We start from the raw sequence: 56,992 nt of genomic DNA, 5'->3' as shown, positions 1-56,992 counted from the left end.
TCTGGATGTCTTCCTTGCGCAGCCGCTCACTCCAAAACCGCTACACCGACTTGGCCCGGGCGTGAGCGTCAGATGTGGTCAAGCATCCGAACCGTTTTGTGTCCGCCGGATCTCGCCGCCTATCTGAAAAGCTGCATAATATTTTCAGCATTGCTGTTCGCTATCTGCAGCGATTGAAGTGCGAGTTGTTCTTGGGTCTGGAGCGCTTTGAGCCGTGTCGACGCTTCATTCATATCGGCGTCGACCAATCGACCCACACCACTGTCGAGGCTGTCCATAAGCCTGCTGGCAAAATCAGATTGCATGTCGACACGCGAGCTTAACGATCCCAAGATAGATGCGCTCGCTATGGCCTTTTTAAGCATATAGTCGATGCCCTCAATATACTCATCGATTGTGTATTTTTCGGTTGTAACATCGATCTCGGCCAACCCGAATTTGAGAAACTGTGGAGGGTCTGTCTTGACGTTCGTCACCGAAAAATGTGCGGCCTTATTTCCGGCTTCTGGATAAAGCGTGGGATCTGCTCTGAAAGTCAGGATGCCAGGAAACTCGGGGTCGGCGGATGTCGCTATCAGCCCTGTGCCCGCGACGGCCAGGTTCAATACTGCGGCGAAGTCATCGACATCTTTTACCCGACCATCACTTGTCCCAAGGGCATTGTTGACCGTTCCTCTCGTTACGGTGACAAGCTGTGTCGGGCCGTTATCGATCTGCACGTCGAACGTAATTGTCGCGCGGCCGGAAATCTCGAAAGCTTGTGAGAAATTTACCGACGCCTTCGGCAACATATCATCGTGATCGTGCGTGGGTGCGTCTTCAAGGCCCAGCGCAAAGCCGGCGGGATGAACACCTGCGAAGTTGGACGTGAAACCAAAAAGATCAATGCTCGAGCCAAAATTCGGTAGAGTTTCCATTGATCCAAATTCCAGTGCTTCTCCAAATTGGGTAAATCCAGCCGGCGTATCAGTCCAGGCGGGAACGCCCGCATTGTCGAAAGCCATCTGAAGCACCTTGCGCATTTCAGCGGCATTATGGACGGTGCCATCGGTGGTACCGAGTGCGGCGTCAACGACTGCTTTGTCGATACGGATATTGTTATACGTGACGCCAGGATCTAGAGGTCCACCAAAAAGAGTGTGGTCGATTGCATCGACAACGGCCGAAAACTCAATGAAGTCTGATCCGACGAACGTTGCCGGGCCGGTGAACGCATGTGCCTCGTGCCCATTATGCGCTGACGCCAACAGATGGGAATCTTTAAATCCGCCGATATCCCCCAGCGATCCAACTTCTCTTTGAAGAATACCTCCGCCGCCTTCATTCAACATAGAGATTTTCTTCAGGTCGATCGGGATCTGAGTTACAGAAACATTTCCTTTATCCGATCTGGTGAATGACGAGACCAGAGATGTCGTCAGGTCTGGGCCATCCATAAAATGGATCGGCGCAAACGTCCGAAGCCAGTTAACCCCGCTAAATGTCGAAGCGTCCACGATGCTTTCGGCCTGCTGGTTCAACTGTGCGAGTTCTTCCTGTATCTTCGCGCGATGGACGCCTACGTCCTTCGCAGCAACGAGCTTGGCTCTGAATTCGCTGATAACATCGACGATCGAGTTCGTCCCGGTATAGGCAACATCGAGCTTCGCAGCTCCCAGCCCAAGAGCATCCTGGACAGCTGAAATCGAACCGTTGTCGGACCGCATAGTCGTCGCGATTGACCAGTAGGCGGCATCGTCGGTAGCCGTTTGAATGCGCAGACCCGAACTAATCTGAGTCTGCGCTTGATTAAGCTGCCCGCCAACGGAACGGAGAGTCTGGAGTGCGGCCAAAGCTGCTGTATTGGTCAGGATACTGGTCATGTTAAAAGCCCCGCGAGCAAAGGCTAGCCGACGGACGGCGCGGTCCGCGGAAAGGCTAGCAGTGATGGGAACACTTTAACGGTTAACCACTAGGGTGCCCGCCGTAATGGTGGGACCGTACCCCTTAAACAAATAAATTCAATGCTTTAGGGAGGTCAGGCAGGAGATTTCTCTTGAGCAGCCCAACCCTTTCGTTAACCTTTTTGCAGCACCAATCTTTAACAATTGGTTAATGCAAAGGGTAATATTAACAATCGGAGCTCATTTCTTCATAATTCTTACCTGAACGTAAATCTTGAAGCCTTTGGTATCAGGGACCGCAATCAGATAATTCCGACGGAGTCCATCGAGACAGGACGTCTGCAACCAATGCAAACTCGGGTTCGAATTCCGCAACTAAACTCTTCATACTTTCCTCCACATTGGCAGCATCGTGGATGTCGCTTACCGGCGCATCATTTCCGGTCAAAAATCTGGAGTAAAGGCGGCCCTTATCCGTCGCGCCTATCGGAAATCGAATTCGAAGCGAATCGTTTGTGATTGCCGCCTTCTGGATAGCTAAGATTACCGCCCTGCGTTTCCCGTGGTCTGCAACAGGCCCAACTTCAGCGTGCAACCTAAGTGTGCCTGAAATTCCATCACCGTCGGGCAGGATCTCCATCAGCGCGATGAAAGGGAATCCAGCCCACCAATTTTGGCACCCCGGCCATTCTGCTTTCGTTCGCACCAACTCTTCTTCCCACGACGTCGGCAGAAAACTGACAAGGGTCTTTTTGAGGCTGTGATAGGTGAAGTCCGAGTTGCCAATTCTGGCTACCCTCCCCTTCGAAGGATTTTCCCCAAACAAACGATGTAAAGCTGGGATGAAGCTGTTTTCACGCTTCTTATTCTGAAGTAAGCCCAGCCGCTGTTTGGTATCGTTGAAAAGCCCTAGAGCATTATCGCGCTTGAGGAATGAAGGTTTTTTCATTGAGAAGCGCCTTGCCTGTAAACCGGATCTCGATCGCGTCGCGCTTTGAAATTGCACGGCGATTCGAATTTTACGCTAATGGTGTCGGCGCTACACACTTGCAGATAATTTTTATCAACAGAAATCGATCGCCTCGCTCATCGGCGCGAAACGTCGTATAGCGCGACAATTAGGATGAGACGAATCTCACCTAGATTGCCGCTATGCATCGTCGCACTCGATCGACAAGAGCCGCACCCGCCTTGGCTACAATCCGCACTACACAAGCCTGGAAGCCATCTTCCAATCCGTCCGCGCCCTGATCGCGACTGGCAAGGTCGTCGCCCCTGCCGGCGACCGCTGATCCTTCATCCTGAAGGTTGCGCGGCGACGGTGGTCGATCTCCCTACCCCCCGCTTGAGCCTACCGGCGCCAGCACCCGTTGCGCGCCAGCGGGTGCTGGCGTGTCTTGATTCAAGAGGTTCCCTTGTTCCAACTCTCCACCCAGCACCGCCGCTTTTTTCTGAGCTTCGGGCTGTCGCTGATGCTGTGCATAACACCCCAATAGCAGAAGAGCGAGGCACCGATCCGATCAGCAGGCCGGCAGCTACTACAACAATGCTACAAGGAGGAGGCCGCGCAGCGCGGCTTCTATGAAGGCCGGAGTGTGGGTGTAAGTCGTTTAGCGACGAGCGTCGGTAATCAGTTGATATACGTGTGGCTATTGAGTGGAACATGCGCGTACGCACAACTTTGTCGCGCACTCAAATGATGCCAGCAAAGCCTTAACGAAACATATTTCCAGACAGCGTGACGAGATCGGCGCCGTGGTCTACGACGAGTCACGTTTCGAGCGCTCATGGAGAGCTTCGGCATCCAGCTTTTCAAACTCAAGCCTAAGAAGTTGCCTTAGTTGTGCCTTTCGCTCAGGATCAGCCTCAGTCCGAAGAAGATTTTGAAAATGCTCGATCGTCTTCAAGATCGTATACCGCCTCATTGGACTTTCCTCCCAGCTTCGAAGCTGGAGCAGAGTTGACCAATGTCAAATGGCTACACCCAGGTCCCGAGGAGTGACATTGCGAGAAGCGCTGCTCCGCGACCAAGAACGTAAATCATCTGATCCACATAGATCGGCATCCTGACAGGTGTTCGACCCGAGTGGAGGATTGTACGTGTCTGTGAGCAAAATAATCACAGCATCGACTTTGGACGTCTCCGCGAGACGATATTAGCGGGACCATCTTCTCGCTGACCGAAGGGTCCACCGCGTCTCGGAAGGTACTGTGCACACCCGGTTGCGTCCCGCGTTTTTGGCCATGTAGAGCGCCTGATCGGCCTCCATCAACACGGATGAAACGGAAGCACCGTTTGATCCTGCGACTGCAGTTGATACGCCAATGCTGACAGTAACGCTACCGTGAAGAGCGTTGCCGATATGGTCTATGTTGAGATTTTCGACCGCTCGCCGGACGTTTTCCGCCACAAGCGCTGCGCCGTCGGCATCTGCTCCGGGCAACAGGAGAGCCAGTTCCTCTCCTCCGTACCGCGCCGCCAGATCACCTTGCCGGCAGGCCGCGCCCTGCAAAGCTTGCGCCATGGCTTTGAGGCACGCATCGCCTGCCTCATGCCCATAGGTGTCATTGAACTTCTTAAAATTGTCAGCATCGATCAGAAGAAAGGAGACGGGTGCCGCAAGAGATGTCGTCGATGCAAATTCTGCCAATCGTTCATCCAAAGCGCGCCTATTGGCAAGACCGGTCAAAGCGTCTGTCCGGGCGAGCGTATCAAGCCGATCGCGTTCTTCCTTCTCCCGCGTGATGTCCCGGGTCACGGCAACGATACTGGCAGGGGCCTCAGGGTGCGGCTCACAACGGCTGAACGTGGTTTCCACCCATATGGTGCGACCGTCAGGCAGCCTGCGGCGGGCCGTGATCTTCTCCGAGCGCACACCCGATGCCATTCTTTCCAACGCCCATCTGACACTGGACGCGCTATCCTCGTCCAGCCCTTCCAGCATGTTTTTCCCCTTCAGGTCTTCCGGAGCTATGCCATAAAGGGCCAGAGATGCAGGGGAGACGTATTCCCGTGTTCCACCAAGGCTCAAACGCTGAATAAGATCAGCAGAGTTTTCCGCAATGAGGCGCAACTCCTCTTCGCGGCGTCTGAGGTCGCGTTGGCTCTTGCGCCGAAGCTTCGCCTGGATGCTCCAGCGCCAGCCTGCCACAGATGCAAGGACAAGCATGGCAAGGAAGGTTGGCCAACGGATTTGCGCGCTGTTGATCCAGTCGGAAAGCGTTTCAGCCCGCGACGCTGCAGTCTGCACAACAATGCCACTGGTCGGGCTCTTGACGAAGGCGCTGATACGTTCAACCGTGTCCACGGGGGATCGGTAATGGTAGACGCCAGTTGACCCCTGTCTCAGGTAGAGCTGGAACAGGTCGTGGCTGCTGATATCCTTCCCGAGGAGGTCCTCCTGTAACGGCAGTCGTGTCAGCACCATCCCGTCGCTGCGGACAAGCAGGAAAGCCCCATCATCACCAACATCGAAGTTTCGAAAGAAGTCTGCAAAGTATCGAAGCGAGACTGTTGCGATGACTATACCGCCGAATGAGCCATCGTGGTTTTCGTAACGGCGGGAGATGGTGATAATCCAGCCCCCGCGCAGCCGATCGACGACAGGCGGACCGATGTAAGGAACCGAACTGCTGTTGGATTCGTGGTATTTGAAGTAGGCTCGGTCGGTAAAGCTGACTTCCTTCGGCGCACCGGAAACAGAAGTGGCGACGAGCCGCCCATCGGGCCCGATGAACGATAGGGAGTCGATCCGGCGGGCCGATGCGACCTGCCCTTTCATGACATTGACGAGCTTGTCGTGAAGTGCCGTCGATCCGACTTCATCGTGGAGTTCCGTCGTGAGATCCGAAAGCGCAAGTTCTGCGACCTGGAGAGTGTCATCCACATGTTGCGCGATGGCGCGCGAGTCCTGAAGCAGTTCATGCTCAATGTGGGCGACGGTTGATACCCAACCCGCGTATTCGTCCCATAGAACGACCGATAAGAGGCCGACGACAGACACGATGAACATCGTGAGATTCAGCGTCGCAGCCCTGCTGCGACTCGCATACGTTGTTGCGTCCACGATGTCCTCCGTACTGACAGGAGCCTATCACCTCACCTTTTTCGCGCCTGCTAATGAGCAGAGGCGGCTTATTGTGGATGAAAGTTTGGCTACTCTTCTGCGGCGTGCCGGCGGAGGCGTTGAGAAACCCGCCACTACGGGAACTCGGCCCTCTCCTGACCGAAAAAGATGTCGCATTTACGAACTCAGGCCGCCCTTTTGTCGTAGCGACCGACGGCATTCCCGCTTTCCTTGTCTGGTGTGGCGGCCTCAGGGTCTCGTTGCTTTGCCCGGCGATTGAGCTTGAAGCGGCTGACGAGTTCGGTCAAGGCGGTTGCGCCTGTCGCAAGTGCTCGGCTGATTTCACTCGTCTGCTCGGCCATGCCCGCGTTATGCTGGGTCATCGTGTCGATCGAGTTGATCGCGGCGTTGATTTCGCCGATCCCAACAGACTGCTCGGATGCCGCAGTTGCGATCGCATCGACATTACGGTCAATGGCAATAACAAGCTGCTCGATTTCTTGCAGTGCTCGCCCCGTGTCTCCTACAAGGCGAACCCCTTGCACCAACTCGTGAGCCGAGTTCGCAATCAGGTTCTTGATCTGTTTGGCAGCGTCAGCGGAGCGTTGCGCCAGCTCTCGGACCTCCTGCGCGACGACAGCGAAGCCTTTGCCCGCATTTCCCGCTCGGGCCGCCTCGATAGCCGCGGATGAGGTCACCGATATCGGCAATAACGTTCACAACTGGCCCCCATGGCCAAGGCGGCAATGGACGCGCTGAAGGTCGATACGCTCGATGCCATCGCCGACCGTGGTTATTTCAACGGAGCTGAACTGCTGAGCTGTCATGAGGCTGGGATCACGGCAACAGTTCCGAGACCTGGGACATCGAATAATCGTAAGAAGGGCATTGTTCGTGAAGGCCGATTTGTCTACGACGGCAGCGCCGATACATATGTTTGCCCTGCCGGGAAGGCGCTGGCGTACAGATGCCACGGAGGAAAAGGGCCTGATGCTTCGGTGCTACTGGCGCACGGATTGTCCGTCATGCCCCCTCAAGACACGATGCACAACAGGCAACGAACGGCGGATCACACGCTGGGAGCACGAGCATCTGATCGACGCTATGTATTCCCGAATGGAAGACAATCCGGGCCTCATGCGCACCCAGAGATGCACGGTCGAGCGTCCATTCGGAACCATCAAGGCATGGATGGGCGCAACTCATTTCCAGATGCGCAGATTGAAAAACGTCAGGACAGAAATGGCGCTGCACGTGCTGACCTACAACATCAAACGGAGGATCAACATGATTGGAGCAAGAGCGCTCATCAGAGCCATGGCCGCTTGAAGTAGGCGCTGAACCGCCATTTTGGCCCCAAGAGCCGCCCAATTGAACCATCATGACCATCTCCGACGCCTTCCAGCATCCGACAAGCGCAACATCTAGCCAATTCCGCCAGACCAAGCTCAATTACGAATTGCTACGAGATGCGCTGGTGTTTTCACACAGCCTCGGCCCAATCCGGTCATCGGCGACCGAATGCGGTGAGGCGGCTCTGCGCCTCCCAAAGGGACATAGAGCTGGCGGCCACCTGACCTGAAGCCGACATCGCGACGGCGCGCATACCGACAGCACTGGCGCTGAATCTTCGCCACGGTAATTTACGTCGAAGCTGTCAGCGATGAAACGCGAGACCATCAGTCAACGCGTTCCACCGCCAACAGGGCCACATGGGTTCAAGCGTCGGCCGCCTTGGCCGCCATCGTCGCCTTTGCCCACCATGCCAGCTCGTCCAAAGCCATCTTGGCCGACGGCAGCAAGTTTGCCTCTATGTCCTCGATAGGCTTGTTTCCGCCTCTGGGCGCAACCGCCATGAAATCTCTGCCGCCGATGTGGACCGCCGCATGCGTCGAGACCATCTGCAGCTCGACCGCGATGCTGCGCAGGTGCTCAAGGGCGCGGGCTCCGCCCGTTCCACCATAGGCGATGGCGCTGAACGGCTTCCTGTTCCATTCCTTGTAAGCCTGATCGAGCGCGTTTTTCAGTACGCCGGTGATGGAATGGTTGTATTCCGCGACAACGAAGATGTAGCCGTCGAAACGCCCGATGGTTTCCTGCCAGCGGATGGCTTCCGGATGCTGGCTCGGCATCCAGAGGTTCGATGCCATTTCGTCAAAGAACGGCAGAGGATGGTCGCGAAGATCGATGATCTCCACGTCCATATCGCCTCGCGCCTGCGCCTGCTTCAGCATCCATTGGGCGGGCTTGTCGGCAAATCTCGTGGGTCGCGTGGAACCGATGATGAGGGCAATGCGGGGTTTGGAAGTCATGGCTATTCCCTTTGATACAACTGGTGAATTTGCGGCGGTTACGTCTGATCAGCGTGCGAAGGCACGAAGGGCGGCGCGCTGGAGATAGATCAGCCACAGGAGGAGAGCTGCAATCGCGACGCAGTGGATCCAGTCCATGTGCAGAATGACCACCTGGGCAACGGAGGCACCGAGGTCCACCACGAGCAGGAGGATCGCGCCGAAAACGGAGAACCGGGGGACAAGCACGGCGAGTCCGCCGACCAGTTCAAGAGCTCCGGTGAAATAGCGAAACCACTGACCCAGCCCGACAAGGTCGAATTCGGCCACCATATTGAGCTGACCGCTCAGCTTCATAAACGAAAAGAACAAAAAGGCGGCGCCCAGGAGGACCCGCAGGACCCATATGCCGATCTCCGTGGAACGGATTTGGCTGTGAGCGGTAGATGTCATGTCGATACTTTCCTTGAATAGGGATGAACCCCGGCCTTGATTCGGGATTACCCCGGGTTGGGTTTCAGGGAGCGGAGACGACGGGGGCGCCGAACCGGTAACTTGACACCGTGATCATCCCCATAAAATCATCCTGATGATAGATTCGCGCACCGGCATCGCCGTCGGCAGCCCCGACAGCCACCATCAGCGGAATGAGGTGGTCTTCCTGCGGATGGGCCAGGCGAGCCGCTGGCGCGTCACTCCATCGCAGCAATTCGCGCTCTCGTTCATCTGCCGGGACGTCTACCAAGGTGTGCCCGAGCCACCGGTCGAAGGCCGCAGAGGCATCTTTTCCTGCGCAGCTGCGCATGGCCCGCGTGTCATGAAAGCTAAAGCCGCTGCCGATGATCAGCACGCCCTGTTTGCGCAGAGGCGTCAGCAATTTCCCGACCTTTATGTGCTCGGCAGGATCGTAGCGGGCGTTGATCGACAGCTGCAGCAACGGCACATCGGCATCCGGATATATCGTATGCATGACCGTGAACGTGCCGTGGTCGAAGCCGCGGGAGGGATCGAGGCCCGACGGGACGCTCGCCTGCTCGAGCATGTCGCTCACCGTCGCGGCCAGGGCCGGGGCGCCGGGCGCGTCGTAGCGGATGCGATAGGTGTGCTCGGGAAAACCGCCGTAATCATAGACCATCGGCGGACGGGCGGACGAGGACAGCAGATAGCGATCCGCCTCCCAATGCCCGGAGATCATCAGCACGGCGCGGGGCGCCTCGCCGAGTTCACGCCGCACCGCATGCAGCGAAGCCTCAAGGCGGTCATACATCGACCCCCCTTCAGCCTTGAGCCAGGGCCACGGACCTCCACCGTGGGAGAGAAAATAGGTTGGTAGCCCGGTGCTGCTCATGGCGGTCCCTTCGCCCAAGCCACCATGGCTTGGTTTCCGAATGAAACCAGATTACAATTGATCTTCACTTGCCCACAAGGAGGCACTTTGCAGCAACCAGGTAACCCTCCGGAAACCGCCAACTGTGTTCTCATCGGCAGGATGCTGTCGCGGGTCACGGACAAATGGACGGTTCTGATCGTACGCGTGTTGGGACGCGGACCTTGCCGGTTCAATGCGCTGAGACGACAGGTCGGCGAAATCAGCCAGAAAGTGCTGGCGTCATCCTTGCGCGATCTTGAAGAAAACGGCTTCGTCTCGAGAACGGTGACGCCGGTCAATCCACCACAGGTCGAATATGCGCTGACGGAACTGGGCGAGGAATTCCTGCGCCCAGTCAGAGCGCTGGCCGAGTGGGTCCTGGAAAACCACAGCCGGATAGACGAGGCCCGCGCCAAATTTGCCGAACGGCGCTCGGAAGCAGATTGACCACTTCAGCCATGTTCGCTTCCGTTGGTCTGCCTTGGCAACGGACAGTCTCCTCCCGGCCCCATTACAGCCGTCAACTTCGACGCCGCTGACGTCTCCTGTTGGCGCGAAGCGGAAGATGCGTTCCGGCCACTGCGAACGTTGTCGTTGCGTGCGGCTATCACTATTAGCCGAACTGCAGGGATAGGCTCAGTCCGACCAGGCTGAGAACAAGGATCCCTCCCGCCAAAATCACCCAATCCTTGCGATTCCGGCGCTCGATAGATCGCCATATCACGTCGATTATCACGTCGATCGGGTTCAGTGGATTTGACCTCGGAGCAATGTCTTGCGTTCGAAAGCTAGACGGAACTTGCAGGTAGCGCAACGGCAGCAAAGTCGAGTTGTCGTAGATCTGCTTAAACTCGCTGCCCGCTTACGGGTTGTCGAGGATCGCGGACACCATGTCGAGGAACTCGGTAACCGATTGGCCGATCTCCGCAGGCTGGAAATCCTGCCCAAAACGCCTGATGAACTCTTCGTCGGCATGGTTGTGATAGCGCTCCAGGAAGATCTTCATGCCGGCCAGTACGCCTTTGCGGGTCGCGGCATCAGCCCTGCCCGCGAAATTTGCGATCGCCTCCGGCACGCTTTCTGCCCGGGGTAACGTTCGCCAGCATTTCGCGCTGACGAAATCCTCTCGACTCTGCCCACACTGCGGAACTCGTAAAAACAATGCTATCTGAGTTGCTGCGCGCGCTGGACGGACGGTAGGGAGCCGCACCGATCCAACCTGGCAAATTGAAGGAACCCGGCGTCGCAACGCCGCGTTCTGCGACTTCGAAATTGCCCCTCCAAACATTTCAGCTCGCCGTCCGTATGTTCGGAGCCGCACGAGACAGGTATTCGTGGATCTGCGAGACGACGGCGGCGCCCTCGCCGACCGCGGCGGCAACGCGTTTGGTGGATCCCGACCTTGCATCCCCGATGGCGAAAACACCTGCTGAGCTTGTCTCAAGTGGCAGGACCGGGCGGCCTCCCGGATCGGGTCTGCCCGTCAGCACGAATCCCTTGTCGTCCACAGCAACCGGCGACGCGATCCATGCTGTGTTCGGATCCGCACCGATGAATAGGAAAAGATGGCGGATGTCGAAGACCCTTTCGGCCCCGGACGAACGATCGCGCATCATTGCTCCCGTCAGGCCAGTCGCGCGGTCACCCTCCAACTCGACGATCTCGCTACCGACGTGGATCTCGACGTTGGGAAGTGCGGCGATCCGATCTATCAGATAGCTGGACATCGTGTCAGCAAGTGCTCTGCGGACCACGACATGAAGCTTTCTCACCCGCTGTGCCAGGAAGGCGATCGCCTGCCCTGCTGAATTCCCTCCTCCGACAAGGACCACCTCTTCGCCTTCACAAAGCTTCGCCTCGATGGGAGAAGCCCAGTATGAAACGCCGTTCCCTTCGAAATCTGCTATGTTTGTGATAGGCGGACGGCGGTAGCGGGCTCCGGATGCGATCACCACCGTCCGGGCATCGACGCTTTGTCCGTCGTCCAGTTGAAGTTTCAGAACCGCTCCTGCTCCTCCGGGTGATGGCGCATTTGCAAGGTTACGGACCCCGAGGGGGTACGCGATTTCCGCACCGAACTTCAGAGCTTGATTGAACGCGCGCCCTGCCAAGGCCTGCCCCGATATTCCCGCGGGAAAACCGAGGTAGTTCTCTATCCGGGTTGAAGCGCCTGCCTGTCCTCCGGCGGACCGTTCGTCGATGGCCAGAACGTGAAGTCCTTCCGACGCGGCATAGACCGCTGCCGCAAGCCCAGCAGGACCTGCGCCGACGATGGCCACGTCATAAATCGCGCCGTGCACGAGATCGGGAGTGACACCCAGGTAGATGGCGGCCTCGCGGTCGGTAGGATCCTTGAGAACCGTCCCGGCCGGGCAGACCATCAGGGGTAGCTCGCCGATCTGAATACCGAGACGGTCGACGAGTTCACGACCTTCACCGTCGGCATCGGCGTCAAGAACGACGTAAGGATATCCGCTCCGCGCGAGGAAGCCCTGGAGCCGCACCAGGTTCTGACTGCCCGGTTTCCCGATAAGCACCGAGCCCGCACCGCCCTCGTCGATCAGCGCGACACGGCGAAGAATGAAGGCGCGCATCACGATTTCGCCGATGTCAGCCGAGCCAATTATCAGCGACCTGAGATGCGGTGCGTCGAAGGAGAATGCGGCGCATCCCCCTGATCCGGCACGTCCACCCGCAAGAGACGGGCGGCCTGAAAGCTGGCTGACCTCGCCCGAGAACTGCCCGGCGACATGGCTTGTCACCATGACTTCTCCGCTCAGGCCATCGTGGCGGACCACATCCATCGATCCCTCGAGGACCAGCCAGGCAGGGATGTGCTTGTCGCCGACCGAGAAGATCGTTTCGCCCGGCTGGAAGTACCGCAGATTTCCATCGGCGAAACGCTTCGCCGTGTCCACCTGATGCGGATCGAGGGTGGGGAACATCTGGTAGTCACGGCTACCACCGCTGGTCATCTCCGACCCTCCTCAGTAGTAACGGGGAATCGGACCGCGCTGAGGCGTCTGATCCGGGAGATCCACGAACACCTCATCGACATAGCACCATCCCCAACCTTCAGGAGGATCGTAGCCCTCGATGATCGGGTGCCGCGTCTCATGAAAGTGAGCCGTCGCGTGCTTCCCGACCGACTGATCGCAGCACCCCACATGGCCGCACTCCCGGCAAATGCGCAGATGAAACCAGGTCTGGTTCTCCTGAAGGCATTCCTCGCAACCAATCGTTCTCGGCGTGACCGCACGGATCGTGGTTTGGTGACTGCATCCACTCATGCTTGTTCTCCATCATGTCTTGTTTTGGTCGATTTCCACTTCGCCGAAAGGCTCCTAGCTCCTGCTGAGGGCGCTCTCCATCGCGGCGATGAGACATTCGAATTCGACGGGCTTTCCCAGGAACGCAAGGGCTCCGCCATCCATTGCAGCGGACCGCGTTCGCTCGTCGTGGTACGAAGTCATGAAGATGATCGGCGGCCTGGGCGGATCCGCATTTAGCAAGGTCTGAAGCTCGAGTCCTGAAATGCCCGGCATCTTCACGTCCAGAAGCATGCAGTCGACCTCGCTCCGCTCCTCCAGCGCCAGGAACTCTTCGGCCGAGGAGAAAAGGCGGCTCTCGTAACCGCATGACTTGACCATGTCATCCAGCGCTTCGCGCATGGCCTGGTCGTCGTCGATGATAGCGACGGTGGATACTTGAGACACGGGGACGGCCTGTTCTGTTATTATCATCCCCTCTTTTATGCTCCTGTCGGACCCGGCTCGATACCAGACTATGGTGTAGGTCGGGATGCCGACGCTTCAAGCAGCTCGGACTTGCGCACCAGATCGGCCACGGAGCGCGCGTCCATCTTGCGCATGACGTTGCCCCGGTGAAGTTTCACGGTGATCTCGCTGATCCCCAGATTGAACGCGATCTGCTTGTTCATAAGGCCTTCTACGACTGCCGCCATCACCTCGCGCTCTCTCGGTGTGAGTGTCGCCGCAAGGGAAGCAACAGCGTCGGAAGCCGCGTTCTCCCGGCGCCGTTTAGCATCTCGGTCGAGGGCGACCGTCACGGCATCAAGAAGGTCCTGATCCCGGAACGGCTTCGTCAGGAAGTCGACCGCCCCCGCCTTCATTGCACGGACGGACATCGGGATGTCACCGAAACCCGTCATGAAGATGATGGGCATGTGGCTTCCGATCCGGTCGAGGTGGCCCTGGAAGTCCAGTCCACTCATCCCGGGCAGCCTCACATCGAGGAGAATGCAACCCGGTCGGTCGCGGTCGAACGATTCCAGGAACGCCTGCGTCGTCTCGAAGGCGATGCTCGCGATCTGCATCGATTGCAGCAGGTCGGTGAGCGCCTCACGCATGGATTCATCGTCGTCGAGAATGTAGACTATCGGTCCTGCGGCAACCTGCCTCGCCGTGCTCCTGGTAATGACTTCAGTCATCAGCTTTCTCGCTTATCGGAATCGTTATCTCAAACACTGCGCCCCCGTCCGGATGGTTGCGTGCCAAGAGGTCGCCGCCCCGCGCCTCCATCATGCTCTTGCAGATCGACAGGCCCATCCCCATGCCGGTCGCCTTGGTCGTGAAGAATGGCTCGAACAGTCGGGCCGCGGCGTCCTCGGCTATGCCCGGACCAAAGTCTCTGACCGACAGTACCGTTGAGCCGTCAGACCGTCGCTCCGATTCGATCAATATCCGCCGACGAGCGACGTTCGTCTCTGCCATGACCTGAATCGCATTCGACATGAGGTTGATCAGGACCTGCTGCAGCTCGATCCTAACTGCGGCCACGGTTCTTGCCCCGGGGCCATATGTGACGTCGACCGTCACGTCCTCCCTGCCGAGATCGTGATCCATCAGCGCCCGGGTCTCCGCAATCAGCTCCGGTAGGGCGACTTCCTCGGGATTCTGGATTTCGTGCGAAAGCATCGAACGGGTATTCCGGATAATGTCGCTTGCCCGCTTGCTGTCGCGGATCATCCGCTCCGCGGATCTGCGGATCGCGGCAAGATCGGGAGGGTCTCGATCGATCCAGCGCAGCGCCGTCTGTGCGTTCACGACCAGCGCCCCGAGCGGTTGGTTGAGTTCGTGAGCAAGCGACGCCGAAAGCGCTCCGACCGTTGCTGCGCGGGAGGCGCGCGTGAGATCTGCCTGAGCCTCGAGGAGCGCCTTCTGTGTCATCTCGCGTTCGGTTATGTCCACCATCCCGACCACGACCCTATCGAATCTCGACGGATCGTCGGGCAGCGTCATGCTCAGCAGAACAAGTTTCGTCTGCCCGTCCGCCGCCATCAGGTTCCCCTTGCCTTCGAACGAGCCTTCTTGGTTGAAGATCGCGACCATCAGTTCGAGGAATGTCACCTCGTTGGGTGCGAGATAACTCCGCATAGAGCCGTCAGGAGCTATCTCTCCGATATCCCCGAGCAAGTCGCGGGCAGCCGCATTCGCGGCAACAGTCCTGATAAGTGCTATGCAGTCCGAAATCACGTCGGGATGGGTCTTCGCATAGTCCCGAAGATCGACTACCCCCTTCGCTTTCAGATCCATGAGGAAGTATCTCACCTGAGAATAGTCGCGCTCCCAGAGCGCAACGCGGCTCTGTTCGAATATAGAGCGGTAGCGGCTTTCGCTGTCTTTAAGGGCAGCGTTGGATGCGATCAGATCGCTCCTGGCACGATCGTTCCGAAGGATCAGCGAGCAGGTGATGAGCAGCGCTGACAGCGACACCGCCAAGCGCAGCAGTGAGGGGAAGTCCGGGCTGAAGCCGTGAGCCGGAAAATAGGAGATCACCGCCAGGGCGGCGCAGGAGAGGGTGACGGCGCAGATGCCCTTGCGCCCTAGAGTTTCCGCCGCGAGCAAGAGAACGATCACATACAGGACCGCGATGGCACTTTCGATCGAGGTAAACGTGTCGACATAGAACACGGTCGCCGCGAGGATCGATGCGGCCAGCCGGGCCGCCAGGCGCGGCGCGGGCGCACGCGTGGCTATCGCCGGAACGGTCAAGTTGTTGATTCTCATCCAGATCCCTTGCGTTTCGTGCGAACGCATTTTGTCAGTAGATCCAGAATAGTCCATAGGAAGTGTTGAAGGACCTATACAAAGGTCTGGTCTTTCTGCTGCAAGGTAGCCGCGCCTTTCCAAAGTCTTCGAAATCACACGATGACAGGTGGCGCTCGCGCCACGGGACTTCGGCACTGGGGTGAGCGCCGAAGTCCATGGACGGCATTCGTTGCGGTCCAGTCTCCGCGCGGAAATCATTTCCGAGAGACGATCTGAAGATAGGCGGCAGCCGCTATCGACGGAACCATACGAAGGTATTGATCGGCTCCCCAAGAGGCGAAGGTCGGCGCAGCCTACCCATAAGTATAGGCATCCTTACACCAGCATTGAATTTCGTTTGATCCTGGCCGGGCCTAGCTTCAGCTCAGCCGCCAGAAGCCCGATCGGGTCACGATCGGGGATCCGCGGCAAGCGTCAACATTCCAGCTTTAGGAGAGAGATCATGGACCGCATCGCCGTCAAAGAACGCTGCAAGGCACCCCTGACAACACCCTCGGACTTTCAGGCACACGCAGTTACGGAAATATCGGCCGCTCTAACGACCCTACTTGCGGACGCCTTCGCGCTCTACCTGAAAACAAAGAATTTCCACTGGCATATGAGCGGACCGAATTTCCGCGACTACCATCTCATGCTCGATGAGCAGGGCGACCAGATCTTCGCAATGACGGATCCGATTGCCGAGCGCGCCCGCAAGATCGGCGGCACCACGTTGCATTCGATCTGGCAGATCGGAAAGCTACAGCGCATCCTCGACAACGACGCGGACTTCGTCACCCCCGGCGACATGCTGGCCGAGCTGAAAGACGACAACCAGCGCTTCGCCTCCTTCATGCGGCAGACGCACGAACTGTGTGCGGAATACAACGACGTGGCCACGACTAGCCTCCTGGAGGTCTGGATCGACGAGGCGGAGCGCCGTGCATGGTTTCTCTTCGAAACGACCCGCAACGCCGCATAGAAGCTACCAGTTTTCGGAAGGTGCAATCATGACCACCATCAGTGAAGAAGTCGCGGGCCCAAGGCCAATGAGCCAGATGGGGCTTGTCGCCATGGCTGTGGCCGCCGGCATCGCGGTCGCGAACATCTACTACAACCAGCCGATGCTCGGGATCATCGAAGCGGAATTTCCGGGCGATCATGTCGTCGGCATGGTTCCGACCGCCACCCAGCTCGGGTATGCGGTCGGACTGTTCCTGCTGCTCCCGCTCGGAGACCTGGTCAATCGGCGCTGGCTGATCATCGGCCAGTTCATCATCCTCGCGGGCTCACTTGCTCTTGCCGCGGTCGCTCCGACGCCAGCACTCCTGATCGCCGCCTCGCTGATCGTGGGCGCAAGTTCCACGGTCGCACAGCAGATCGTTCCGTTCGCCGCATCTCTCGCGCCGCCGGAAAGACGAGGCGCGACGATCGGTACGGTTATGGCGGGTGTCCTGTCCGGCATCCTCTTCAGCCGGACGCTTTCAGGTTTCGTCGGCGAGCATGCCGGGTGGCGGGAAATGTTCTGGATAGGGGTTCCACTGGCGCTATTCGCGATGGCACTCATGGCTTGGAAGCTGCCTCATCACGAGCCCACTGCGCGTCTGCCCTACCACCATGCCATCGCCTCGCTTGCAGGACTGTGGAAGCGTGAGCGCACGCTTAGGGCGGCGACCTTCATCCAGGCGTTCCTGTTTGCTTCGTTCACCGTCTTCTGGACCATCCTGGCGCTGTACCTTCAAGGCCCGCAGTACAATCTTGGTGCGGACATTGCCGGACTGTTCGGCGTCGTCGGCGCGGTAGGCATCTTCGCCGCTCCGCTCGCAGGTCGGATAGCCGACCGTAGAGGACCGCATTTCGTGGTCTGGCTAGGCGGGCTGCTGACCGTCGCAGCCTGGATGCTCTTCGGGTTCTGGCCGTCGCTGGTCGCCCTGGTCCTCGGTGTGATCGTTCTTGATTTCGGAATCCAGGGAGCGCTGATCTCGAATCAGCACATCATCTACGCACTCGATCCGAACGCCCGCAGCCGCATCAACACGATCTTCATGACCGGAATGTTCCTGGGTGGCGCAGCCGGATCGGCGCTGGCGACCGCAGCCTGGAGCCAGGCTGGCTGGCCCGGAGTCAGCATTCTCGGCGCGTCGCTAGGGGTCATCGCAGTGGCGATAAAAGCCGCCCATCACCGGGCAGCCTCCCCCGCGCCCGTCGAGAGGAGCCCGTCATGAGAAAACTCAGGATCGGAATCGTCGGAGGCTCCCTTGCAGGGCTGTTCGCGGGGATCCTTCTTCAGCGGGCGGGGCATGAGGTTGCAATCTACGAGCGCTCGGCGCACGGACTGGGAGGGCGAGGCGCGGGCCTCGTCCCCCAGCAGGAGCTCTTCGACCTCCTCCGCGTGATCGGAGCCGAGGATGCGGCGGAGACGGGAGTGGTCGCGAAGGAGCGGATCTATTTCGATCGGGACGGAAGCATCCTCCAGCGCATGCGGATGCCCCAGACGCAGATCTCATGGGATTACCTCTATGACAGAGTCATGTCGCACCTCGCTCCCAGCGCTTTCAGGCTCGACCGGGAAGTGGTGGACGTCGCTGACGGCGAAAATGGCGCGGAGATCGTGTTTCGCGATGATACCAAGCAATCAGTCGATCTCGTTGTAGGAGCCGACGGTGTAGGCTCTGTCGTGCGAGCCACGGTCAACCGGACGGATCACGCCAACCTGTTTGCGGGCTACGTCGCGTGGCGCGGACTGATTCCCGAAAAGCATCTCCCCGACGGCGCATCCATCCTGCTCGACCGATTCGCCTTCTACGTTACCACCGGAGTTCACATTCTCGGCTACCTCGTCCCCGGCTCACGGGGCGAGACCATGGTCGGCCACCGCAGATACAACTGGGTCTGGTACCGCCCGACAGAGCTCAAGGTTCTTGGTCAAACCATGACCGACGAACACGGACATGAATCGAAATACTCGCTTCGACGTGGTGGCCTGACCCTCGAAAGGCGTGACGCGTTCCGTCGGGATGCCCGCGATCTCCTGCCGCCGCAATTCGCCCTCGCCGTCGAGGCGGAACCAACTCCCTCGATCCAGGGCATCTTTGACTACGCAGCGTCGAGAATGATCGGCGGATCTGTCGCATTGATTGGAGACGCCGCGTTCGTCGCGCGACCACATACGGCTATGGGAGTTTCGAAGGCTGCGGCGGACGTAGTGGCACTGGTTGGTTGCCTGGCCAGAGCGGAAGAGGTCCGGGTTGCCCTGCATGACTTCGAAGCCGCAAGGATCGGGGTTGGTAGAAATACCGTTGAATATGGGCGACGGCTGGGCGCGACCGCCCTCTAGGATTTCAACCGAAAAGCTCATCAGGGCAGGACGGGTTTCGGAAAGGTTCGTCGGTGGACGTTGTTTGCGGCTGGCGCTGTCGTATCGCGCCAGCCGCTGCGGCGCATGCCTTAAATGGCTGGCTTGCCTGTCGTGCCGCTGATCACGTTGCGCCGGATGACGATTTCGCCATCATCGCTGGAGACCCCCATCGCATGCAGACCATGTGCGCCACCATTGAAGCGGAGATTCAGAGAACGGGCGTGAACGCCCAGGTAGTCGCTCATCTCCTCTTCCGAGCCGCCCAGCTCAAGCCAACTGATACCGGTTGCGGTTCGGGTGCCGAACTGAGGGGCTACGCGTGATGGATGCTTCGTAATGTCGCTGACGAGGAAGAAGTTCGGAAGGCCCGCACCCCAGCTCGGGATGGTCTCCGGAGCTCGGATCGCGACTCCCATCGTACCGTCGGGACGGGTGCGCAGAGTGCTTTCGATGACGTCGGTGCCGAGCCGCTTGGCGATCTGCTCCAGCTCATCTCGGGTGTCGACCCGGGCGCACCAGCCGATGAACACGTCTCCCTCCTGGCACTTCTCCTTGAAAAATCGAGCGGAGGCGTTGCCCTTTTCGTATTCGAATACGTCAACAACGCTTTCAACCTCGATGTAAGTGTCGTTGCCCGTGGGAAAGATCTTGTTGGCGAGCCCGAGCTTCGGAAACCAGCCGCCTTCATAGCAGCCGAGGCCAGTCTCTTCCCGCAAGCGCTGAGCGCCCTCGAAGAAATTGCGGACTCCGAGGCAGACGTGATCAATGTGAATCATTGCGAATTTCCTATCTGAATTGAAAACGGCGGACGGTCTGGATTCGTTCGCGCTTGAGGATGGCTTTTGCGGGCCGCTCAGAAGCCTGAGCACGCCTTTGCCTGAGCGATGACTGCCGCATGGTCGAAGCTATTGATCTTCTGGAAGAAGGCCTGGTCGTCTGGCACGAGCTTTTTGGGATCGATTGTCTGCGGAATGAGCTTGTTCTCCAGGAGAAACGCCTGAAGCTTGTCCAGACCGTCGACCGAGACCTTGGCTCGCAGCTCGCCACCTGCCTTGTCGAACGCGAGCTTCGCTTCCTCCACGTTCGATTTCTCGATTTCGGTATCCTGGCCCAGTGTCGTGGTTCGGTTAGCCCCGTAGTTCCTGCGATAGATCTTCGCAACGCATTCAGGGTTCGCCTCAGCGAAGACTTGCGCCTTGGCGATCCCTCTCGCCAGAGCCTCGACCAGCTCGGGCTTCGACTTGAGAGTGTCGTTGGTCGCAACAAGGCCGTAGTCGGGGAACTGCATCCACTGATCGTCATAAAAATATGATGCGTTGTTGCCCAAAGCTTTGAAATTGGCGATCTCGGACATGAAAGTAAGGCTTGCGTCGACGGCACCCGACTTCAACGCCTCATAGGATTGCGCTCCGAGACCGATCACGGCCTGACGGACCTCGCGCTGGGGATTGATGCCATGCGTTGCCAGCATGCTATTGAGGTACATCGCTCCACCGGAGCCGGCGACCGCGAGGCCTACCGTCTTACCCTTGAGATCCGCAGCCTTCGTGATGCCCTTGTCGGCCATCGTCAGGATACGCCAGGAAGTGTTCCGCATCGTCGCCAGCATCCGGATGTCGGTCAGACCCTTCGCGTCGGCTGCAAGCCACGGAGTCGTGTTCATCATACCGATCGTGCCGCTGCCGCCGATGATGCTCTGAACCGCTGCAGCCGAACCCTGGGAGTAGACGACCTGCACGTCGTAACCGTCGTCCTTCCACCAGCCGAGCGCGAGAGGGACATAGAGCTCGAAGACAGCGGTAATCATGACGGGATTGCCGTGGATGATCTTCACGGGTTCCAGGGCGTTCGCGCTTCCGGATGCGATAGGCATGGCTGTAGCGATCGCGGCAACGATTGTTGCCGCCTTCGAAGCATTCTTCATGACGTGTTCCCTTTTGTTTAGGTTAGCCCTTCGGATTTTCCATCCAGAAGACGAGTTTGCGGCCGATGGCCTGGATCGCGGCGCTGGCTGTCGCGGCGATGAATGTCAGTACGGTGATGGCGGCGAAGACGCCTGCGGTGTCCAGGGCGAATCCTGCCCGGATGATCGCCGAGCCGATGCCTTCCTGAGCACCGACGAACTCTGCGACGATCGCGCCGATCACGCTCAGGGTCACACCGACGTTGAGCCCGCCGAATATGTAGGGAGCCGAATTCGGCAGCCTGAGATAACGGAAGCGGCGCCATGCCGATGCGTTGTAGACATCGAACAGCTCGTCGTGCTCGGCGGGTGTCGCTCTTAGCCCGATGACTGCGTTGACGAAGACCGGGAAGAACGTGATGAGCGCTACGATCACCACCTTGGAGGTCATGCCGAAGCCGAACCACACGACGAACAGTGGGGCGATGGCGACTTTGGGAATCGCCTGAAGTGCGACGATGTAGGGGTAGAGGATCCTTTCCGCCGTGCGGGAGCCCGCGACTGGAATGGCCAGAACGAAGCCTATCGCCGAGCCGAGGACGTAGCCCGCAATCACTTCCTGCAACGTGATCCATATGTCGGTGCTGAGGTCGCCGACGAACAATCCCGACCAGAGGGCGGCGGCTATGGCGCTGGGCTTCGGCAGCAGTGCCGGGCTGATATTCAGAAGCGGTATCAGCACCCACTCCCAGGCCGACAGGAACATGACAAGGACTATCACCGATGCGAGAGTCACGGCGTCCGGGGTCGGCAAACGGAAGCGTGGCGGAGACTTCACCCTGCTATGTACCGAAGTGGAAATGATCTCGCTCATTGGACAAGGTCCTCCTTCTCGAAATGCCTGCGCACTGCGCTTGCGTAGTCGCCGAACTCCTTGGAGTTGATCATCTCGAGAGTCCGCGGTCGGGGAAGGTCGATCGTGATGTCATCAACCACACGGCCGGGTCTGGGCGCGAGGACGATCACACGGTCGGCGAGGAAGACGGCTTCCTGGATGCTGTGCGTGACGAAGATCACGGTCTTCCGGCTGGCCATCCATAGCGTCTGCAGTTCGACCTGGAGCTTGTCCTTGGTCATCGCGTCCAGAGCGGCGAAGGGCTCATCCATGAGCAGAACCTCGGGATCGTGCACCAGCGCGCGGGTGATGCCGACACGCTGCTGCATGCCGCCGGAGAGCTCGCTCGGGTACTTGTCCTCGAAGCCGTTCAGGCCGACCATGTCCAAGAACTTGGTTGCGCGGTCCTCAACCTGTCTGCGGTCGGCCCCGCCGATATCCGCCGCCACGGTGACATTCTGACGGACTGTCCGCCAAGGCAGGAGCACTGGCGACTGGAAGACCATACCGATGCCCGAAGTCGGAGCCTCGATCTCCTTGCCGCCGATCGACACGCTTCCACTGGATCTACGGATGAGCCCCCCGACCATTCTGAGCAGGGTGCTCTTGCCGCAGCCGCTAGGTCCAACAAGGGTGATGAACCTACCCTTATCTATTGATAAATTAACGTCCGTTAGGGCGACGACCTGATCTCCTGATCTCGTCACAAACTTCTTAGACGCTTTCTTGATCTCGATGAATGACGCTTCTTGTTCCACCTTGAAAGCCTTCTGTATCCGCAGTGCACGGGCTTTTCGATAGCGCACCGGGACAAGGCCCGTTGGCGTAAAATTAGTTATCACTTGATAAATAGAATGACAATACTCGTTTTTGTCTGTACCTTGTCATCATCCGCAAAGCGCAGTGAATTCAGGCACATCCTGACTGCGGAAAACCCTGAAATGAACGCGGCATTCCAACACCTAGCAACCTCGAACACCTGAAATGGAGACGCCATGACTGGCACGAAGCTCTTCACGCCTGCCTCGGTGGGTCGACTAACCATCCCCAACCGGATCGTCATCGCTCCCATGTGTCAGTATTCGGCTAGCGACGGCATGATGACAGATTGGCATCTCGTCCATCTCGGAACCCTGGCGAATTCCGGAGCTGGGTTCCTCACCATCGAAGCCACTGCGGTCTCGCCCGAGGGGCGCATCTCATATGGAGACGTCGGCCTCTATTCGGATGGGTGCGAGGCTGCGATTGGGCGGACCCTTGAGGCGATCAGCAAGTTTTCCGACATGGCGATCGGGATCCAGCTCGGGCACGCGGGACGAAAGGCGTCGACTGACGTTCCATGGAACGGCGGAGGCCAGATCATCCCAGATGACGAAAACGGATGGCCGACGATCGCCCCGAGCGCGGTGCCCTTCCAACCGTCATACATACCTCCACGCGCCATCGACAAGGACGACCTGAAACGGTTGCGTGAGGCGTTCGGCGACGCCGCCCGACGGGCTGCCCGGCTCGGACTGGCTGCAGTGCAGATCCACGGCGCGCACGGATACCTGCTGCATCAATTCCTGTCCCCGCTTTCCAACCATCGCAACGACGAGTACGGCGGGTCACTGGAGAACAGGATGCGTTTTCCGTTGGAGATCTTCGACGTCGTGCGGGAAACGTTCTCCAACGGCCCCGTGACCATGCGCGTATCGGCAACGGACTGGGTCGATGGCGGGTGGTCGCTTGATGAGACGATTGCATTCGCTCAGGCGCTCGAAACGAAGGGGTGTGACGGCATCCACGTCTCCACCGGAGGCCTAGCCGCCGAGCAGAAGATCCCGGTCGGGCCGAGCTATCAGGTGCCGTTCGCTCGTGCCGTGAAAGCGGCGACACCCATGCCGGTGGTCGCGGTAGGCCTCATCACTCACTTCGATCAGGCGGAAGCGATCCTACGCGCGGGCGACGCTGACATGATCGCGATCGCCCGCGCCGTACTCTACGATCCCCGGTGGCCGTGGCATGCCGCTGCGCATTTCGGGGAGAGCGTGAAGGCCGCTCCGCAGTACCTCCGCTGCCAGCCGCGCGAATTTCCCGCTCTCTTCGGAGGCGCTTGACGTGCCCTAGAGGCCTCGGAAATGCCCGAGGCCTCTGCGGTCAGGACCTGATCCCGGTATGGGCAGTAACGTACTGGGCGTCGAATCCTTTGCGTGCAACCGCACCGCGTCTACTCCGGTCGGAGACGGAGAAGAGGAAGGTGACTGCGAAGGCCAGCGGGACGGAGAAGAGCGCCGGATTGTCGTAGGGGAAGATGGCAGCCCCGAATCCCATGGTTCCAGACCATACGGCGGGACTGAGCAAGACCAGGCCGAGCGCGCTCAGAAGGCCCGCGAGGGATCCCAGCACCGCGCCCCTCGTGGTGAGACCTCGCCACGTGACGGAAAGGAAGATAACCGGGAAGTTCGCGCTCGCCGCAATGGCGAACACAAGCCCGACCATGAAGGCGATGTTCTGGTTTTCGAACAGGATCCCGAGGATGATCGCCAGCGCGCTGATCACCACGGCAGACAGCTTCGACATCCGTATCTCCTCGGCCTCGGTGGCGCGCCCTTTGCGGATCGCCCGGGCGTACAGGTCGTGTCCTGCAGCGGAAGCTCCCGCCATCGTGAGCCCGGATACGACAGCAAGAATGGTTGCGAAGGCTACCGCCGAGATAAACCCCATCAGGACGGATCCCCCCAACTTGTCCGCGAGGTGGATCGCCACCATGTTCGCGCCGCCGATGATCTTGCCTGCCGCATCGAGATAATGGGCGTCACCGGATACAAGTGCGATCGCACCGAACCCGAGAACGAAGAGCAGCGAATAGAACGCCGTTATGAAACATGTGGCGACGAGAACCGAGACGCGAGCCTGGACCGCGTCCGAAACGGTGAAGAACCGCATCAGGATATGTGGGAGCCCGGCTGTCCCGAAAATCAGCGCCACGCCAAGAGAAAGAGCGGAGATCGGATCCTTGACCAGTCCGCCGGGAGCCATGATAGCGATCCCCTTGGGATGGACGGCAACGGCGGACGCGAAGAGGCCGTTCAGGCTGAACCCGAAATGCGCGAGGATCATCACCGACATCAGCACGGTCCCCGCAAGCAGCAGGACCGCCTTCGTGATCTGCACCCACGTCGTCGCCAGCATTCCGCCGAAAGTCACATAGAGCATCATCAGGACGCCGACGAGGACGACAGCCAACCAGTACGGCAGACCGAAGAGAAGCTCGATGAGCTTTCCCGCGCCGACCATCTGGGCGATCAGATAGAAGAGGACAATGACCAGCGTGTTCACGCCCGCGACCGTCCTGATCGGCCGCTCAGACAGGCGGTATGCGGCGAGGTCAGCGAACGTGTAACGGCCTAGATTGCGGAGGGGCTCCGCGATCAGGAACAGGATCATTGGGAACCCGACCAGGAATCCGATCGCGTAGATCATCCCGTCGTATCCGGATCCGTATACCAGTGCCGTGACACCGAGGAAGGTCGCGGCCGAGGTGTAGTCGCCGGCGATCGCCAGACCGTTCTGCACTCCGGAGAGGCCGCCTCCTGCGGCGTAGTAGTCGCTCGCCGTCCGCGTGCCTCGCCTCGCGGCCCAGACCGTGACGCCGAGGCTGGCGATCACGAATATGAGGAACATGCCTATCGCGAGCGGATTGAGGGCCTGCCGCGCCACCTCCCCCGTCAGCGCGTCCGCCCGCGCGCTGGAGCCGGAAACGACGAGTGCGAGCGCGCCCGCTGATGCTGTCTTGAGTTTCATGGGAGTTCCTTGCGGAGCGCGGACGCCAGCTTGTCGAGGCGCACGCTTGCATAGAGGGCGTAGACTGCGGTCAGCCCCAGCCCCGTGACCATGAGGGAGACGCCGGCGATCACGCCGATGCTGATCGACGAGCCGGCGGCGACGGGCGACGCAAGGGTCGCCGGAGAAAAGGCGACGATGCAGATGAACGTGAAGTAGAGGGCGGCCATCACCATCGCCAGCACTGCTCCGAGGCAGTTCCTCTCGAAACTAATTCGACGGAACAGGGGCCGGTTGCGGATCTGCTCCAGATCCCCGGCCCTGATTTGTGCATCCATGTGTTCTGTCCTCCAGACCAGGTTGCCGGAAACGGCGCCGGGCAGCCGCTCCGACTATTGGAAACCCTAGATGTTCAAGGGAGCGTTCGCGCTATCCTTGAATTCCACGGTAGTGAACGTGAGATCGGTGTCACCGATATTCTGCAGATCATGCGTCATGAACTCACCCGGCGCATAGTGGTGATGTTGCGTATCGCCAGGCTTGTAGGACACCTCCGCGACGCGACCGTCCCCGTAGTTCGATCGCGCCCTTCCTCCGGTCACCGCGGTCCAGAAGTAGTCGAGAACGTGGGTGTGGAAGCCGATGCGCTCGGATGGCTTCAATGTGAGCGACCAGACACGCACCCGGTCGGTCTCCGAGACGAGCGCGCTCCCCACCCTGCCGTTTCCGGCGTTCCGGTTGAACTCATCCGCCAGTTCCGCGCTAAGACCTTCCGGTGGCTCCGGCCAGCTATCGATTACGTGAATTCCCATGGATTGTTCCTTTCTGATGTTCAGGCCGCGATACCGGTCGACACGGCGGTTTCACTCATGATCGCTTCAGGATGCCGGTGACGCTCGGCCATCGCCCGCTCTTCTTCGGTCAGGATCTGCGCCTGCATGTAGGCTCCCAGGTGCCGTGCCCTGCTGATGACCGCATGCCCGTAGGAAAGGCGCCGGCGCTCGAACTCCTCGAGTGAGGAGGCTACATCAGGTCCGGCAGCCATAGCCTCAGCAAGTGCGAAGGCATCCGCTGCGGCTTTCGTGACTCCCATGCCGACATGGGGTCTGGCGACAAACGCGGCGTCCCCGAGCAGGGCGATGCGCCCATCGATGGCCATCCGGGGTGTCTCGAGATCCTGAATAGCCTGGAGGAACGGCTGGGCGGCCTTCGCGACGACCTCCGCGAACTGCGGCGAGAGCAGCTCCTTTGCGGCGTCGCGCATGTCATCGATGACAGCAGGACGGATCTTGTTCGGAGGGATGGAAAGGGCATGCGTCACCCCGTCGACGTCAGTCAGAAGTTCCTTCAAACCGCCGTCCTGAGCCGCAGGCCTATACCAGACGAAATTGAAGCGGCGGTGGCCGGGTTCGATGGATTCATCCGCGCCTGCCACTGGATATCCAAGCATCTGTTCTCCGCTCGGAAGCGAGAATGCGAAATGATCGCACAGAGCGCTCCGGGTATCGGAGGAGAGGTCGGCTTCATCGACCAGCCCCCGCCAGGCGACATATCCCACGTAGTTCGGCATCACCTCCGGCATGTACTGCGCGCGCACTGCAGAGAAGATGCCATCCGCGGCAACCAGAAGGTCGCCCCTCGCCTCGCTGCCGTCATCGAAGCGTGCCACTACGCCGTCGGCCACGACCTCGACGTTCCGAAGGTTGTAGCCATGGTGATAACAGCCCTCCGGCAGGCCCTCCTTCAGGATGGCATAGAGCCGTCCCCAGGATGTCAGGATCTGTGGGTGTGCTTTCTCGCCGATGATCTCACCGTTGTGGTCGAAGACGCGGCGGCCCTCGACGCTTACTCCGACCTTCGCATTCCCGCTGTCGATGCCACAGGCGTCGAGGATGTCGAAAAGCTCAGGATGGGTGACGATCCCAGCGCCTCGTCCGGCAAGTTCCGAGGATATCCGCTCGTAGACATCGACGGTCCATCCTTTGCTGAGCAGCAGACGGGCGGCGAAGAGCCCGCCCATCGAGCCGCCGATGATTAATGCGTGGCCAGTCTCTTTCATTTCATATCCTCCATTCAGGATGAGGGCGCCGCCGTCGTGTTCGGGCAGCGGAACTCGATCGGCATTCAATGAACGCCGAGATGGTTGTTCAGGAGCGAACTGTCGTGGATGACTTCGGCCGCGCTGCCATGCGCGACGATCTCGCCAGTGCTGATGATCACCACGTCATCAGCGATCCGGAGCGCGAAGTTGGTATGCTGCTCCACGAGCACGATCGACAGGCCTGACTCCCGTAGCTGTCCGATGATGCGGCCGACCTCCGCGACTATCTGCGGAGCAAGACCCTCGGTCGGCTCGTCCATCAGAAGCACCGTCGGATTGGTCATCAGCGCCCGCCCGATCGCAAGCATCTGCTGCTCCCCTCCGGAGAGTCGGCCTGCAGGATGCGATCGGCGTTCCTGCAGCCTCGGGAAGAGCTTGAAGATGTCCTCGTTGTCCCAAACCACCCTTCCGGTAGGTGCCGGACGTCTCCGCGCCACCACCAGGTTTTCCGTGACGCTGAGGCTCTTGAAGATCCGGCGGCCCTGAGGGACCAGTGCAACGCCCGCTTGGCAGATGGCTTCCGGGGAAAATCCCTCGATGCTGCGGCCGAACACCGACACGTGTCCGCTGCGCGGCTTCATCAGTCCGGCGATCGTGTTCATGCAGGTTGTCTTGCCTGCGCCATTTCGGCCAAGCAGCGCAAGCACGCGTCCGGCGGTGACACTGAAGGAGACGTCCCGCAGTATGTGGCTGTCGCCGTAGAAGCTATTCACCGCATTGAGGGTCAGCGCGTGGCTATTCTGCAAGATAGGCCTCCTTGGTGCGCGGGTCGGCGATCACATCGTCTCGACTTCCGTCGACGAGAAGCTTGCCGTTCTGGAGAAGGGCGATGCGATCGGCAAAAGCGAGCGCGACGTCCATGTCATGTTCGATCATGATGATGGTCAGTGAACGCGGGAGACCGTTGAGCAATCCTTCGACTCCCTTCCGCTCCTCTTTCGACAGTCCCGCGAGCGGTTCATCGAGCAGGAGCAGCCGCGGCTGCTGGGCGAGCGCCATTGCGATCTCCAGCCGCCGTCTCTCACCGTACGAGGTTTCACTGACGCACTTCTCGGCGATATGATCCAGCATTACCGTCCGCAGGATTTCCATCGCCGATGCGCGGAATTCCTGATCCGCATCAAGCGAGCCAAGAGGCCTCCACCTCTTCGAGGTACGGCCAAGGCTGGCGAGTACCACGTTGCGAAGGACTGTCTCGCCTCCGAAGAGCGTCAGGATCTGGAAGGTCCTACCGATCCCCCTCGCCGCGCGCCTGCTAGTCGGGAGTTCGGACACGTCCTCCCCCGCCAGCGAGATCGTCCCCCGGCTCGGCGCCAAATCTCCGGCGATCAGATTGAAGAGGGTAGTCTTTCCGGCGCCGTTTGGTCCGAGTATGAGACGCCGTTCGCCCTCCATCACCTTGAAGGAAACGTCACTGATGACATGAAGGCCGCCGAAGCTCTTGCTGAGATTGTGTAGTTCCAGTGCCGACATCAGCGTGCCCTCGGATTCTGCTGAAGGGAGGCAGTTCGCGGAGCCCCCTTTCGGAGTGCGCTCGCAAGACCTGCCAGTATTCGTCGCGTACCCGGAAGCAGCCCTTCGGGCATTGCGATGATGATGAAAAGGAAGATGCATCCGAGAAGGGTCGGCCAGCGGTCGGTGTAGGCGCTTGCGACGTTTTTTAGAAGAACGACGACGCCCGCCCCGAACAGAGGTCCGAACAAGGTGCCTATGCCTCCGGCGATGACCATCAGAACCGCTTCAGAGGATACGGTCAGCGACAACGCATGCGGGCTTATGAACTGGAATATCTGGACGTAGAGGATGCCGGAGACCGTCGCGACGAAACCGGAGACGATGTAGGCGATGTAACGGATCGTCCAAGTGTTGTAACCGAGCGTGCTCATCCGCCGTGGCTGGTCCCGCACTCCCTTGACGGCCGCGCCGAGCGGCGAGCGGATAAAGGCCGCGAGAAGGATCATCACGCAGGCGAGCACCGCCAGGCAGACGTAGTAGAGCGTAAGAGGGTCGGACGAGATCACGGTGCCGCGTCCGAGGCTGATCCCGTTGTCGCCGTTGGTTAGGTCGGTGTAACGGAATGCCACACCCCACACGATCTGCCCAAGCGCGAGGGTGATCATCAGGAAACTGAGCCCACTCGTCCTGAGCGCGATCAGACCAAACACAGCGGCCGTAGCCGTCCCGATCACAAGTGCCGCGCCGACCGCGGTCCATGGGGAAAACCCGTAGGTGCCGGATGTCACTGCGTAGGTATAGGCGGCAACGCCGAGAAACCCGGCATGGCCAAGAGACACCATGCCACCGTAGCCGGCAAGGATGTTCACGCTGACGGCGAACAGCCCGTAGACCAGGATCTGGGTCGCAATCCCGAGATAGAAATTCCCTGGCAGAAGGAACGGCAGAATGCAGGCAATTGCCGTGAGAAAGAATAATACGGCGGACTTCATGCTGCTTGCCTCCCGAGCAGGCCTTCGGGACGGACCGCAAGCACGACGACCATCGGAAGGAATAGGATCACGTAGGAAAGATCCGGCAGGAGGATCTGTCCGAAAATGTAAATGATGCCGATCAGGACGCTCCCGATGAGTGCACCAGCAAGGCTGCCAATACCTCCAAGGATGACGACGAGAAGCGCAAGCGGCAGCATTTCGGTGTCCAGACCAGGGTATACCGACAGGATCGGAGCCGCGAGCGCTCCACCGATCCCTGCAAGAGCCGAACCGAGGCAGAACACCACGGTGAAAAGCCGCGACACCGGGATGCCCGTCGCCCGGGCCATCTCCCGGTCATCGACCGCCGCACGGATCTTCGCCCCGAGCGTCGTGCGCTCGACGACGAGCCATAGCGAGATTGCGATGAGGGCCGCGACCACGATCAGAAACAGGCGGTAGAGGGGAAATGCGAACACGCCCAACCTTGCTGCTCCCTGCAGAAAACCTGGGGCCGCCAGCGGGATTGGATCCCCGGACCAGATCAGAAGGCATTGATCGGCGACGATGAACGAGAGGCCCAGGGTTCCTAGAACCTGGGCCAGTTCGCGGCCAGCGAGCCGCTGCACCAGAAGGTGCTGGACGAGCCCACCTAGCAGCGCGCATCCAACTCCCGCGGCCAGGACGGCAACCCAGAAGCCAGCGCCGATGGCGGAGGTGGCGAGATAGCCACCAAGCATGAAGAAAGCGCCATGCGTCAGGTTGGCAACCCTCATCAGGCCGAAGATCAGCGAAAAACCTGCCGCAAGCAAGAAAAGTACCGCCGCGAATGCAAGGCTGTTGAAAAGCCCGGTGATCCAGAACATTGAAATGCCTCCTCCATTTCGAATGAGTTGGTCGGGATCGCCCGGCTCAGTTGAGCCGGACGTCTGCGGCACCCATGTCGTACCAGTCGAAGGGACGGTCGCCGACGTTGAGCATGACCGCCTTCACATCGAAATATGCTCCGAAGGCCTCCTTGCCGAACTCCCGTCCGATGCCAGAGAGCTTGAACCCACCCCACGGAGACGCGGCGTCGACACGGTGATGATCGTTGATCCAGACGATCCCCGCCTCGATGCTGCCGGCGACACGATGAGCACGGGCGACGTCACGGGTGCGCACGGCCGCAGCCAGGCCGTAGGGGCTGTCGTTTGCGATCCGGACCGCGTCCTCTTCGGTGTCGAAAGGAATGACGACCGTGAAGGGACCGAAGACCTCCTCCTGGGCGATGCGCATGCCCGCGTCGACGTCCGCGAAGACGGTCGGCTCGACGAAGTATCCGCCGTTCGAGAGCTTCTCGGGAATGCCTCCTCCCGCGACCAGGCGCGCGCCCTCGCTCTTGCCGATCTCAACGTAGTCCAGCACGCGCTGGCGCTGGCGTTCGGATATGACAGGCCCCATCTGTGTCTCCCCGTCGAATGGGTCGCCGATCCGGATGGCGGCCGCCTTCCTCGCCAGCTTCTCCACGAATTCGTCGTAGACAGGACGCTGGACGATGTGACGGGCCGCGCAGACGCAGGTCTGGCCGGCGCCGACGAAGGCTCCGAACGCGGCGTAGTTCACGGCCTGATCGACGTTAAAGTCCTCGAAGACGACGACGGGGGTCTTGCCACCGAGTTCGAGTGTCTGGCGAGCGAAGTTGGATGCTGCTGCCGCTCCAGCCAGTCGTCCGGCCTCCGTGCCGCCAGTCAGAACCAGCTTCCGGATGCCCGGGTGGCTCGAAAGCGCCTTGCCAGTCACGGCGCCGTTTCCGGTCACCACGTTGAAGACACCCGGTGGCAGGCCAGCCTCGGAGAACAGCTCCGCCAAGCGTAATGTCGTCAACGGCGTGTATTCCGACGGCTTGACCACGGTCGTGCATCCGGACGCAAAGGTCGGCGCGAGATTGCGGCAGGCGATGAGAAGCGGATGATTGAAAGGCGTGACGTTGGCGACGACACCGACGGGCAGCCGCTTCGTGTAGGTGAGATAGTCCCCCTCGACCGGGATGACATCGTCACGCTTGGCGAGCGCGAGGCCTGCATTGTATCGAAACAGATCGGGCACGCGGGCAAGCTGGGCACGGGTTTCGCGGATAGGTCGGCCGTTGTTCAACGTCTCGAGTTCGTAAAGTTCCTCGAGATGTGCCTCCATGACATCAGCCAGCTTGTTCACGAGCCGGGCGCGGGTGCGCGCTGAGAGACCCGCCCAGTCGGGGGAGCGGAAAGCCCGCGCCGCACTCTGCACGGCAGCGTCGACGTCCTCCGCCGAGCAGAGCAGCACGGACTCGATGACCTCGCCTGTGCCCGGAGAGCGGATTTCCATCAGATCACGTGGACCTGCGGCAACGATCCTGCCGTCGATGAACAGCCCGCGGGGCGTGGCGGAGACGCCATGGCCGACTGAATTGCGAAGGGTAGCGTCAGACATTGAGAAGTCCTTTTACGGCGGGCGCGCCTACCAGGTCGATTGCGTTTTTTCCGGATATGAGTTCGAGCTCGGCATCCCCGATCCCAGCGGCCCGAAGTGTCTCGAGCGGAGCCAAGTCCGCCATGTCGAACGGAATGTCAGTGCCGAGAAGCACGTGATCGGCACCGACAAGTGAAACGAGGAAGCGGAGGGCTTCAGGGTCGTGGGTGATGGTGTCGAAGTAGAAGCGCTTGAGGAGGTCCTTCGGCGAGATCTTTGTCGTCTGCGCTTCCTTGCGGACATTCTGGCCGTGGACCAGTCGACCGATCTGGTAGGGAGCGAACCCGCCGCCGTGGGAAAGGCAGATCTTGAGATGTGGGATTTCCTCCATCACGCCCCCGAAGATGAGATGCGCCGCCATTACGGTCGTATCGAGCGGATTGCCGATCAGGTTCGTGAGGTAGTAGGGTTCGAGTCCCGGTTTGGCACCGAAGTAATAGGGATGCGTCAGGATGAACACGCCAAGATCGGCGGCCTTCCGCAGCACCGGACGAAACTCTGGAGCGGCAAGCTGAACGCCGTCGATATGCGTCCCAATCATCACCGCCCGGATCCCAAGCGTGTTCACGAGGTAGTCCAGCTCGGCAAGAGATGCATCGGGCGACTGCATCGGCAGCGTGCCCATGCCAATGAGACGACGTGGGGATGAGGCGACGAACGCCGCCACTTCCTTGTTGAGGTTTCGGACGAACTCAGCGTTCTTCTCCCCCGGCTCGCGGTAGAAGAAAAGAGTCGGCGACGGCGAAATGATCGCTGCATCGAATCCTTTTTCATCCAGCTTGCCGATCTTGACCTGAGGATCAGCGAATTCCGGAAACAGCGGATAAGCGAATCCTTCGCGGTGGACGAGACGCGTGACGCCCTCGGCTTTCTCCACGCGGACTCCGAATGCCTCGGGATCTAACTCGAACAGGGACACGATGCCTTGCGGAATGATGTGATTGTGCGCGTCGACTATCATGCGACGTTCTTCCTTCTCGATGATGTGGCCGGAGGTCAGATCTTGGTGGGATTGCTTCGCGAGTAGACCGGTTCCGCGAGAAAACGTTCAGGCGGATATGTCCAGAACTGGGAGACCTGGTCATAGGTCTTGATGACGGTGTTGACGAGACGGTCGCCCTTGCGCTCGACCTTCCGGATGTAGATATTCTCGACCGGGTTGCCGTACCGGTCGAACTTCCACGGACCACGGGGATCGTTCACGACCTCGGCCTTCTTCAGCGCAGTGATGAGCCCCTGCTTGTCTTCTGCCTTACCGCCGACCGTTTTGAGCGCCGCCTCCAGGGCGAGACCAGCCGAATAGGCGCCGACGGAATAGAAGCCGGGGTCGACGCCTGTCACCTTCCTGAGCTGCTCGACGAAGCTGTTGTTGTGTGGCGTATCCAGGCCCGCCGAATACCAGCCCGCGGAGATGATGCCCAGTGCCTCGTCTCCCATCGTGTGAAGAACGCCCTCGTCGACCGTGGTCATGGCTGAGATTACCGGGATCTGGCCCTTCAGCCCATACTCGTTGTACTGGCGGAGGAAGCGGAGACCGTTGGCACCCGAGAAGGCCGCAAACACCGCATCGACCCCCGAGATCTGCGAGATGTATGATCCATAGTCCGCAGCGTTGAGAGGCGCCCAGAGCTTGTTGGCGATCGAGCCCCCGTTCGCCTCAAACACACGCTGGAACCCGGCGGTCTGCTCCTGGCCAAAGGCGAAATCATCGGCGATCGTAATAACCTTCTTGTAGCCGAGCTCCTTTGCCGCATATTCGCCGAGCGGATGGCAGGGCTGCGCGGACGTCGATGATGTCCGGACGAACCACGGATTGAGCTTGCGTTGGGTGAGGTCTTCCGCGGCGGCCGACGAGCAGATGAACGGAACCTGCGCCTCCGCGAGGTAGTCGTTGATTGCAAGAGCCTCGAAGGCCGCGACCGGGCCGACGATCATGTGCACGTTCGAGCGCTGCACGAGTTCCTGCGCCCGGGTCTTTGCAAGAGCGGGCTGTCCGCCAGTGTCAGCGACAATGAATTCGACGGGTCTCCCCGCGATGGTATTTCCGCGTTCCTTCAGAAAGAGTTGGAAGCCATCCTCCATCTGCCGTCCACCGGTTGCAAGTGCGCCGGACTTGACGCTGAGCATCCCGATGCGGATGGGTGCATTTTGAGCAAATGCTGGCATTGCGAACTGAGTTCCGGCCAGAGCTGCCGCGCCTGCCAAGACCTGACGTCGATTAAGCATGTGTTCCTCCCAGACGTGCTATTTATCGATTGATAAACTGCGTAAGTTTGTTGACGAGGTCAAGCCCGGTTTCTCAATTTTTTTCCCGACAATGCAACAGGTTGAGTTTGCCACGCGACCAACATGTTGATAAATTAACGGCAATTGGCGCAGGGGGACCGCATGAAAACGGCAGAGACAAGGAAACGGATGTCGCCCGATGATCGGGAGCAGGAGATAGTCCGTGAGGCAGTGAAATTCTTCGCGGAATTCGGCTTCGAGGGTCAGACGAGAGAGCTGGCGAAGCGTCTGGGGATCACTCAGCCTCTGCTCTACCGCTACTTCCCGACGAAGGATGCTCTTGTCGAGCGGGTCTACCAGGAGGTCTTCCTGCGCCGCTGGAATCCCTTCTGGGAGGAACTGTTGGTCGACAGGAAAAAGCCGCTGCGCGATCGCCTATCCGACTTCTATCAGGACTATTCGAAGGCGATTCTGACTTACGAATGGGTGCGGCTGTTCATGTTCTCCGGCCTCAAGGGGCTCGATTTCAACACGCGCTACCTCGACCTTCTGCGGCACCGGGTTTTCGGTCTGATCATCAGCGAACTCAGGGTCGAGCATTCTCTGAAGCCCGCGGATGTGTCGCCGATCACAGCGATGGAGATTGAGGCCGTGTGGGGACTGCACGCCGCGATCTTCTATCTCGGTGTGCGCAAGTTCATCTACAGCATGCCTGTCGAAAACATCGGTTCCATCGTGGACTTGGAGCTTCGGCTCTTTCTGGAGGGCGCTCCGGCAATCCTGTCAGGCAGATAACCCTACGGGTCCGAGCGGTACCTCACCATCCAGAGCGAGCCGTCAGCTTCCGGGCACGCTGCGCAGGTAGGCCTTAATTTGATCGAGGTCTAAGAAAACCGACGATCTTTCGTACCGGCGGTGGGAAGTTGCCAAGCAGAGCAGGGAGCGCAACCAGGTTGTGATCCCTAACGGCCTGCGGCTGGGCTCTGACGTCAATCACCTCTATCTCGAATTCGCCGGGAGCGTACTCGCTAGAGGCCCGCTGGACGTTTTTCGCAGCAATCTCGGCGCGGAGAGAGGCGCCGTTCACATAGAGCGTCAGTTTCTGGACCACAGAGTTCCCTACCTTCAATTTGGAAGTGTCGTGTCGGCAACCGGCGTTCCAGGGGCGCCGGAGATCCGATAGACCGTCATGAAGGCGTCCGAGTCAACCTTCAGTGTCCCCACAATTGAAAGAATCCGGCGATCATGGACAGGCATCTCGCTAAACCTTCGAGGATCTTCGACTGAATACTTGCGATCAGCATTCACGTAGCTTCTCCAACACGACTGCGCGCTAGTGCGCTTTGATGTCGAATGTTCCACGAATGTCCCCCGGTCAGATATTTCGTGAAGGTGCTTGAAGGCTCGCACGGAGGCGACAATCACGCGCGGCGCTCTCGATAATCAACCTCGAAATGGCCCAGGACGAGGTCCATAATCAAGCCTTCGTCCTCGGGCATGCCGGATCTCGGCACGTCATTCACATGATCTCGGGCTGTTCAACCATGAGAACAACGTCCCTGGAACTTATCGGAGGACGGCGGGGAGTTGGTCACGAGCTGCCAACCCCCGAACCGGCGCGGCGGGCACCAGTGACTTCGGCCTTTCCGAAGTCGCGCCTCCAACCCGCCCGATGTGATCGCGGGTAACGGCGCATACCAAAGGAAGCCTCGTCTGCCTATAACGGATGTTAGTGGTCTGAACAAAGTTCGAGGCTGGCAATGGCGACAAGTCTAATGGTCCGCAAGCCAGCGCTTCGGCTGCCTACTTCGACCGCGCGTTGTTCGAACAGTCGCTGCTTTTCCTAATAAAGCTCGGCCTGTCGCTGGCGCATGGCCTCGATAGCGATGCTTTTCAATCCAGTGCTCAAAGTCAGGCGGCTGGTAACGACCGGCATCACTCGATAAAGGACGGATCTTCGTCAGTCCCGTTGTCGCCGCCTTCCGGGGCGGCGATTTCGTTTTGCACTGCATGTCGGCTGAGCAGCCCGGCTTCCTCGAGCGCCTCGATGTTCGGCAGGTCGCGAAGCGTCTCCATGCCGAAAGCCGACAGAAAATGCGGTGTAGTCACATAGGTATAGGGCGCACCCGGCGTCGGGCTGGCGGCCCGGACTCGATGAATCCAGCGCCGCGCAGATTGCCGACGAGGTCACGGCTGACTTCCCTGCCAAAAACTTTTGACAGCTCTTCGCGCGTCACCGGCTGGAAATATCCCACCGCCATCAGCACCATCGCCTCGAACTCCGACAGCGGCGCTGCCGCACCGCGCGTTGGAGCAGCTGAGGCTTGTATCGCGGCCGCGTAGCGAGAACGTGTTCGATGCTGCCAGCCGCCGGCAACGGAAACCAGTTCGTAGGGCCGTTCGCGCAGTTCCTCTTTCAGGTCATCGATGAGCAGATCGATGCTGCAGTTCTTTCCAACGACGCGCACCAAGTTCTCGCGGCTCACCGGCTCGGCCACGGTCAATATCGGAGGTAAAGATACCTCGGATCTCGTAGCCGCCACCTGGGGACACCAGCGAGCCAGAGATGGCCAAACCATTGATTAATCGGGTCGGCTGCTGTCGGCACTCCAAATCGGCGAGCCGGGCGCATGGACGGTCTGATTCTCAATCTGAAACGAGCTCTGCCGAAAAAGCGCACGATTGCGAAGGACCGATCTGCTCTCCACTTTTCGCAGTTATATGCTTTCTCTCTTGTTTGAAAAGATCGACGATTTGAGCTGACCGCTCTTCATGGATCCCTCTGCGCATCCGTAATGCGCTCACGTGCGCGCAGGAGATGATAGCGCATGTAGAGCGCCGCATGTTCGCCGTTCTTCGCCTGGATTGCATCGACGATCTGTTGGTGTTCGCGCAGTACCGCAATGCGCCGCTCGTCCGAACCAAGTTTGGTCAAGCCGAGTGCTACGCCCATGGAGCCGCTGATTTCACCACGAAGATGTTCGAAGAGCGATACAAACAGGTCGTTGCCGCTCGCGACCGCGACCTCCCGGTGAAAGTCGAAATCCGCCTCGCTGGGTGACTCACCATTCATGATCTTTTCGCGCAGAAGCGCATTGGCCTCGTCGAGATTGTGAAGGTTCTGGCTGGAGCGGCGCTCGGCCGCAAGCGAGGCGGCAGCGGCTTCCAACGCAAACCTGACCTCGAACGACTTGAGGTAACCGGCGACATTGGACGGCTGTACGAAACGGGTGATCGCCGATGGCGGCACGGCGCGCACGAATGTGCCGGAGCCGCGCCGCGAATAAACGAGGCCGTCCGCCTGCAGCCGGATCAGAGCCTGGCGAACCACCGGACGGGACACGGAAAAGGCAGAACAGATATCGTTTTCGGGCGGCAGCCGGTCGCCCTCCTTGAAGGCACCGTTGAGAATCTGCTCGAGAATCTGGCCATATAACTTGTCCGCCAGCCTTTCCTTGCGCGGCGGCGTCAATTGCAGCTCAGCCATTCAACACCTCCGCTTATCTCCCAAGCTTCCCAATCCCGCGGCCCTCCCCCGCACGCGGAGGAAGACGCGCCAAGGCTCGCCCTCCTGCATATCTATCGATAGGCACAATTTCAAAGATGTCATCAAAAATTACTTCTTCGGCAATGTTTTTTCCATAATTTGAAATGCGAGTTGACAACTTCAGTTGCCGTGTTAGCGTAATCGAAATTGTCGACGTGCATTCGGCCATCTCAGGGAGGAGATATTCAAATGCAATATACGGCGCAATTCGATCCTCATCGATGGCGGGAAAAACGCCGCTAGGATCGAAGAGCCAGTTTCCGCATCACCTCTGTCGAACGTTGAACCGCAAGCCCGCAAGGTTTCGCAAGCGGATAAGCCTTGCCTTCTGGTTCCTGATCGACAGGCCATTTGCAAAAGCCCGGCGCGCAATCGCGCCGGATAGCTCGCTCATGCCTGTTTCCGTAAGAGAAAGTTTGCGACCATGCGTATTACCGGCCTTCGAAGCTATATGAGCCATGACGAGAAGCGTCCGCGGGTAATCGTGGCGATCGACACGGACGAAGGCATTACCGGCTGGGGCGAATGTTACAACCACGGGCCTGACCGTGCATTGCCGGCTATGCTGGACTATTTCTACGAACAGATCAAAGGCGAGGATCCGCGCCGGATCGAGTTCCTGATGCTTAAACTGCAGCAGCAAGCGCGTTTCCCGGGCGGCGCCATGCATCTCGCCACATTCTCGGCGATCGACCACTGCCTCTGGGACATCTCGGCCAAGGCTCTCAACCTGCCGGTCTACAAGCTGCTCGGTGGCGAGGTGCGCGACAAGGTGCGCGTCTATCTCGGCGTCTATACTGCGCCCGATCCGCAAGTGGCGCTCGATACGGTTCAGGGCCACCACGAGAAATACGGCTTTACCGCCTTCAAGCTCAGCCCCTTCCGTGTCGATTTCCACGCGGAACGCTGGGGCGAAGTGGTTGCCACCAGCGCCGACTATTTCCGCCGGCTGCGCGAGATTTCGCCGAAAAATTTCGAATACGCTTTCGACGCCCATGCCAAGATTTTCGAGCCCTGGCAGGCTGTCCAGCTCGGCAATGCGCTCGCCCCTTATGATCCGCTGTTCTTCGAGGAGCCGATCCGCCCGGAACACATCCCCGCCTGGGCCGAGATGAAGGCGAAGATGAACTGCCCGCTGGCGACCGGCGAAAGCCTCTACAGCCGCTACGAATTCCTCAACCTGCTTTCGGCCCGCGGCTGCGACATCGCCCAGCCGGATATCTGCGTCGTTGGCGGCCTGCTCGAAATGCGCAAGATCGCCGTGATCGCCGAAGCGCATTACATCCCGATCGCGCCACATAATCCGATGGGACCGCTCGCCACCGCCGTCAATGTGCATTTCTCGGCCGCGACGCCTAACTTCAAGATCCTCGAATACCGCCTGCCGCTTGACGCGCCTTACGTCAAGGACCCCTACCTGCCCGAAGGCGGATACCTGCAGCTCAGACCCGAACGTCCCGGCTGGGGCGTCGAGATCGACGAGCGGGAGCTGCAAAAGGACACCTACATTCACTGGGAACGCAAGATGCCGGTCAAGCCGGACGGTTCCTACGGTTATCCGTGAGACGAATAGACGAACTGAAGAGATCAAAGATTTCAATTGGGAGGTTGAACATGATGAAGCATCTGATGGCGGCGACATTTCTGGTCGCCGCGGCGCTGACGGTCCCGCAGGGGCAGGCGCTTGCCGCCTCGCCGCCGAACATGCTGGTAATCGGCACGAACCTGACCGGCATCCGCACGCTCGATCCGGCGGACAATAACGCCCGCACGGTCTCCGAGCTGATTTCCAATCTCTATGACAACCTCATCGAACTGCCTCAGAACGACCTTCAGAAGATGAAGCCGATGCTGGCGACCAAGTGGAGCGCCTCGGCCGACGGCAAGCTGATCACTATCACGCTGCGCAGCGATGCCACGTTCCAGAGCGGCAATCCGGTCACCGCCGAAGATGCGGCCTGGTCAATCCAGCGCGTCATCAAGCGCGGCCAGGTCGGCTCCACCGATATCGCGCTCTGGGGCTTTACGCCGGACAATGTCGAAAAGCTGGTGCGCGCCAAAGACGCCCAGACGCTCGAAATCGAGCTGCCGATCCAGGTCAGCACCGATCTTGTGCTCTATTCGCTGGCAAGCTCCTCGCTCGGCATCATCGACAAAAAGACCGCCATGTCGCATGAGGCGAACGGCGATTTCGGCGCCGGATGGCTGGCAGCCAACTCCGCCGGCAGCGGTCCCTATTCGCTGTCGCAGTGGCGGCCGAACGACATTGCCGTCTTTGAGGCCAACAAGAAATACTGGGGCGGCGCACCGGCAATGATCCGCGTCATTGCCCGCCACATCCCGGAATCCGGCAACCTGCGTCTTCAGCTGCAGGCCGGCGACGTGGATGTCGGCCAGTATCTCGCAAGCGGCGACCTCGACGCGCTGGCGAACGACAAGAAGATGGTGATCGACAACGTTCCGGGCCTCGGCTTCTATTACATCGCGCTCAACCAGAAGGACCCGGACTTGCAGAAGCCGCTGGTTCGCGAAGCCTTCCAGCATGCCTTCGACTGGAAGGCGATTTCCGGCAATATCATGCGCTATACCGGCTTTCCTTGGCAGTCTGTCGTGCCGAAGGGCATGATCGGCGCTCCGAGCGACAGCACATCGCGTTACGACTACGATCCCGCCAAGGCCAAGGCGCTGCTGGCGCAGGCCGGTTATCCGAACGGCCTCAAAAAGGTGCTGAACCCTTCCGGCGCTGCCACGCTGCCCTTCACCGAAGCGCTGCAGGCCAGCGCCAAGGCGGCAGGCTTCGACCTGAACCTGGTGCCTGGCGAATACACGCCCGCCTTCCGCGAGCGCAAATATGAAATCCTGCTCGGCAATTCCGGTGCCCGCCTGCCCGATCCGTTCGCCGTCGCGACCCAATATGCCTACAACCCGGACAATCGCGACGAAGCCCGCCTCGGCAGCTATTATCTGTGGCGCACCGCCATGCAGGTTCCGGAGCTGAACACGCTCGTCGACCAGTCGATGAAGGAGCGTGACACGGCCAAGCGCACGGACATGTTCAAGAAGATCGACGAAATCTACAAGGGCATGAACCCGCCGCTGATCGTCTTCTTCCAGCGCACCGACCCTTATGTCACCCGCGCCAGCGTCAAGGGTTATCAGGGCCATACGACCTGGTCGACCCGTTGGCACGACGTAACCAAAACCAAGGAGTAGGATCGACGTGGCCAGCGTGGATATGACGACACGAGACAACTCGCCTATGTCTTCCACGACTGGGCCGACCCCGAATGGGCCGACCATGCCCGGGCCAGCCACCAATGGCCCGGTCGATGACATGCCGGATGATGGCATCAAGCTCGCCATCCGCCGTTTCATCGGCCGCGTCGTCGCCGTGGTGACGACGCTGCTCGGACTGCTTTTCTTGACCTTCTCGATGGGGCGCCTGCTGCCGGCCGATCCTGTTCTGGCAATCACCGGGCCGGAGGTTAGCAAGGAAGTCTATGACCGGGTCTTCAAGCAGCTTGGCCTCGACCAGCCCGTCTACATCCAGTTCGTCAGTTATGTGAAAAGAGTGCTGACCGGCGATCTCGGCGTGTCTGCGATCACCGGTCAGCCGATCGTCACGGACCTGATGTCGGTCTTTCCGGCAACGATCGAGCTGACGATCGTGGCGATGCTGGTCGGCACCATCGTCGGCGTGCCGCTCGGCATTACCGCCGCGGTAAATCGTGGCAAGCCAATCGACCATGCCGCCCGCATCATCGGCCTTGCCGGCCATTCCATCCCGACCTTCTGGATGGGCCTTATGGCGCTGTTCATCTTTTATGCGAAGCTGCAATGGGTCGGCGCATCCGGCCGCATCGATGTCTATTACGAAGGCATCGTTACCCCGGTCACCGGCTTCCTGCTGCTCGATTCCGCCATGGAAGGCAATTGGGACGTTTTCCAGAATGCGCTTGGCCATATCATCCTGCCCGGCGCGATCCTTGGCTATTATTCGGTGGCCTATATCAGCCGCATGTCGCGCAGCTTCATGCTGGAACAGCTCAGCCAGGAATATATCATCACGGCGCGCGCCAAGGGGCTTGCCTCCCGCCAGGTGATCTGGCGCCACGCCTTCCGCAACATCCGCGTACAGCTGCTGACGATCATGGCGCTGACCTTCGGCGGCCTGCTTGAAGGCGCGGTGCTGATTGAAACCGTCTTCGCCTGGCCGGGTCTCGGCCAATATCTCACACGCGGCCTGCAGATGAACGACATGAACGTCGTGATGGGCGCGGTGCTCACCATCGGGATCGTCTTCCTGATCATCAACATCACGTCGGATGTCCTCTACCGCATCCTCGACCCGAGAACACGGTGACGAAATGACGATGCCAATCTCACACCCCCGCCCCACGCCACCGGGCCTGCGCGGCTGGCTTCTGGCACCGGAGCCGAAAGGCACGTTGCATGCGCTCTTGCAGCAATTCTACCAAGGCTGGCTGAAGTTCCGCGAACACCCGCTCGGCGTCGTCGGCCTGGTGGTCATCCTGATCCTCATCGTCACGGCCGCCGCGGCGCCCCTGCTCACCCAATACGATCCGGTCGCCCAGAACATGGCGATCCGGCTGGCGCCGCCTTCCTGGGAACACCTTTTAGGCACCGATAATTTCGGCCGCGACGTCTTCTCCCGCATCATCTACGGGGCGCGGACGACGCTCGACATCATCATCCTCGTGACGATCATCGTCGCGCCGATCGGTCTTCTGATCGGCACCTGCTCCGGCTATTTCGGCGGTATCGTCGATGAAGTGCTGATGCGCATCACGGACATCTTCCTGTCCTTCCCGGGGCTTGTCCTGGCGCTCGGTTTCGCAGCAGCGCTTGGCCCCGGCATCACCAATGCGATCATCGCTATTTCTCTGACCGCCTGGCCGCCGATCGCTCGCCTTGCCCGCGCCGAAACGCTGAGCCTGCGGCAGATGGATTATATCGCCGCCGTGCGCCTGCAAGGCGCGTCCTCGGGCGCCATCATCCTGCGGCATATCCTGCCGATGTGCATTCCCTCCGTCATCGTTCGCGTCACGCTCAATATGGCCGGCATCATCCTGACCGCCGCCGGCCTCGGCTTCCTCGGTCTTGGCGCCCAGCCACCATGGCCGGAATGGGGCGCGATGGCCGCCACCGGCCGCGAATTCATGCTCGACAGCCCTTGGGTGATTGCCGCACCCGGTCTTGCGATCGCTGCTGTCAGTCTTGCCTTCAACCTCGTCGGCGATGCCCTGCGCGACGTGCTCGACCCCAGAGGTGGCGAATGACCGAACCGTTGATCGACGTCCGAAATATGGAAATCTCCTTCGCCCACGGCTTCGTGAAAGCTGTGCGCGGCGTAAGTTTCCAGCTCGGCAGGGAAAAGCTTGGCATCGTCGGCGAATCCGGCTCGGGCAAATCCACCGTCGGCCGGGCGATCATGCGGCTCCTGCCGCCGACCGCAAAGGTGACCGCCGACCGGATGACCTTCCACGACACCGACCTCCTTGCCGCCAGCGAGAAGCGGATGATGGAAATCCGCGGCAAGCAGATCGGCCTCATCCTTCAGGACCCGAAATATTCGCTGAACCCGGTCATGCGAGTTGGCGAACAGATCGCCGAGACCTATCGCCTGCATTATCCGAAGGTGGGCAGGAAGGCAGCGGAGACGAAGGTGCTGGAAATGCTGGAAGCGGTAAAAATCCGCGATCCGCAACGCGTCTTCCGCCTTTATCCGCACGAGGTTTCCGGCGGCATGGGTCAGCGCATCATGATCGCCATGATGCTGATCGCCGAGCCGGAAGTGCTGATCGCCGACGAACCCACGTCAGCGCTCGACGTGACGGTGCGGCTCGACGTGCTGGCGCTGCTCGATGAACTCGTGTCCCGCCGCAATCTCGGCCTGATTTTCATCAGCCACGACCTGAACCTGATCCGCAAATTCTGCGACCGGGTGCTGATCATGTATGCCGGGCGTGTCGTCGAGGTGCTGAAAGCGTCCGAACTCGACAATGCCCAACACCCCTACACGCAGGGCCTGCTCGCCTCGCTGCCATCCATCGAAAACCCGCCGGCGCGCCTGCCGGTGCTGACGCGCGATCCGTCCTGGCTCACGCAACCGACGATCGGAGCATGATCATGATCGACGTCGAAAACCTCACCATCCGCTTCGGCCCGCGCTCTCCGCTCGTGGTCAAGGGCGTCAGCTTCAGCGTCGAACGCGGAAAATCCTTCGGCCTTGTGGGCGAATCCGGCTGCGGCAAATCCACCGTGTTGCGCGCCATTTCCGGCCTCAACCGCAACTATGGCGGCCGGATTTCGCTGGACGGCAAACCGCTGGAGCCGGAACGCAGCAAAGCCTTTTTCCGCGATGTTCAGATGGTCTTCCAGGACCCCTACGGATCACTGCATCCCCGCAAGACGGTTCGCTCCCAGCTGATCGAACCGCTGCGCAACCAGAACCTGCCGATCAAGGAAAACGCAGTCGCGGACGTGTTGAAGGCAGTCGGTCTCGATCCGAGCCTCGGCTACCGGTTTCCGCACCAGCTTTCCGGCGGCCAGCGGCAGCGTGTGGCGATCGCCCGCGCGCTGATCCTCGATCCGCCGGTCTTGCTGCTCGACGAACCAACTTCGGCACTCGACGTCTCAGTCCAGGCGGAAATTCTCAACTTGCTGGCCGACCTGCAGAAGGAACGCGGCTTGACCTATCTGCTCGTCAGCCACGACATGGCGGTCATCGCCCATCTGTGCAGCCGCGTCGCAATCATGAACGGTGGCGAGATCGTCGAAGAAACCGGCATTGACCAAATCCGTTCCGGCCATGTCCAACACCCCTATTCCCAACGACTTCTCTCCGCCAGCCGCGCCTACGGCAAGCAGGAAATGCGCCCAGCCGAGATCATGAGCTCGGCCTGATCCCAACGACACGCCCGACGCCGAGGCAGCGGGCACAGCCGTTCCGAAACATCCTTTTGTTCACCCCTGAACCGGGAGCCTGAAGCCATGCCCAATTTTTCCGTGACCCCCGAAATGCTCGCCAAATCCGTCCTCTCCGTCCCGCCTTTGGCACGCAAGACGGATTATTCACTCGATCGCGAAGGCAACCGCAAGATCCTCGCGCATCTGGCTCAAGGTGGCGTGACGACAGCGCTCTATGGCGGCAATGCTAATCTCTACAATATCTCGGTCAAGGAATTCGCCGAGATGGTCGAGATGCTGAAGGAAGTCGCTCCCGCCGGGACCTGGCTCATTCCCTCGGTCGGTCCGGATTATGGCAAATCGCTGGACCAGATTGCCATCCTGAAGGAGCATGACGACATGCCGACGGCGATGGTCCTGCCGCTGAATTTCCCGGTGACGTCCGCAGGCGTCGCCACCGGCCTGCGCCGCATCGCCGATGCCTATGGCCGGCCGATCATCGCTTACGTGAAATCGCTGGATTACATCTCCGCCGCCGATCTTGCGGCCGTCGTCGCCGATGGCGCGATCAGCGCCATCAAATATGCCGTCGTGCGGCAGAACCCGAAGGAGGATAGCTACCTCTCCGAACTGATACAGAAAGTCGGCCGCAAGATGATTATTTCCGGCATCGGCGAACGGCCGGCGATCAACCACCTGATGGATTTCGGCCTGCAAGGCTTCACTTCCGGCTCGGTCTGCGTCGCGCCCGCCATGTCCACCGGCATCCTGAAGGCCTTGAAAGCCGGAAATGTCGCAGAAGCCGAGCGGCTCAGGGCTTTCTTTATGGGATTGGAGGATCTGCGCGATGGCGTCTCGCCGCTCCGCGTCCTGCATGAGGCGGTAGCACTCGCCGGCATCGCCAATTGCGGCCCGATGCTGCCGTTCCTCGCAAATATCACCGATGTCAAAGTGCTGGCCGCGATAACAGAAGCCTCGAAAGAACTGCTGGCGGCGGATCGCGCTTATCAAGCTAGATGACCAAGGATGGCGTAAGATACCCGACGCTAGGGGCAATTTGGACGACAGGGAAGTAGCCCGGCCTGCCTGTTTTCGAGTAAGGTACCGTCTTCAGATACGCGCCGCAGGAACCGCGCGAACGTGTGCCCCTGATTTGGCCCGTTCGCTCAAGCTCGTCCGTCCTGGGCATCACGAAAAACGGAACGACAAAGGGCGAAACGATCACCGGCACTGGCGAACAGGACATCCTGATCGACAAGGAAGGCAAAGACATTATCTACTATAAAACGAGCGGAAAAGTTTGGTACGACGCCGACGGAAATGGATCCGGCTAAGCCGTGCAGTTCGCGCTCTTACACAAGAACCCTAATCTGGCGGCAGCCAGTTTCGATATCGCGGGGTGATACAGAGCTCAGCTGCAGATCTTCGACCAGCAGCTGAGCTTTAGCTTGCCGTCGACGTCAAACGGCGCATCTGGAAGACGAATAAAAAGAAGGCGGTCTTCACCGAACCGAAGCGGATGCGCAGAGATGTCTGCGCCCCGCATTGCTGCAATTGCGTAATAATCGAAAGTGTGTGCGATCAGATACTTAAGACGCTCAGCGTTCGCATGATACCGCGCAGTTCTGCCAGACCTTTTAGGCGGCCGATGCAGGAATAGCCGGGGTTTACCTTCTTGCCGATGTCGTCGACGATGGCGTGCCCGTGATCGGGGCGCATGGGAATCTGATCGTCGATCCGGCCTTCCCCCTTTCGTCGTTTTTCTTCCGCCATCAGCGCCATGACGACGCGCACCATATCGGTATCGCCATCCAGATGCTCTGCCTCGTGGAACGAGCCATTCCCTTCCTTTGAAACGTTACGCAGGTGCGCAAAATGAATGTCCGGGCCAAATTCCTTCGCCATGGCGACAAGATCGTTTTCCGGATTGGCGCCGTAGGAACCAGTACACAGCGTAATGCCGTTCGAGGGCGACTTTGCCGCTGCCAGCAGCGCCCGCGCATCAGACGCCTTGCAGACGACGCGCGGCAGGCCGAACAGAGGGAATGGCGGATCGTCCGGATGAATCGCCATCCTTACTCCGGCCTCCTCCGCGACGGGGATTATTTCCCTTAGGAACGCGAAGAGATTCTCGCGAAAACCACCTTCCTGCAGTTCCTTATAGACATCCAGCATGCGGTTGAGGCTCTGCCGGTCGTAGACGAATTCGCGAGCCGGGACCCATTCTATGAGATTGCGCTCCAGTCTGGCGAGATCGCCTTCACTTGCCGTCTTCAGCCAGGCTTCTGCCATAGCGATACGGTCAGCCGGGTGGTCGGTATCGGCGCCAGGTCGCTTCAGCATGAAGAGATCATAGGCGCAGAATTCGACGACATCGAAGCGAAGGGCGGTGCCGCCATGCGGCATCTCGTATTCGAGATCGGTGCGCGTCCAATCGGTGATCGCCATGAAATTATAGCAGACCGTCTTGATGCCTGCCTTTGCGACAGCGCGGATAGACGCTTTGTAGTTTTCAATCAGCTCGCGATAGCGGCCGGTGCGGGTCTTGATATCCTCGTGGACGATGATGCTCTCCACCACCGACCATGTGAGGCCCGCCTCCTCGATGATCGCCTTGCGTTTGGCGATCTCGTCGTCCGGCCAGGCACGGCCATCGTTGAGGTGATGAAGCGCGCTGACAATGCCGTTCGCACCTGCCTGTCTCACATGCGAAAGCTTTACCGTGTCGTCCGGTCCGAACCAGCGCCAGGTCTGTTCCATTATCGTGTTACCTTGTTAGAGACGCATGCCGCTGGCGGCGTCGAAGATATGGCTGTTTGATGGCAGGAGCGTCAGACTAAGCACTTCGCCGGATCTGATGAGGAGCCGCTCGCGCAGCTGGGCGGAAACCTTCTGGCCGTCGATCGTGCCCTGCACAAAGGTTTCCGAGCCGGTCGGCTCGATATTGGTAACGGTCATGGGAATACCGTCTCCGCCTGTCGAGATCGTCAGATGCTCGGGGCGGATGCCATAGCTGACGGCGGTGCCCGGAGCCACGGATGTTTCCGAACCGAGCGGAAGGCGGACGCCGTTCTCAGTCACCACAGACTTGCGATCATCCGCGACCTTGGCGGCGAGGAAGTTCATCGAGGGCGAGCCGATGAAGCTCGCAACGAAGGTGTTGACCGGGCGGTCGTAGAGATCGAGCGGTGCCCCCACCTGCTCGACGATGCCATCCCGCATCACCACGATCCGGTCGGCCATGGTCATGGCTTCGATCTGGTCATGGGTGACGTAGACGGTGGTCGTCTTGATCCGGGCGTGGATATCCTTGAGTTCGGCGCGCATCTGCACGCGCAGCTTGGCATCGAGGTTCGACAAGGGCTCGTCGAACAGAAAGACCTTCGGATTGCGAACGATGGCGCGGCCCATGGCGACGCGCTGCCGCTGGCCGCCGGAAAGCTGTTTCGGGTAACGCTGGAGATAATCGGTAAGGCCGAGAATGCGGGCGGCATCCTTGACCCGCTCGGCGATTTCTTCCTTGGATTTCTTGGCGAGCCTGAGCGAAAAACCCATGTTCTCGGCGATCGTCATGTGTGGGTAAAGCGCGTAGTTCTGAAAGACCATGGCGATGTCACGGTTTTTCGGCTCGACCTCGTTGATGACGCGACCGTCTATGCGGATCGTGCCGCCGGTGATTTCCTCCAGGCCGGCGATCATGCGCAAAAGCGTGGACTTGCCGCAGCCGGAGGGGCCGACGAGCACCACGAAAGCGCCGTCCGGCACTTCGACAGACACGCCCTTGATGGTTTCGAAGTCGCCATAGGCTTTGCGGACGTTCTGGATTTCAACGGAAGCCATGTTCTTATCCTGAAATTCGAGTGGTCGACATCAACTGGTCTGCGGCGTGAATGGCTGCGAGCAGGCTGAGGCCGGTGTGATAACCGGGGTCGAGGTCGGGCGTCGCCGGCACGAAATCGACCGGCCCTTCCTTGGTTATCGTCTGGTAGGCGATCGGTGGCGTGCCGCGCCAGTATCGTCCAAAAAAGGCTGCGTGGGCGGTTTTCCAGACGCGTAGGCTTTCGTCACTTCCGGTGCGTGTGTGGGCGAGCGCCGCCGAACGGATCGTTTCCGGCAGCGACCACCAGGGGCAATGCGGGCTTTGCGCTTCGCCCGAGGCAATCGATACCGTGAGCGTGATGCCGGGGCCGACAAACCCCTTGTCAAAGGAGGAAACGAGAATGCGCTCCAGTGTCCCGATCAAGGCCGGATCGGCACTGTCGTCGAGATAGTCCAGCGCAAAGCCGACGAATTCGATACCGTGGCCGACATTGCAACTATCCTCACCTGGCACGTTGCGCAGCATCCCGCTCTCAGCATCATAATGCCGGTCGATGACATGGGCGATGAAACGGTCGGCATAGGTGAGAGGCGCCTTATGGCCGAAGCGCTTCAACATGCCGGCGGCACCAAGCAGGATCATGCGCGGGCCAAAATCGTCCGCCTGCATGGCGAGACTGTCGAGTGAGAGGGGGCGACGTTCGTCCATCTGGAATCGGCCGGTCTCGATCGCGGCGATCACCCGATCGAAATAAGCGAGGTGATCGGCGAGGTCCGGCAAGCCGTAGCGGCTTGCGGCAGCAACCAGGCCTTTGGCGACGAAGGCATCCGAATAGGAGTAGATCAGCTCGGGTTTTTCCTGAGCGTGAACCGTTCCGGCAGCATCCGCATAGACGGCATTCATATCGCCACCGTAGCAGAAATAGGCGTGCCCATCCGGGTTCTGCAAGCCCGCCAGCAAACCGTAGAGACGCCGACCCGCGACGTCCAGCTTTTCGGCCAGCGGCGGCAGTTCCTGTTCAAAGAACTCGGCATGGCCGACCAGCGCTTCGAGCCCGCGTCCCTGGATCCAGCCATATGTAAAATCCGGCCCGCGGGTGCCGTCTTCCAGGCCATAGTCCTTAAGCGTCAGGCTGTTCTGCTTGGTGTTGAGGAACCCGCCGCCAAGCATTGGCCGTTGCAGCATCCAGTAGAGCGTGCCGGCATTCGCCGCGGCATAGGTTGTGCGCGCGTCGTCAAAAAACTCCATCGCCGTCACTCCTTGAGGCCAGTGCTGGCGACACCCTGCACGAAATTACGGCGCAGGATGACGAAGAGCAGGATCGAGGGAATGAGCACGGTGGCGGAGGCAGCACTCAGGCGGCCGAGATCGACGGTAAAGCCGGTCTGGAACAGCGCAAGGCCCACTTCGATCGTATAACTCGACCTCGTCGTCGTCACGATCATCGGCCATGCGAAAGCGGTCCAGGCCTGGAAGAAGGCGAGCACGGCCAAAGCTCCGAGCGCTCCGCGCAGGAGCGGCAGAACGATGCGGAAGAAAATCCAGAACTCCCCGGCGCCGTCGATGCGGGCGGCTTCCAGGAGTTCGTCCGGAATAGAATGGATGACGTTCTGGCGGATCAGGAAGATGCCGAAACTCATGACCAGATAACCGATCAGCAAACCCCAGACGGAATTCAGGATGCCGAGGCTTTTTGCCTGGAAATAGAGCGGGATCATGTAGACTTCGAACGGCACGATCGCGGTCGCAAGGAACAGCGCAAAAAGCACGTTCATCGTTTGAAAGCGGAATTTTCCGAAAATATAACCGGCAATCGAGGACGTCGCGACGATGGCGATCGTCGACATCACGGCAAAGGCAATGCTGTTGCCGATCCAGCGCAAAAGCGGCGTATCGCCCAGCACCGCCTTGAAGTTTGCAGTGGTCGGATCATTCGGGATGATGGTCGGCGGCCAAGCCAGCATCTCCGCAGGCGTCTTGAACGCATTCGCCACCAGGAAGACGAGTGGCAGCAGCATGAGGACCGAGACGATCATCAGGAAAATGTCGATCGCCAGATTGTTGAGCCGTTTCTTGCGTCGAAGGCGCAGGCCTTCGGCGAGTTCTTCGGCGGTCGGCTCCACATGGTGCATGGCTTTACCCGTCACATCTTTAGGGGTCATGTCCTGCCCCTTTCCCGCAGCATGGAGAACTGGATCAGCGTCAACCCCAGCACGATGACAAGCAGCACGACGGCCTCGGAAGCTGCATATCCGACACGGTAATTGCGGAAGCTGTTTTCCAACATGTCGAGAACCAGAACCCTTACCTGCCGGCCAGGCGCGCCCTGCGCATCCGACGCGAGTACGAAAGCCTGGGCATAGACGTTGAAGCCGGAGACGAGCGTTACGACCGAGACGTAAAGCGTGATCGGTTTCAGCATCGGGATCGAGAGGTACCAGAAGCTCTGCGGGCCCGAGGCGCCATCGAGCTTAGCGGCCTCATAGAGCGAGACGGGCAGGTTCTTGAAACCGACGATATAGATCAGCACCGCATATCCCAGCGCCTGCCAGGAGCAGAGGATGATGATGCAGATGACCGAGAGAACCGGATCGAACAACCAGTTCTGCATGGGAATACCCAGGAAACTCAGGAACGCATTGAGAGGCCCGAGACGGGCGTCGAAAATCCACTTCCAGGCCATGGCCGCCGGAACAAGCGACACGACATGCGGAATGAAGACGGCGGTCTCATAAAAACCAGCCATTTTCGACCGCGTACGATGGAAGATCAGCGCCGCGATGATCAGCGCCATCGGGATCGTCAAGAAGAGTACGCCGAAGGCAATGATCGTCGTATTGACCAGCGCGTCGAGAAACAGGTGGTCTCCCATCAGCTCGCGAAAATTCGCGAGCCCGATGAATGGCTTGTTCTTCGACAGGATATTCCACTGGAAAAGGCTGAGCCTCAATGTATCGGCGATCGGATAAAGCCGCACATAGGCGAAGATCGCCAAGGTCGGCAGGATCGCCAGCATCGCAAAGATGAATCTTTTGCGCTTCAGCATGCGTTTGACCTGTAGACAAACGGGTTCGGCCGCCAGGCGGGTCGGACCCTAATCCTCGTAAAGTGTCTCGGGGCGACAATGAACAATTGTGCCCCGAGCCGATGATGTTGGCGAGAGCGCCGGCGATTACTTTGCCAGCAGGCCTTCGCGGTCGAGGATGGTGTTCACTTCGTCGCTCGTCTTCTTCAGGAAAGCGTCGATCTTGGCATCGTCGGTCGCAAGCGAGGCGTCACCGAAGGCAACGACGAGCTGGGCGGCAACGCGGGTGAGGATTTCTTCGATCGGGCCGATCGACGGCAGGGTGAAGAACTTGTAGCCCTGCGGATAATCGACGAAGGCCGCGAAGGCCGGCTGTTTGGAGGTGACGGCTTTGTAGTCGATACCCGAACGGTTCGGCAGCCAACCGACATTCTGCAGCAACCAGACGAGGTTTTCCGGCGTGTTGGCCGCCTTGGCAAATTCCCAACCGATCTTCGAAGCCTTGGCATCGCCTGCAACATAAAGATTGGTCGGCAGCGCGATGGAACCGGTCGGCAGCGGGGCGGCCGCGTATTTCAGGTTGGGCGCCTTCTGGGCGATATCGCCGATGACCCAGGATTCGCGGATGAACATGGCGGTCTGGCCACGCTCGAAAGCATCGGCATCAGCCGGTATTTCGGGCGTTACCGCTTTTGCCGTGAAGACGAGATCGAGATACTGCTTCAGCGCCTTGCGGCCGGCCTCGTTGGCGAAATTGGTCTTCCACTTGCCGTCGCCGGCCGGAACGAGGATCGCGCCGCCATATTGATGCATGTTGGTCCAGAACTTTTCCGCTATGCCCTGGCCGCCGCCGGAAAGACGCAGGCTCCAGCCGGAGACAGTCGCCTTGCCCGAAGCATCGCGCTGGGTCAGCTTCTTGGCATATTCGGAAAATTCTTCCATGGTCTTCGGCGGAGCGGTGAGGCCGGCAGCCTTGAACATGTCCGTGTTGTAGAAAAGCGAGCCCTGGCCACGGAACAGCGGCACGCCGTAGATCTTGCCGTTGCTGCCTGCGATATCGCTGAAGAACTTGTCGAAATTCTTCGGGTCCTTGACGAAGGTCGAGATATCGGCCGGCGCTTCCGGCAGGAGATCGTTTTCAAGGTAACGGGTCGCGGTCGAGCCGGAAAGCTCGATGAGGGTAACGCCGTCCTGGCCGCCGCCGGTCAGGCCGAGCGCGACGCGCTTTTCATGCTCGCGAAGCGCAATCGCTTCCACCTTGACCTGCAGGTCGGGATGGGCAGCCTTCATGCCGTCGGCAACATGCTGATAGAACGGCGCCATTTCCGGATAGCCGCTCCAGACTGTCAGCGTCTCGGCCGAGGCTGCCGTGATACCGGTGAGAAGCGTAGCGGCGAAAGCTGTGCTCATCAGCAGTGCGCGCGTGGAAATCCTGATCTTCACTGATGCGTTTTTCATAACCCTGTTCCCTTGTTGTTGTTACTAAAAAGCTCTCATGCAACCGGTTGCGTGTCAAGCATCGGATGGGTCTTGAACGTGAAGCCGATCACGCCGTATTTCTCCTCAATCGCCGGTCGCAAGGGCGATGGCGCAAGCGGCAAGCGCTTCTGCCGAGCCCGGCGCGAATGTCATTGGCAGTCCATAATAGCGGTGTGCCTCGTCCACCTCGTAGCCGCCGTGGCGAAACTCGCTGGCAGGCGGTATGTAACCGGGATTGTCATCGGCAAAGCCGACAACGAAGGCCGGCCTTTCAGCGCCGATCGCTGCGCCGATCGATAGCGCCGTTTCAGCAAATATCTCGCCGGGCAATGCGACAAACAGCACGCCGCCCCAGTCCAACACTGTGACACGAGCCAAAAGGGGGGCAGGCGTGAGCGGCGCAATGTCTTTTGCCCAATCGGCCCAATAGCTGAGCAGGCTTCTGCGGGCGGGATCGGCAGTCACGATTTCGTCGCGCCAGCGCTTTTCGAGAACGTCCGGCTCTTCCTTTTCGCGACGCTCGAAGGCGAGCTCGACCGTGCCGTTACGCGCGACCGTCCGGGCCAAAACCGGAATCTCGCTGGCGGAGAGTGCAGCTTCAGCAACCTTGCGGCCGATCCTTTCGGCAGCTTCGTAAGTCCTGTCCGGATTGGCGGAAAGCGTAATTGATGCGTGTGCCGAGTGACCGGTATTGGCATCGCCGGCACAGCCCGTCATGAACAGCGCGATTGCGCCGGGATAGGCCTCCTCCAAAGCTGCCCGCACGAAATGCGGATAGTCGGCGGTCCAGAGCAGATTATCGGCGGCAAGCACGACCGGATGGCAGGCATAGGCCGTCACCACTGCGATCATATTGCCGTCCTCATCCCGAATGCGCAGCAATGGTAGGGAAGCGTCCACGGGTCCGCCGGGATGGCGCCTGTTTCGTGCTATCCCCGGGTCGCTTCCCTGACCTGCCGTGATCATTGCCGGACGGCGTGCGGCCGCGGCCATGTCGATCGCTGCGACACAGGCATCCTCCAGCCGCTCCAGATAGGCCGGATCGGCGGCAAGGCTCAACCTTCCGGCCATCGAGACAGGGCCGCCGTGGTTATGAAGGGCCGCGACCACCACATTTTCCGCGGGCAGCAGGCAACGTTCGCGGATGCGGGCGCTCATTGCGGCGTCTATCCCGATGACGTCGGCCACGACGACAGCCGTATCGCCGATCACCACGGCGCGTGCCGTCAATGCGCCATGCGCGCCCGTGGCTGGCAGGCTGCGGGCTGCGAAGCCGGACATCGATAGGCCCGGTGTCGGTGTGATATCGACGATTGCGGCGCCGGCCTGGATCATCGGCAGAACGCCTTTTCGCCACGCACCCAGGTCTCATGTATATGGATCGCGCGGTCGCCCTTGGACCAATCGAAGCGAATGAGATCGGCGCGCGCGCCGACTTCCAGCCGCCCGCGTCCGCCGACGAAGCGGCCGGGGTTTTCGGTCGCCAACAAAAGCGCATCGGCAAGCGGTATGCCCGCCATTTCGGCAGCAATCGCCACATTGGCGGATAGCGGCAGGCTGGCGCCGGCGAGATACGGCGTGCCAGCGACGCTGATACGGCCTTCCGGCGAAACCTCGACACTGCCGCCGACCGGCTGTTCGTAAAGTCCGGCCGACATACCGGCAAGCGCCACCATGTCGGAAACGAGGATTGTCCGCTCCATGCCCTTGGCGCGCAACATCGCCCTGAATGTATCGGCCGGCAGATGCCAACCATCGGCGATGAAACTCGCCGTCAGCCGGTCGTCGGCAAGTTGCGCCCAGATAAAATTCGGATGGCGCGGCAGCATGGCCGCGGCGCCATTGCCGAGATGGGTGGAGAGCCTTGCTCCGGCTTCTGTGGCGGCATGGATTTCATCCGGCGTCGCGGCCGTATGACCGATTGCGACAAAGACACCTTGTTCGCTGAGTGTCCGGATGTAGTCGATGCTGCCGTCGTGCTCCGGTGCGAGCGTCACCATCTTGACGAGGCTTCCGGAGGCCTTTTGCCAGCGTTCGAATTCGGCAACCGATGGCGGACGGACATCTGTGAGCGGGTGCGCGCCACGCGGACCGTCCTTATTGGAGATCGACGGGCCTTCCAGATGCACGCCCGGCACCATCTCAGCGATCAACGGATATGTGGCACGGCTCTCCGCAATCGCCTCAAGCGCCTGGAGGATCGAGGCTTCCGAAGCGGTGATGATAGTCGGCAACCACGTGGCGACGCCGACGCTCAACAGCTCCTTGCAGAGCGAGAGCAAGATCTCCGGCGTCACCTTGCCCGCATTCAAATCGAGGCCGCGGAAACCGTTGACCTGCAGGTCGATCAGACCGGCGGAGAGATAGGTATTGCCCGCACTCTCTGTCGGGCGAATGGCGGCAATCGTCCCGTCGGCGATCTCGATCGAGATGCCTTTGCCGGTGCGGGGATCGATGCCGTCGATGCTGATCATCAGAGTGCTTTCACCCGTCCCTGGAAATTGGCAATGAAACGGCCGTTCGCCTCGTCGCCGCCCGGCGCGTTGCCGCTGCGCCAGACTGGCGGCTCCACGCCACGCTCGACAAGCTTGGCGACGGTGCGGATGACCAGGCAGTTCAGCGTGAACGCATTGGCGAAGGTGGAAATCGCCGCGATGTTCTCCCCCATGCCCGGCACGGAGACAACCGCATCGCCGATCGGTACTTTGCAGTCGATGGCGATATCGACGATGTCGTGCAGGTTTTGCTTGGTCGGGTGGCGAGCCGGATGGTCCGGCGAGGTATTGGCCGCGTGCTGGCGCGAACTGATGCCGATCAGGAAGACACCGCGACGTTTTGCTTCCAGAGCCGCATCGATCAGCGCGGCGTTGATGCCATAGGCATTGACCAGGATGAGCAGGTCGGTTTCGCCGAGCCGCTGATTTGATATCACCACCTTGCCGTAACCCGGCGTGCGCTCGATCGCCATAGAACGCAGCGCGCCGTTGGACAGAAGCGTGCCTTCGTCGAGAATGGCGCTGATATGCATCAGCCCGCCGGCACGGAAGAAGACTTCCTGAGAGGCAAGGTTGGAATGACCGCCGGGACCGTAGATATGCACCAGTCGGTCGGCGGCCACCTGATCAGCAAGCCTGGACGCGGCCTGGTCAAGCGGTGCCTTTTCTTCCTCCAGAACCCGGCGCATCAGGGTTTGCGTCGAGGCGAGATAACCTTCGCAGAGCGCGTCTGCATCGATGATTTTGGTCTCGGGTACAGGGATCTCAGGCATCGGGATCGGAGTCCTTGTCGATATAGAGGGTGCAGGCCTCGTGATTGCGCAGAATGCTGGCGGGGCAATCGATGCTGAGCGGCCCATAAAGCGTAT

54 protein-coding genes and 2 pseudogenes (1 of these 56 running past the window's edge) are annotated in these 56,992 nt (G+C 59.9%); 14 read left to right on the top strand and 42 right to left on the bottom strand.

From position 1 onward, the window contains the following. Positions 1–119: 119 nt before the first annotated feature. The 4 genes and pseudogenes from KX729_RS22960 to KX729_RS22945 all read right to left on the bottom strand — a co-directional run. Positions 120–1,862, bottom strand: a complete 1,743-nt coding sequence (locus KX729_RS22960; RefSeq protein ID WP_219744815.1) for a flagellin N-terminal helical domain-containing protein — start codon at positions 1,860–1,862, stop codon at positions 120–122. A gap of 310 nt (positions 1,863–2,172) precedes the next feature. After that, positions 2,173–2,832, bottom strand: a complete 660-nt coding sequence (locus KX729_RS22955) for a hypothetical protein (protein ID WP_219744814.1) — start codon at positions 2,830–2,832, stop codon at positions 2,173–2,175. Positions 2,833–4,039: 1,207 nt separating this feature from the next. Continuing rightward, entirely contained in the window at positions 4,040–5,950 is a 1,911-nt protein-coding gene (locus KX729_RS22950; RefSeq protein WP_219744813.1) for a diguanylate cyclase, read from the bottom strand. 185 nt (positions 5,951–6,135) lie between these two features. Continuing rightward, positions 6,136–6,639 (bottom strand): annotated as a pseudogene (locus KX729_RS22945) (methyl-accepting chemotaxis protein); the annotation flags it as partial. 205 nt (positions 6,640–6,844) lie between these two features. Here KX729_RS22945 and KX729_RS22940 point away from each other — a divergent pair. After that, positions 6,845–7,279 (top strand): transposase, encoded by a 435-nt coding sequence (locus KX729_RS22940; protein ID WP_219744811.1) that lies wholly within the window; start codon positions 6,845–6,847, stop codon positions 7,277–7,279. Between the two features lie 389 nt (positions 7,280–7,668). On the opposite strand, the gene KX729_RS22935 is transcribed toward KX729_RS22940, so the two are convergent. From KX729_RS22935 to KX729_RS22925, 3 genes are all read right to left on the bottom strand, one after another. After that, positions 7,669–8,262: an NADPH-dependent FMN reductase gene (locus tag KX729_RS22935; protein ID WP_219744810.1), complete on the bottom strand. Its 594-nt coding sequence runs from the start codon at positions 8,260–8,262 to the stop codon at positions 7,669–7,671. A 48-nt stretch (positions 8,263–8,310) separates the two neighbouring features. Continuing rightward, the gene (locus KX729_RS22930) at positions 8,311–8,694 is read right to left on the bottom strand and encodes a DoxX family protein (RefSeq protein ID WP_219744809.1); all 384 of its coding nucleotides are present in this window, start codon (positions 8,692–8,694) and stop codon (positions 8,311–8,313) included. 64 nt (positions 8,695–8,758) lie between these two features. Continuing rightward, positions 8,759–9,508, bottom strand: a complete 750-nt coding sequence (locus tag KX729_RS22925) for a DODA-type extradiol aromatic ring-opening family dioxygenase (protein ID WP_376776043.1) — start codon at positions 9,506–9,508, stop codon at positions 8,759–8,761. Between the two features lie 105 nt (positions 9,509–9,613). Between KX729_RS22925 and KX729_RS22920 the strand changes: the two genes are divergently transcribed. Further along, a complete protein-coding gene (locus tag KX729_RS22920) occupies positions 9,614–10,057 on the top strand; it encodes a winged helix-turn-helix transcriptional regulator (protein WP_219744807.1) in 444 nt (147 codons plus the stop codon). A gap of 415 nt (positions 10,058–10,472) precedes the next feature. Here the strand turns inward: KX729_RS22920 and KX729_RS34435 are convergent, their stop codons facing one another. The 6 genes from KX729_RS34435 to KX729_RS22890 form a co-directional block, all read right to left on the bottom strand. Further along, positions 10,473–10,685, bottom strand: a complete 213-nt coding sequence (locus KX729_RS34435; protein ID WP_219744806.1) for a contact-dependent growth inhibition system immunity protein — start codon at positions 10,683–10,685, stop codon at positions 10,473–10,475. 214 nt (positions 10,686–10,899) lie between these two features. Further along, entirely contained in the window at positions 10,900–12,585 is a 1,686-nt protein-coding gene (locus KX729_RS22910; RefSeq protein ID WP_219744805.1) for an FAD-dependent oxidoreductase, read from the bottom strand. A 12-nt stretch (positions 12,586–12,597) separates the two neighbouring features. After that, positions 12,598–12,900: a UBP-type zinc finger domain-containing protein gene (locus KX729_RS22905; RefSeq protein WP_219744804.1), complete on the bottom strand. Its 303-nt coding sequence runs from the start codon at positions 12,898–12,900 to the stop codon at positions 12,598–12,600. Positions 12,901–12,954: 54 nt separating this feature from the next. Continuing rightward, entirely contained in the window at positions 12,955–13,326 is a 372-nt protein-coding gene (locus KX729_RS22900) for a response regulator transcription factor (RefSeq protein WP_219744902.1), read from the bottom strand. Between the two features lie 68 nt (positions 13,327–13,394). Next, on the bottom strand, positions 13,395–14,060 hold the full coding sequence (locus tag KX729_RS22895) for a response regulator transcription factor (protein ID WP_219744803.1): 666 nt from the start codon (positions 14,058–14,060) through the stop codon (positions 13,395–13,397). After that, positions 14,053–15,639 carry a PAS domain-containing sensor histidine kinase gene (locus KX729_RS22890; protein ID WP_219744802.1) on the bottom strand — a complete coding sequence of 529 codons (1,587 nt, stop codon included), beginning with the start codon at positions 15,637–15,639 and terminating at the stop codon, positions 14,053–14,055. The genes KX729_RS22895 and KX729_RS22890 overlap by 8 nt, the downstream gene beginning before the upstream one ends. 484 nt (positions 15,640–16,123) lie before the next feature. Here KX729_RS22890 and KX729_RS22885 point away from each other — a divergent pair, with 484 nt between their 5' ends. From KX729_RS22885 to KX729_RS22875, 3 genes are read left to right on the top strand one after another with little or no spacing between them, the layout of a single operon-like run. Continuing rightward, positions 16,124–16,642, top strand: a complete 519-nt coding sequence (locus tag KX729_RS22885; RefSeq protein WP_219744801.1) for a Dps family protein — start codon at positions 16,124–16,126, stop codon at positions 16,640–16,642. Between the two features lie 28 nt (positions 16,643–16,670). Beyond that, positions 16,671–17,885 carry an MFS transporter gene (locus KX729_RS22880; RefSeq protein WP_219744800.1) on the top strand — a complete coding sequence of 405 codons (1,215 nt, stop codon included), beginning with the start codon at positions 16,671–16,673 and terminating at the stop codon, positions 17,883–17,885. Continuing rightward, on the top strand, positions 17,882–18,997 hold the full coding sequence (locus KX729_RS22875; RefSeq protein WP_219744799.1) for an FAD binding domain-containing protein: 1,116 nt from the start codon (positions 17,882–17,884) through the stop codon (positions 18,995–18,997). Before KX729_RS22880 ends, KX729_RS22875 begins: the two co-directional genes overlap by 4 nt. Positions 18,998–19,107: 110 nt before the next feature. Here KX729_RS22875 and KX729_RS22870 read toward each other — a convergent pair whose 3' ends face one another. The 4 genes from KX729_RS22870 to KX729_RS22855 form a co-directional block, all read right to left on the bottom strand. Next, positions 19,108–19,794 carry a VOC family protein gene (locus KX729_RS22870; RefSeq protein WP_219744798.1) on the bottom strand — a complete coding sequence of 229 codons (687 nt, stop codon included), beginning with the start codon at positions 19,792–19,794 and terminating at the stop codon, positions 19,108–19,110. Between the two features lie 77 nt (positions 19,795–19,871). Further along, positions 19,872–20,942: an ABC transporter substrate-binding protein gene (locus KX729_RS22865; protein ID WP_219744797.1), complete on the bottom strand. Its 1,071-nt coding sequence runs from the start codon at positions 20,940–20,942 to the stop codon at positions 19,872–19,874. Between the two features lie 22 nt (positions 20,943–20,964). Continuing rightward, positions 20,965–21,795, bottom strand: a complete 831-nt coding sequence (locus KX729_RS22860) for an ABC transporter permease (protein ID WP_219744796.1) — start codon at positions 21,793–21,795, stop codon at positions 20,965–20,967. Beyond that, positions 21,792–22,574, bottom strand: a complete 783-nt coding sequence (locus KX729_RS22855) for an ABC transporter ATP-binding protein (protein WP_219744795.1) — start codon at positions 22,572–22,574, stop codon at positions 21,792–21,794. Before KX729_RS22855 ends, KX729_RS22860 begins: the two co-directional genes overlap by 4 nt. A gap of 237 nt (positions 22,575–22,811) precedes the next feature. On the opposite strand from KX729_RS22855, the gene KX729_RS22850 reads away from it, so the two are divergent. Further along, complete coding sequence (locus KX729_RS22850) at positions 22,812–23,915, top strand: NADH:flavin oxidoreductase/NADH oxidase (protein WP_219744794.1); 1,104 nt, start codon at positions 22,812–22,814, stop codon at positions 23,913–23,915. A gap of 40 nt (positions 23,916–23,955) precedes the next feature. On the opposite strand, the gene actP is transcribed toward KX729_RS22850, so the two are convergent. The 11 genes from actP to KX729_RS22795 form a co-directional block, all read right to left on the bottom strand. Next, entirely contained in the window at positions 23,956–25,602 is a 1,647-nt protein-coding gene (gene actP, locus KX729_RS22845) for a cation/acetate symporter ActP (protein WP_219744793.1), read from the bottom strand. After that, the gene (locus KX729_RS22840; protein ID WP_219744792.1) at positions 25,599–25,919 is read right to left on the bottom strand and encodes a DUF485 domain-containing protein; all 321 of its coding nucleotides are present in this window, start codon (positions 25,917–25,919) and stop codon (positions 25,599–25,601) included. The genes actP and KX729_RS22840 overlap by 4 nt, the downstream gene beginning before the upstream one ends. Before the next feature lie 66 nt (positions 25,920–25,985). After that, positions 25,986–26,393 carry a cupin domain-containing protein gene (locus KX729_RS22835; protein WP_219744791.1) on the bottom strand — a complete coding sequence of 136 codons (408 nt, stop codon included), beginning with the start codon at positions 26,391–26,393 and terminating at the stop codon, positions 25,986–25,988. Positions 26,394–26,413: 20 nt separating this feature from the next. Next, positions 26,414–27,640, bottom strand: coding sequence for an FAD binding domain-containing protein (locus KX729_RS22830; protein ID WP_219744790.1), 1,227 nt, complete (start codon positions 27,638–27,640; stop codon positions 26,414–26,416). A 65-nt stretch (positions 27,641–27,705) separates the two neighbouring features. Next, positions 27,706–28,428, bottom strand: coding sequence for an ABC transporter ATP-binding protein (locus KX729_RS22825; protein WP_219744789.1), 723 nt, complete (start codon positions 28,426–28,428; stop codon positions 27,706–27,708). Then, a complete protein-coding gene (locus KX729_RS22820) occupies positions 28,418–29,155 on the bottom strand; it encodes an ABC transporter ATP-binding protein (protein ID WP_219744788.1) in 738 nt (245 codons plus the stop codon). The genes KX729_RS22825 and KX729_RS22820 overlap by 11 nt, the downstream gene beginning before the upstream one ends. Next, the gene (locus KX729_RS22815; protein WP_219744787.1) at positions 29,155–30,129 is read right to left on the bottom strand and encodes a branched-chain amino acid ABC transporter permease; all 975 of its coding nucleotides are present in this window, start codon (positions 30,127–30,129) and stop codon (positions 29,155–29,157) included. The genes KX729_RS22820 and KX729_RS22815 overlap by 1 nt, the downstream gene beginning before the upstream one ends. Continuing rightward, a complete protein-coding gene (locus KX729_RS22810; protein WP_219744786.1) occupies positions 30,126–30,977 on the bottom strand; it encodes a branched-chain amino acid ABC transporter permease in 852 nt (283 codons plus the stop codon). The genes KX729_RS22815 and KX729_RS22810 overlap by 4 nt, the downstream gene beginning before the upstream one ends. Positions 30,978–31,023: 46 nt before the next feature. After that, a complete protein-coding gene (locus tag KX729_RS22805; protein ID WP_219744785.1) occupies positions 31,024–32,562 on the bottom strand; it encodes an aldehyde dehydrogenase in 1,539 nt (512 codons plus the stop codon). Then, positions 32,555–33,562 carry an amidohydrolase family protein gene (locus KX729_RS22800; RefSeq protein ID WP_219744784.1) on the bottom strand — a complete coding sequence of 336 codons (1,008 nt, stop codon included), beginning with the start codon at positions 33,560–33,562 and terminating at the stop codon, positions 32,555–32,557. The genes KX729_RS22805 and KX729_RS22800 overlap by 8 nt, the downstream gene beginning before the upstream one ends. A gap of 35 nt (positions 33,563–33,597) precedes the next feature. Further along, positions 33,598–34,827: an ABC transporter substrate-binding protein gene (locus KX729_RS22795; RefSeq protein WP_246617777.1), complete on the bottom strand. Its 1,230-nt coding sequence runs from the start codon at positions 34,825–34,827 to the stop codon at positions 33,598–33,600. A gap of 162 nt (positions 34,828–34,989) precedes the next feature. Between KX729_RS22795 and KX729_RS22790 the strand changes: the two genes are divergently transcribed. Then, positions 34,990–35,622: a TetR/AcrR family transcriptional regulator gene (locus KX729_RS22790; RefSeq protein WP_219744900.1), complete on the top strand. Its 633-nt coding sequence runs from the start codon at positions 34,990–34,992 to the stop codon at positions 35,620–35,622. A 73-nt stretch (positions 35,623–35,695) separates the two neighbouring features. On the opposite strand, the gene KX729_RS34585 is transcribed toward KX729_RS22790, so the two are convergent. The 4 genes and pseudogenes from KX729_RS34585 to KX729_RS22775 all read right to left on the bottom strand — a co-directional run bounded on the left by KX729_RS34585 (position 35,696) and on the right by KX729_RS22775 (position 38,314). Continuing rightward, positions 35,696–35,914, bottom strand: coding sequence for a circadian clock KaiB family protein (locus KX729_RS34585; protein WP_376776049.1), 219 nt, complete (start codon positions 35,912–35,914; stop codon positions 35,696–35,698). A gap of 848 nt (positions 35,915–36,762) precedes the next feature. Further along, the gene (locus KX729_RS34580) at positions 36,763–36,903 is read right to left on the bottom strand and encodes a hypothetical protein (protein WP_376776051.1); all 141 of its coding nucleotides are present in this window, start codon (positions 36,901–36,903) and stop codon (positions 36,763–36,765) included. A gap of 33 nt (positions 36,904–36,936) precedes the next feature. Then, positions 36,937–37,406 (bottom strand): annotated as a pseudogene (gene scpB, locus KX729_RS22780) (SMC-Scp complex subunit ScpB); the annotation flags it as partial. 191 nt (positions 37,407–37,597) lie between these two features. Continuing rightward, complete coding sequence (locus tag KX729_RS22775) at positions 37,598–38,314, bottom strand: FadR/GntR family transcriptional regulator (RefSeq protein WP_219744782.1); 717 nt, start codon at positions 38,312–38,314, stop codon at positions 37,598–37,600. A 484-nt stretch (positions 38,315–38,798) separates the two neighbouring features. On the opposite strand from KX729_RS22775, the gene KX729_RS22770 reads away from it, so the two are divergent. The 7 genes from KX729_RS22770 (at position 38,799) to KX729_RS22740 (ending at position 46,324) form a co-directional block, all read left to right on the top strand. Next, complete coding sequence (locus KX729_RS22770; RefSeq protein WP_219744781.1) at positions 38,799–39,938, top strand: mandelate racemase/muconate lactonizing enzyme family protein; 1,140 nt, start codon at positions 38,799–38,801, stop codon at positions 39,936–39,938. A gap of 65 nt (positions 39,939–40,003) precedes the next feature. Then, positions 40,004–41,587, top strand: a complete 1,584-nt coding sequence (locus KX729_RS22765) for an ABC transporter substrate-binding protein (protein WP_246617790.1) — start codon at positions 40,004–40,006, stop codon at positions 41,585–41,587. 46 nt (positions 41,588–41,633) lie between these two features. Further along, the gene (locus tag KX729_RS22760) at positions 41,634–42,737 is read left to right on the top strand and encodes an ABC transporter permease (protein WP_376776042.1); all 1,104 of its coding nucleotides are present in this window, start codon (positions 41,634–41,636) and stop codon (positions 42,735–42,737) included. Between the two features lie 10 nt (positions 42,738–42,747). Next, the gene (nikC, locus tag KX729_RS22755; protein WP_246617776.1) at positions 42,748–43,674 is read left to right on the top strand and encodes a nickel transporter permease; all 927 of its coding nucleotides are present in this window, start codon (positions 42,748–42,750) and stop codon (positions 43,672–43,674) included. Continuing rightward, positions 43,671–44,522 (top strand): ABC transporter ATP-binding protein, encoded by an 852-nt coding sequence (locus tag KX729_RS22750; RefSeq protein WP_219744777.1) that lies wholly within the window; start codon positions 43,671–43,673, stop codon positions 44,520–44,522. The genes nikC and KX729_RS22750 overlap by 4 nt, the downstream gene beginning before the upstream one ends. Positions 44,523–44,524: 2 nt before the next feature. Then, the gene (locus KX729_RS22745; protein ID WP_219744776.1) at positions 44,525–45,301 is read left to right on the top strand and encodes an ABC transporter ATP-binding protein; all 777 of its coding nucleotides are present in this window, start codon (positions 44,525–44,527) and stop codon (positions 45,299–45,301) included. An 87-nt stretch (positions 45,302–45,388) separates the two neighbouring features. Next, positions 45,389–46,324, top strand: coding sequence for a dihydrodipicolinate synthase family protein (locus KX729_RS22740; protein ID WP_219744775.1), 936 nt, complete (start codon positions 45,389–45,391; stop codon positions 46,322–46,324). Positions 46,325–46,885: 561 nt separating this feature from the next. Here the strand turns inward: KX729_RS22740 and uxuA are convergent. The 10 genes from uxuA to KX729_RS22690 form a co-directional block, all read right to left on the bottom strand. Next, positions 46,886–48,064, bottom strand: a complete 1,179-nt coding sequence (gene uxuA / locus KX729_RS22735) for a mannonate dehydratase (RefSeq protein ID WP_219744774.1) — start codon at positions 48,062–48,064, stop codon at positions 46,886–46,888. A gap of 15 nt (positions 48,065–48,079) precedes the next feature. Beyond that, the gene (locus KX729_RS22730) at positions 48,080–49,144 is read right to left on the bottom strand and encodes an ABC transporter ATP-binding protein (RefSeq protein ID WP_219744773.1); all 1,065 of its coding nucleotides are present in this window, start codon (positions 49,142–49,144) and stop codon (positions 48,080–48,082) included. A 4-nt stretch (positions 49,145–49,148) separates the two neighbouring features. Next, positions 49,149–50,372 (bottom strand): AGE family epimerase/isomerase, encoded by a 1,224-nt coding sequence (locus KX729_RS22725; protein ID WP_219744772.1) that lies wholly within the window; start codon positions 50,370–50,372, stop codon positions 49,149–49,151. A 5-nt stretch (positions 50,373–50,377) separates the two neighbouring features. Continuing rightward, positions 50,378–51,286, bottom strand: a complete 909-nt coding sequence (locus KX729_RS22720) for a carbohydrate ABC transporter permease (protein ID WP_376776041.1) — start codon at positions 51,284–51,286, stop codon at positions 50,378–50,380. Continuing rightward, the gene (locus tag KX729_RS22715) at positions 51,283–52,170 is read right to left on the bottom strand and encodes a carbohydrate ABC transporter permease (RefSeq protein WP_219744771.1); all 888 of its coding nucleotides are present in this window, start codon (positions 52,168–52,170) and stop codon (positions 51,283–51,285) included. Before KX729_RS22715 ends, KX729_RS22720 begins: the two co-directional genes overlap by 4 nt. A gap of 126 nt (positions 52,171–52,296) precedes the next feature. Beyond that, positions 52,297–53,607 carry an extracellular solute-binding protein gene (locus KX729_RS22710; RefSeq protein WP_219744770.1) on the bottom strand — a complete coding sequence of 437 codons (1,311 nt, stop codon included), beginning with the start codon at positions 53,605–53,607 and terminating at the stop codon, positions 52,297–52,299. A gap of 105 nt (positions 53,608–53,712) precedes the next feature. Continuing rightward, positions 53,713–54,963, bottom strand: a complete 1,251-nt coding sequence (locus KX729_RS22705; RefSeq protein ID WP_219744769.1) for a neutral/alkaline non-lysosomal ceramidase N-terminal domain-containing protein — start codon at positions 54,961–54,963, stop codon at positions 53,713–53,715. Next, positions 54,960–56,102: an N-acetylglucosamine-6-phosphate deacetylase gene (locus KX729_RS22700; protein ID WP_219744768.1), complete on the bottom strand. Its 1,143-nt coding sequence runs from the start codon at positions 56,100–56,102 to the stop codon at positions 54,960–54,962. Before KX729_RS22700 ends, KX729_RS22705 begins: the two co-directional genes overlap by 4 nt. Then, positions 56,102–56,896, bottom strand: coding sequence for a sugar isomerase domain-containing protein (locus KX729_RS22695; RefSeq protein ID WP_219744767.1), 795 nt, complete (start codon positions 56,894–56,896; stop codon positions 56,102–56,104). The genes KX729_RS22700 and KX729_RS22695 overlap by 1 nt, the downstream gene beginning before the upstream one ends. Continuing rightward, a protein-coding gene (locus KX729_RS22690; protein WP_219744766.1) for a 6-phosphogluconolactonase crosses the window boundary here: on the bottom strand, positions 56,889–56,992 show its 3' end. Its footprint extends 685 nt past the window's final position; only the last 104 of its 789 coding nucleotides appear in the window; its start codon lies off the right edge, out of view — the gene reads right to left on this strand; the stop codon is at positions 56,889–56,891. Before KX729_RS22690 ends, KX729_RS22695 begins: the two co-directional genes overlap by 8 nt.

The sequence above is a fragment of the Neorhizobium populisoli genome (assembly GCF_019430945.1).
Lineage (GTDB): Bacteria > Pseudomonadota > Alphaproteobacteria > Rhizobiales > Rhizobiaceae > Neorhizobium > Neorhizobium populisoli.
Note: the sequence above shows the minus strand (reverse complement) of the source record. Positions and strands in the feature narration are given on the sequence as shown.

What these genes read in the sequence shown, in the direction of transcription:
- KX729_RS22960 (WP_219744815.1), bottom strand. Translation starts at nt 1,862, where the DNA reads ATGACCAGTATCCTGACCAATACAGCAGCTTTGGCCGCACTCCAGACT.
- KX729_RS22955 (WP_219744814.1), bottom strand. Translation starts at nt 2,832, where the DNA reads ATGAAAAAACCTTCATTCCTCAAGCGCGATAATGCTCTAGGGCTTTTC.
- KX729_RS22935 (WP_219744810.1), bottom strand. Translation starts at nt 8,262, where the DNA reads ATGACTTCCAAACCCCGCATTGCCCTCATCATCGGTTCCACGCGACCC.
- KX729_RS22930 (WP_219744809.1), bottom strand. Translation starts at nt 8,694, where the DNA reads ATGACATCTACCGCTCACAGCCAAATCCGTTCCACGGAGATCGGCATA.
- KX729_RS22925 (WP_376776043.1), bottom strand. Translation starts at nt 9,508, where the DNA reads ATGTATGACCGCCTTGAGGCTTCGCTGCATGCGGTGCGGCGTGAACTC.
- KX729_RS22920 (WP_219744807.1), top strand. Translation starts at nt 9,614, where the DNA reads ATGGCTTGGTTTCCGAATGAAACCAGATTACAATTGATCTTCACTTGC.
- KX729_RS22910 (WP_219744805.1), bottom strand. Translation starts at nt 12,585, where the DNA reads ATGACCAGCGGTGGTAGCCGTGACTACCAGATGTTCCCCACCCTCGAT.
- KX729_RS22905 (WP_219744804.1), bottom strand. Translation starts at nt 12,900, where the DNA reads ATGAGTGGATGCAGTCACCAAACCACGATCCGTGCGGTCACGCCGAGA.
- KX729_RS22895 (WP_219744803.1), bottom strand. Translation starts at nt 14,060, where the DNA reads ATGACTGAAGTCATTACCAGGAGCACGGCGAGGCAGGTTGCCGCAGGA.
- KX729_RS22890 (WP_219744802.1), bottom strand. Translation starts at nt 15,639, where the DNA reads ATGAGAATCAACAACTTGACCGTTCCGGCGATAGCCACGCGTGCGCCC.
- KX729_RS22885 (WP_219744801.1), top strand. Translation starts at nt 16,124, where the DNA reads ATGGACCGCATCGCCGTCAAAGAACGCTGCAAGGCACCCCTGACAACA.
- KX729_RS22880 (WP_219744800.1), top strand. Translation starts at nt 16,671, where the DNA reads ATGACCACCATCAGTGAAGAAGTCGCGGGCCCAAGGCCAATGAGCCAG.
- KX729_RS22875 (WP_219744799.1), top strand. Translation starts at nt 17,882, where the DNA reads ATGAGAAAACTCAGGATCGGAATCGTCGGAGGCTCCCTTGCAGGGCTG.
- KX729_RS22870 (WP_219744798.1), bottom strand. Translation starts at nt 19,794, where the DNA reads ATGATTCACATTGATCACGTCTGCCTCGGAGTCCGCAATTTCTTCGAG.
- KX729_RS22865 (WP_219744797.1), bottom strand. Translation starts at nt 20,942, where the DNA reads ATGAAGAATGCTTCGAAGGCGGCAACAATCGTTGCCGCGATCGCTACA.
- KX729_RS22860 (WP_219744796.1), bottom strand. Translation starts at nt 21,795, where the DNA reads ATGAGCGAGATCATTTCCACTTCGGTACATAGCAGGGTGAAGTCTCCG.
- KX729_RS22850 (WP_219744794.1), top strand. Translation starts at nt 22,812, where the DNA reads ATGACTGGCACGAAGCTCTTCACGCCTGCCTCGGTGGGTCGACTAACC.
- actP (WP_219744793.1), bottom strand. Translation starts at nt 25,602, where the DNA reads ATGAAACTCAAGACAGCATCAGCGGGCGCGCTCGCACTCGTCGTTTCC.
- KX729_RS22840 (WP_219744792.1), bottom strand. Translation starts at nt 25,919, where the DNA reads ATGGATGCACAAATCAGGGCCGGGGATCTGGAGCAGATCCGCAACCGG.
- KX729_RS22835 (WP_219744791.1), bottom strand. Translation starts at nt 26,393, where the DNA reads ATGGGAATTCACGTAATCGATAGCTGGCCGGAGCCACCGGAAGGTCTT.
- KX729_RS22830 (WP_219744790.1), bottom strand. Translation starts at nt 27,640, where the DNA reads ATGAAAGAGACTGGCCACGCATTAATCATCGGCGGCTCGATGGGCGGG.
- KX729_RS22820 (WP_219744788.1), bottom strand. Translation starts at nt 29,155, where the DNA reads ATGTCGGCACTGGAACTACACAATCTCAGCAAGAGCTTCGGCGGCCTT.
- KX729_RS22815 (WP_219744787.1), bottom strand. Translation starts at nt 30,129, where the DNA reads ATGAAGTCCGCCGTATTATTCTTTCTCACGGCAATTGCCTGCATTCTG.
- KX729_RS22810 (WP_219744786.1), bottom strand. Translation starts at nt 30,977, where the DNA reads ATGTTCTGGATCACCGGGCTTTTCAACAGCCTTGCATTCGCGGCGGTA.
- KX729_RS22805 (WP_219744785.1), bottom strand. Translation starts at nt 32,562, where the DNA reads ATGTCTGACGCTACCCTTCGCAATTCAGTCGGCCATGGCGTCTCCGCC.
- KX729_RS22800 (WP_219744784.1), bottom strand. Translation starts at nt 33,562, where the DNA reads ATGATAGTCGACGCGCACAATCACATCATTCCGCAAGGCATCGTGTCC.
- KX729_RS22795 (WP_246617777.1), bottom strand. Translation starts at nt 34,827, where the DNA reads ATGCTTAATCGACGTCAGGTCTTGGCAGGCGCGGCAGCTCTGGCCGGA.
- KX729_RS22790 (WP_219744900.1), top strand. Translation starts at nt 34,990, where the DNA reads ATGAAAACGGCAGAGACAAGGAAACGGATGTCGCCCGATGATCGGGAG.
- KX729_RS34580 (WP_376776051.1), bottom strand. Translation starts at nt 36,903, where the DNA reads ATGGAGACGCTTCGCGACCTGCCGAACATCGAGGCGCTCGAGGAAGCC.
- KX729_RS22775 (WP_219744782.1), bottom strand. Translation starts at nt 38,314, where the DNA reads ATGGCTGAGCTGCAATTGACGCCGCCGCGCAAGGAAAGGCTGGCGGAC.
- KX729_RS22770 (WP_219744781.1), top strand. Translation starts at nt 38,799, where the DNA reads ATGCGTATTACCGGCCTTCGAAGCTATATGAGCCATGACGAGAAGCGT.
- KX729_RS22765 (WP_246617790.1), top strand. Translation starts at nt 40,004, where the DNA reads ATGGCGGCGACATTTCTGGTCGCCGCGGCGCTGACGGTCCCGCAGGGG.
- KX729_RS22760 (WP_376776042.1), top strand. Translation starts at nt 41,634, where the DNA reads ATGTCTTCCACGACTGGGCCGACCCCGAATGGGCCGACCATGCCCGGG.
- nikC (WP_246617776.1), top strand. Translation starts at nt 42,748, where the DNA reads ATGCCAATCTCACACCCCCGCCCCACGCCACCGGGCCTGCGCGGCTGG.
- KX729_RS22750 (WP_219744777.1), top strand. Translation starts at nt 43,671, where the DNA reads ATGACCGAACCGTTGATCGACGTCCGAAATATGGAAATCTCCTTCGCC.
- KX729_RS22745 (WP_219744776.1), top strand. Translation starts at nt 44,525, where the DNA reads ATGATCGACGTCGAAAACCTCACCATCCGCTTCGGCCCGCGCTCTCCG.
- KX729_RS22740 (WP_219744775.1), top strand. Translation starts at nt 45,389, where the DNA reads ATGCCCAATTTTTCCGTGACCCCCGAAATGCTCGCCAAATCCGTCCTC.
- uxuA (WP_219744774.1), bottom strand. Translation starts at nt 48,064, where the DNA reads ATGGAACAGACCTGGCGCTGGTTCGGACCGGACGACACGGTAAAGCTT.
- KX729_RS22730 (WP_219744773.1), bottom strand. Translation starts at nt 49,144, where the DNA reads ATGGCTTCCGTTGAAATCCAGAACGTCCGCAAAGCCTATGGCGACTTC.
- KX729_RS22725 (WP_219744772.1), bottom strand. Translation starts at nt 50,372, where the DNA reads ATGGAGTTTTTTGACGACGCGCGCACAACCTATGCCGCGGCGAATGCC.
- KX729_RS22720 (WP_376776041.1), bottom strand. Translation starts at nt 51,286, where the DNA reads ATGACCCCTAAAGATGTGACGGGTAAAGCCATGCACCATGTGGAGCCG.
- KX729_RS22715 (WP_219744771.1), bottom strand. Translation starts at nt 52,170, where the DNA reads ATGCTGAAGCGCAAAAGATTCATCTTTGCGATGCTGGCGATCCTGCCG.
- KX729_RS22710 (WP_219744770.1), bottom strand. Translation starts at nt 53,607, where the DNA reads ATGAAAAACGCATCAGTGAAGATCAGGATTTCCACGCGCGCACTGCTG.
- KX729_RS22705 (WP_219744769.1), bottom strand. Translation starts at nt 54,963, where the DNA reads ATGATCCAGGCCGGCGCCGCAATCGTCGATATCACACCGACACCGGGC.
- KX729_RS22700 (WP_219744768.1), bottom strand. Translation starts at nt 56,102, where the DNA reads ATGATCAGCATCGACGGCATCGATCCCCGCACCGGCAAAGGCATCTCG.
- KX729_RS22695 (WP_219744767.1), bottom strand. Translation starts at nt 56,896, where the DNA reads ATGCCTGAGATCCCTGTACCCGAGACCAAAATCATCGATGCAGACGCG.